This is a genomic window from Delftia deserti (genome assembly GCF_042653485.1).
GTDB lineage: Bacteria > Pseudomonadota > Gammaproteobacteria > Burkholderiales > Burkholderiaceae_C > Comamonas > Comamonas acidovorans.
Genome location: NZ_JBHSIH010000001.1, coordinates 6,246,745 through 6,302,335, shown reverse-complemented (window position 1 = coordinate 6,302,335; position 55,591 = coordinate 6,246,745). Strand labels below are relative to the sequence as shown.

General features: G+C 62.3%; 56 protein-coding genes, 1 tRNA gene and 2 pseudogenes (2 of these 59 running past the window's edge). 26 read left to right on the top strand and 33 right to left on the bottom strand.

Features of this window, described 5'->3' with window-relative positions; all coding sequences use genetic code 11:
• Window positions 1–1,641: the 5' portion of a D-2-hydroxyglutarate dehydrogenase YdiJ gene (gene ydiJ / locus ACFPFG_RS29675; RefSeq protein WP_380109468.1), read on the bottom strand. 1,413 nt of this gene lie to the left of the window's left edge; 1,641 of the gene's 3,054 nt are visible here — the first part of the coding sequence; the start codon lies at window positions 1,639–1,641; its stop codon lies beyond the left edge, outside the window.
• Between the two features lie 152 nt (window positions 1,642–1,793).
• Between ydiJ and ACFPFG_RS29670 the strand changes: the two genes are divergently transcribed.
• Window positions 1,794–2,693 carry a LysR substrate-binding domain-containing protein gene (locus ACFPFG_RS29670; protein ID WP_380109465.1) on the top strand — a complete coding sequence of 300 codons (900 nt, stop codon included), beginning with the start codon at window positions 1,794–1,796 and terminating at the stop codon, window positions 2,691–2,693.
• A gap of 100 nt (window positions 2,694–2,793) precedes the next feature.
• Here ACFPFG_RS29670 and ACFPFG_RS29665 read toward each other — a convergent pair.
• The 10 genes and pseudogenes from ACFPFG_RS29665 to ACFPFG_RS29620 form a co-directional block, all read right to left on the bottom strand.
• A tRNA-Pro gene (locus ACFPFG_RS29665) sits at window positions 2,794–2,870 on the bottom strand.
• Between the two features lie 30 nt (window positions 2,871–2,900).
• Window positions 2,901–3,311: a MerR family transcriptional regulator gene (locus ACFPFG_RS29660; protein WP_183020594.1), complete on the bottom strand. Its 411-nt coding sequence runs from the start codon at window positions 3,309–3,311 to the stop codon at window positions 2,901–2,903.
• A gap of 188 nt (window positions 3,312–3,499) precedes the next feature.
• Window positions 3,500–3,832, bottom strand: a complete 333-nt coding sequence (locus ACFPFG_RS29655) for an integration host factor subunit alpha (RefSeq protein ID WP_012206409.1) — start codon at window positions 3,830–3,832, stop codon at window positions 3,500–3,502.
• 34 nt (window positions 3,833–3,866) lie between these two features.
• Window positions 3,867–6,314, bottom strand: a complete 2,448-nt coding sequence (pheT, locus tag ACFPFG_RS29650) for a phenylalanine--tRNA ligase subunit beta (RefSeq protein WP_380109462.1) — start codon at window positions 6,312–6,314, stop codon at window positions 3,867–3,869.
• Window positions 6,315–6,389: 75 nt separating this feature from the next.
• Entirely contained in the window at window positions 6,390–7,442 is a 1,053-nt protein-coding gene (pheS, locus tag ACFPFG_RS29645; RefSeq protein WP_183020596.1) for a phenylalanine--tRNA ligase subunit alpha, read from the bottom strand.
• A gap of 110 nt (window positions 7,443–7,552) precedes the next feature.
• Complete coding sequence (gene rplT / locus ACFPFG_RS29640; protein ID WP_012206412.1) at window positions 7,553–7,912, bottom strand: 50S ribosomal protein L20; 360 nt, start codon at window positions 7,910–7,912, stop codon at window positions 7,553–7,555.
• Window positions 7,913–7,938: 26 nt separating this feature from the next.
• Complete coding sequence (gene rpmI, locus ACFPFG_RS29635) at window positions 7,939–8,142, bottom strand: 50S ribosomal protein L35 (protein ID WP_046240115.1); 204 nt, start codon at window positions 8,140–8,142, stop codon at window positions 7,939–7,941.
• A 203-nt stretch (window positions 8,143–8,345) separates the two neighbouring features.
• Window positions 8,346–8,963: a translation initiation factor IF-3 gene (gene infC, locus ACFPFG_RS29630; RefSeq protein ID WP_012206414.1), complete on the bottom strand. Its 618-nt coding sequence runs from the start codon at window positions 8,961–8,963 to the stop codon at window positions 8,346–8,348.
• 80 nt (window positions 8,964–9,043) lie between these two features.
• A complete protein-coding gene (thrS, locus tag ACFPFG_RS29625; RefSeq protein ID WP_183020597.1) occupies window positions 9,044–10,975 on the bottom strand; it encodes a threonine--tRNA ligase in 1,932 nt (643 codons plus the stop codon).
• Between the two features lie 308 nt (window positions 10,976–11,283).
• A pseudogene (locus ACFPFG_RS29620) lies at window positions 11,284–11,514 on the bottom strand (isocitrate lyase); the annotation flags it as partial.
• 668 nt (window positions 11,515–12,182) lie between these two features.
• Between ACFPFG_RS29620 and ACFPFG_RS29615 the strand changes: the two are divergent.
• The 3 genes from ACFPFG_RS29615 to ACFPFG_RS29605 are packed head-to-tail and all read left to right on the top strand — an operon-like array spanning window position 12,183 to window position 14,619.
• Window positions 12,183–12,911, top strand: a complete 729-nt coding sequence (locus ACFPFG_RS29615) for a hypothetical protein (protein ID WP_179217854.1) — start codon at window positions 12,183–12,185, stop codon at window positions 12,909–12,911.
• A gap of 38 nt (window positions 12,912–12,949) precedes the next feature.
• Window positions 12,950–13,270, top strand: a complete 321-nt coding sequence (locus tag ACFPFG_RS29610; protein WP_088164237.1) for a hypothetical protein — start codon at window positions 12,950–12,952, stop codon at window positions 13,268–13,270.
• 29 nt (window positions 13,271–13,299) lie between these two features.
• A complete protein-coding gene (locus tag ACFPFG_RS29605) occupies window positions 13,300–14,619 on the top strand; it encodes a hypothetical protein (protein ID WP_061287729.1) in 1,320 nt (439 codons plus the stop codon).
• On the opposite strand, the pseudogene ACFPFG_RS29600 reads toward ACFPFG_RS29605, so the two are convergent.
• The 8 genes and pseudogenes from ACFPFG_RS29600 to ACFPFG_RS29565 all read right to left on the bottom strand — a co-directional run.
• A pseudogene (locus ACFPFG_RS29600) lies at window positions 14,616–14,759 on the bottom strand (DUF3418 domain-containing protein); the annotation flags it as partial. The gene ACFPFG_RS29605 and the pseudogene ACFPFG_RS29600 sit on opposite strands and share 4 nt — an antisense overlap.
• Before the next feature lie 250 nt (window positions 14,760–15,009).
• Complete coding sequence (locus tag ACFPFG_RS29595; RefSeq protein ID WP_061287728.1) at window positions 15,010–16,182, bottom strand: site-specific integrase; 1,173 nt, start codon at window positions 16,180–16,182, stop codon at window positions 15,010–15,012.
• A gap of 285 nt (window positions 16,183–16,467) precedes the next feature.
• Window positions 16,468–17,676: a DUF3631 domain-containing protein gene (locus ACFPFG_RS29590; RefSeq protein ID WP_082774897.1), complete on the bottom strand. Its 1,209-nt coding sequence runs from the start codon at window positions 17,674–17,676 to the stop codon at window positions 16,468–16,470.
• Window positions 17,677–18,711: 1,035 nt separating this feature from the next.
• The gene (locus ACFPFG_RS29585) at window positions 18,712–19,188 is read right to left on the bottom strand and encodes a hypothetical protein (protein ID WP_061287725.1); all 477 of its coding nucleotides are present in this window, start codon (window positions 19,186–19,188) and stop codon (window positions 18,712–18,714) included.
• Window positions 19,189–19,308: 120 nt separating this feature from the next.
• Window positions 19,309–19,677, bottom strand: coding sequence for a hypothetical protein (locus ACFPFG_RS29580; protein ID WP_061287724.1), 369 nt, complete (start codon window positions 19,675–19,677; stop codon window positions 19,309–19,311).
• Between the two features lie 141 nt (window positions 19,678–19,818).
• Entirely contained in the window at window positions 19,819–20,442 is a 624-nt protein-coding gene (locus tag ACFPFG_RS29575) for a hypothetical protein (RefSeq protein WP_061287723.1), read from the bottom strand.
• Window positions 20,439–20,927, bottom strand: a complete 489-nt coding sequence (locus ACFPFG_RS29570) for a hypothetical protein (RefSeq protein ID WP_061287722.1) — start codon at window positions 20,925–20,927, stop codon at window positions 20,439–20,441. Before ACFPFG_RS29570 ends, ACFPFG_RS29575 begins: the two co-directional genes overlap by 4 nt.
• A gap of 1 nt (window position 20,928) precedes the next feature.
• Window positions 20,929–21,372 carry a DUF4177 domain-containing protein gene (locus ACFPFG_RS29565; protein WP_223275331.1) on the bottom strand — a complete coding sequence of 148 codons (444 nt, stop codon included), beginning with the start codon at window positions 21,370–21,372 and terminating at the stop codon, window positions 20,929–20,931.
• Between the two features lie 79 nt (window positions 21,373–21,451).
• Between ACFPFG_RS29565 and ACFPFG_RS29560 the strand changes: the two genes are divergently transcribed.
• Both ACFPFG_RS29560 and ACFPFG_RS29555 read left to right on the top strand, forming a co-directional pair.
• Window positions 21,452–21,784, top strand: a complete 333-nt coding sequence (locus ACFPFG_RS29560) for a helix-turn-helix domain-containing protein (protein ID WP_074931555.1) — start codon at window positions 21,452–21,454, stop codon at window positions 21,782–21,784.
• 938 nt (window positions 21,785–22,722) lie between these two features.
• Complete coding sequence (locus ACFPFG_RS29555; protein WP_088164234.1) at window positions 22,723–24,309, top strand: NYN domain-containing protein; 1,587 nt, start codon at window positions 22,723–22,725, stop codon at window positions 24,307–24,309.
• 221 nt (window positions 24,310–24,530) lie between these two features.
• Here ACFPFG_RS29555 and ACFPFG_RS29550 read toward each other — a convergent pair whose 3' ends face one another.
• Together ACFPFG_RS29550 and ACFPFG_RS29545 are read right to left on the bottom strand one after the other, a co-directional pair.
• A complete protein-coding gene (locus ACFPFG_RS29550) occupies window positions 24,531–26,306 on the bottom strand; it encodes an ATP-binding protein (RefSeq protein ID WP_061287752.1) in 1,776 nt (591 codons plus the stop codon).
• A 6-nt stretch (window positions 26,307–26,312) separates the two neighbouring features.
• Window positions 26,313–27,335: an SIR2 family protein gene (locus ACFPFG_RS29545; protein ID WP_217649254.1), complete on the bottom strand. Its 1,023-nt coding sequence runs from the start codon at window positions 27,333–27,335 to the stop codon at window positions 26,313–26,315.
• 613 nt (window positions 27,336–27,948) lie between these two features.
• Here ACFPFG_RS29545 and ACFPFG_RS29540 point away from each other — a divergent pair.
• A complete protein-coding gene (locus tag ACFPFG_RS29540) occupies window positions 27,949–29,313 on the top strand; it encodes a DUF2130 domain-containing protein (protein WP_218827082.1) in 1,365 nt (454 codons plus the stop codon).
• A 232-nt stretch (window positions 29,314–29,545) separates the two neighbouring features.
• Here ACFPFG_RS29540 and aceA read toward each other — a convergent pair whose 3' ends face one another.
• Window positions 29,546–30,877, bottom strand: a complete 1,332-nt coding sequence (gene aceA / locus ACFPFG_RS29535; protein ID WP_183020598.1) for an isocitrate lyase — start codon at window positions 30,875–30,877, stop codon at window positions 29,546–29,548.
• A gap of 362 nt (window positions 30,878–31,239) precedes the next feature.
• On the opposite strand from aceA, the gene ACFPFG_RS29530 reads away from it, so the two are divergent.
• The 8 genes from ACFPFG_RS29530 to hemP all read left to right on the top strand — a co-directional run bounded on the left by ACFPFG_RS29530 (window position 31,240) and on the right by hemP (window position 36,712).
• A complete protein-coding gene (locus ACFPFG_RS29530) occupies window positions 31,240–32,190 on the top strand; it encodes a DMT family transporter (RefSeq protein WP_312378330.1) in 951 nt (316 codons plus the stop codon).
• Between the two features lie 216 nt (window positions 32,191–32,406).
• On the top strand, window positions 32,407–32,706 hold the full coding sequence (locus ACFPFG_RS29525) for an SWIB/MDM2 domain-containing protein (RefSeq protein WP_012206418.1): 300 nt from the start codon (window positions 32,407–32,409) through the stop codon (window positions 32,704–32,706).
• A gap of 117 nt (window positions 32,707–32,823) precedes the next feature.
• The gene (locus ACFPFG_RS29520) at window positions 32,824–33,951 is read left to right on the top strand and encodes an alpha-hydroxy acid oxidase (RefSeq protein WP_197955838.1); all 1,128 of its coding nucleotides are present in this window, start codon (window positions 32,824–32,826) and stop codon (window positions 33,949–33,951) included.
• Between the two features lie 106 nt (window positions 33,952–34,057).
• A complete protein-coding gene (locus ACFPFG_RS29515) occupies window positions 34,058–34,330 on the top strand; it encodes a (2Fe-2S)-binding protein (RefSeq protein WP_012206420.1) in 273 nt (90 codons plus the stop codon).
• Between the two features lie 101 nt (window positions 34,331–34,431).
• Window positions 34,432–35,133: an energy transducer TonB gene (locus ACFPFG_RS29510; protein WP_197955837.1), complete on the top strand. Its 702-nt coding sequence runs from the start codon at window positions 34,432–34,434 to the stop codon at window positions 35,131–35,133.
• A gap of 15 nt (window positions 35,134–35,148) precedes the next feature.
• Window positions 35,149–35,871: a MotA/TolQ/ExbB proton channel family protein gene (locus ACFPFG_RS29505; RefSeq protein ID WP_207443366.1), complete on the top strand. Its 723-nt coding sequence runs from the start codon at window positions 35,149–35,151 to the stop codon at window positions 35,869–35,871.
• Between the two features lie 3 nt (window positions 35,872–35,874).
• Complete coding sequence (locus ACFPFG_RS29500) at window positions 35,875–36,288, top strand: ExbD/TolR family protein (protein ID WP_013801671.1); 414 nt, start codon at window positions 35,875–35,877, stop codon at window positions 36,286–36,288.
• 202 nt (window positions 36,289–36,490) lie between these two features.
• Window positions 36,491–36,712 carry a hemin uptake protein HemP gene (gene hemP / locus ACFPFG_RS29495; RefSeq protein ID WP_012206424.1) on the top strand — a complete coding sequence of 74 codons (222 nt, stop codon included), beginning with the start codon at window positions 36,491–36,493 and terminating at the stop codon, window positions 36,710–36,712.
• Between the two features lie 274 nt (window positions 36,713–36,986).
• On the opposite strand, the gene ACFPFG_RS29490 is transcribed toward hemP, so the two are convergent.
• Window positions 36,987–37,394 (bottom strand): heme-binding protein, encoded by a 408-nt coding sequence (locus tag ACFPFG_RS29490; protein WP_183019761.1) that lies wholly within the window; start codon window positions 37,392–37,394, stop codon window positions 36,987–36,989.
• Between the two features lie 190 nt (window positions 37,395–37,584).
• Between ACFPFG_RS29490 and ACFPFG_RS29485 the strand changes: the two genes are divergently transcribed.
• The 3 genes from ACFPFG_RS29485 (at window position 37,585) to ACFPFG_RS29475 (ending at window position 40,124) form a co-directional block, all read left to right on the top strand.
• A complete protein-coding gene (locus ACFPFG_RS29485; protein WP_012206426.1) occupies window positions 37,585–38,277 on the top strand; it encodes a Bax inhibitor-1/YccA family protein in 693 nt (230 codons plus the stop codon).
• A 125-nt stretch (window positions 38,278–38,402) separates the two neighbouring features.
• A protein-coding gene (locus tag ACFPFG_RS29480) for an IS3 family transposase (protein ID WP_380106692.1) occupies window positions 38,403–39,673 on the top strand; the annotation gives its coding sequence in 2 pieces (ribosomal slippage) (window positions 38,403–38,762 and window positions 38,765–39,673; 1,269 coding nt in all).
• A gap of 97 nt (window positions 39,674–39,770) precedes the next feature.
• On the top strand, window positions 39,771–40,124 hold the full coding sequence (locus ACFPFG_RS29475) for a hypothetical protein (protein WP_380109445.1): 354 nt from the start codon (window positions 39,771–39,773) through the stop codon (window positions 40,122–40,124).
• 115 nt (window positions 40,125–40,239) lie between these two features.
• Here ACFPFG_RS29475 and rlmD read toward each other — a convergent pair whose 3' ends face one another.
• Together rlmD and ACFPFG_RS29465 are read right to left on the bottom strand one after the other, a co-directional pair.
• The gene (gene rlmD / locus ACFPFG_RS29470; RefSeq protein ID WP_312378351.1) at window positions 40,240–41,712 is read right to left on the bottom strand and encodes a 23S rRNA (uracil(1939)-C(5))-methyltransferase RlmD; all 1,473 of its coding nucleotides are present in this window, start codon (window positions 41,710–41,712) and stop codon (window positions 40,240–40,242) included.
• Window positions 41,713–41,788: 76 nt separating this feature from the next.
• Window positions 41,789–42,106, bottom strand: coding sequence for a hypothetical protein (locus ACFPFG_RS29465; protein WP_197955835.1), 318 nt, complete (start codon window positions 42,104–42,106; stop codon window positions 41,789–41,791).
• Window positions 42,107–42,298: 192 nt separating this feature from the next.
• On the opposite strand from ACFPFG_RS29465, the gene ACFPFG_RS29460 reads away from it, so the two are divergent.
• From ACFPFG_RS29460 to ACFPFG_RS29445, 4 genes are read left to right on the top strand one after another with little or no spacing between them, the layout of a single operon-like run.
• A complete protein-coding gene (locus ACFPFG_RS29460; protein ID WP_380109443.1) occupies window positions 42,299–42,859 on the top strand; it encodes a GbsR/MarR family transcriptional regulator in 561 nt (186 codons plus the stop codon).
• 32 nt (window positions 42,860–42,891) lie between these two features.
• Window positions 42,892–43,761, top strand: coding sequence for an NAD-dependent epimerase/dehydratase family protein (locus tag ACFPFG_RS29455; RefSeq protein ID WP_380109440.1), 870 nt, complete (start codon window positions 42,892–42,894; stop codon window positions 43,759–43,761).
• Window positions 43,754–44,158 carry a DoxX-like family protein gene (locus ACFPFG_RS29450; RefSeq protein WP_380109438.1) on the top strand — a complete coding sequence of 135 codons (405 nt, stop codon included), beginning with the start codon at window positions 43,754–43,756 and terminating at the stop codon, window positions 44,156–44,158. The genes ACFPFG_RS29455 and ACFPFG_RS29450 overlap by 8 nt, the downstream gene beginning before the upstream one ends.
• Window positions 44,155–44,634: a DUF2269 family protein gene (locus ACFPFG_RS29445; RefSeq protein WP_012206433.1), complete on the top strand. Its 480-nt coding sequence runs from the start codon at window positions 44,155–44,157 to the stop codon at window positions 44,632–44,634. The genes ACFPFG_RS29450 and ACFPFG_RS29445 overlap by 4 nt, the downstream gene beginning before the upstream one ends.
• A gap of 41 nt (window positions 44,635–44,675) precedes the next feature.
• On the opposite strand, the gene ACFPFG_RS29440 is transcribed toward ACFPFG_RS29445, so the two are convergent.
• From ACFPFG_RS29440 to ACFPFG_RS29405, 8 genes are all read right to left on the bottom strand, one after another.
• Window positions 44,676–44,891 (bottom strand): TOBE domain-containing protein, encoded by a 216-nt coding sequence (locus ACFPFG_RS29440; protein WP_012206434.1) that lies wholly within the window; start codon window positions 44,889–44,891, stop codon window positions 44,676–44,678.
• 54 nt (window positions 44,892–44,945) lie between these two features.
• Window positions 44,946–45,926, bottom strand: a complete 981-nt coding sequence (locus tag ACFPFG_RS29435) for an ATP-binding cassette domain-containing protein (RefSeq protein ID WP_199138146.1) — start codon at window positions 45,924–45,926, stop codon at window positions 44,946–44,948.
• 15 nt (window positions 45,927–45,941) lie between these two features.
• The gene (gene ssuC / locus ACFPFG_RS29430; RefSeq protein WP_034395338.1) at window positions 45,942–46,793 is read right to left on the bottom strand and encodes an aliphatic sulfonate ABC transporter permease SsuC; all 852 of its coding nucleotides are present in this window, start codon (window positions 46,791–46,793) and stop codon (window positions 45,942–45,944) included.
• 11 nt (window positions 46,794–46,804) lie between these two features.
• Window positions 46,805–47,965, bottom strand: coding sequence for an FMNH2-dependent alkanesulfonate monooxygenase (gene ssuD / locus ACFPFG_RS29425; RefSeq protein ID WP_312378363.1), 1,161 nt, complete (start codon window positions 47,963–47,965; stop codon window positions 46,805–46,807).
• Between the two features lie 38 nt (window positions 47,966–48,003).
• A complete protein-coding gene (locus ACFPFG_RS29420) occupies window positions 48,004–49,059 on the bottom strand; it encodes an aliphatic sulfonate ABC transporter substrate-binding protein (protein WP_016448336.1) in 1,056 nt (351 codons plus the stop codon).
• A gap of 23 nt (window positions 49,060–49,082) precedes the next feature.
• Entirely contained in the window at window positions 49,083–50,084 is a 1,002-nt protein-coding gene (locus ACFPFG_RS29415; protein WP_380109434.1) for a sulfonate ABC transporter substrate-binding protein, read from the bottom strand.
• A 150-nt stretch (window positions 50,085–50,234) separates the two neighbouring features.
• The gene (locus ACFPFG_RS29410; protein WP_380109433.1) at window positions 50,235–50,396 is read right to left on the bottom strand and encodes a hypothetical protein; all 162 of its coding nucleotides are present in this window, start codon (window positions 50,394–50,396) and stop codon (window positions 50,235–50,237) included.
• Between the two features lie 81 nt (window positions 50,397–50,477).
• A complete protein-coding gene (locus ACFPFG_RS29405) occupies window positions 50,478–51,500 on the bottom strand; it encodes a sulfate ABC transporter substrate-binding protein (protein ID WP_012206440.1) in 1,023 nt (340 codons plus the stop codon).
• Window positions 51,501–51,644: 144 nt separating this feature from the next.
• On the opposite strand from ACFPFG_RS29405, the gene ACFPFG_RS29400 reads away from it, so the two are divergent.
• The 4 genes from ACFPFG_RS29400 to ACFPFG_RS29385 all read left to right on the top strand — a co-directional run.
• The gene (locus tag ACFPFG_RS29400; RefSeq protein WP_013801659.1) at window positions 51,645–51,917 is read left to right on the top strand and encodes an oxidative damage protection protein; all 273 of its coding nucleotides are present in this window, start codon (window positions 51,645–51,647) and stop codon (window positions 51,915–51,917) included.
• A 172-nt stretch (window positions 51,918–52,089) separates the two neighbouring features.
• On the top strand, window positions 52,090–52,758 hold the full coding sequence (locus ACFPFG_RS29395) for a trimeric intracellular cation channel family protein (protein WP_012206442.1): 669 nt from the start codon (window positions 52,090–52,092) through the stop codon (window positions 52,756–52,758).
• A gap of 15 nt (window positions 52,759–52,773) precedes the next feature.
• Window positions 52,774–54,705 carry a bifunctional tRNA (5-methylaminomethyl-2-thiouridine)(34)-methyltransferase MnmC2/FAD-dependent 5-carboxymethylaminomethyl-2-thiouridine(34) oxidoreductase MnmC1 gene (gene mnmC / locus ACFPFG_RS29390; RefSeq protein WP_380109430.1) on the top strand — a complete coding sequence of 644 codons (1,932 nt, stop codon included), beginning with the start codon at window positions 52,774–52,776 and terminating at the stop codon, window positions 54,703–54,705.
• A gap of 189 nt (window positions 54,706–54,894) precedes the next feature.
• A protein-coding gene (locus ACFPFG_RS29385; RefSeq protein WP_380109428.1) for a TonB-dependent receptor plug domain-containing protein crosses the window boundary here: on the top strand, window positions 54,895–55,591 show its 5' end (the start). It continues 1,385 nt past the right edge of the window; 697 of the gene's 2,082 nt are visible here — the first part of the coding sequence; the start codon lies at window positions 54,895–54,897; its stop codon lies beyond the right edge, outside the window.

The following is a 55,591-nucleotide window of genomic DNA, read 5'->3' as shown; positions in this document are numbered from 1 at the left end:
GAGCAGCAAGGTCTTGCTGGCCGGCGGCGTGGCGATCTTGCCGGGGTTGAGCTGGTTGTGCGGGTCGAAGGCGGCCTTGAGCTGCTGCAGCGAGGGATACAGCTCGCCGAAGAAGGCCGGCACATATTCGGAGCGCAGGCCCTTGCCGTGCTCGCCCCACAGCAGGCCGCCATGGCGCTGCGTGAGTTCGGCCACCGCGTCGGAGATGGGGCGCACCAGGGCGGCGTCCACGGGGTTCTTCATGTCCAGGATGGGGCGCACATGCAGCACGCCGGCATCGACGTGGCCGAACATGCCGTACTGCAGGCCGTGGCTGTCCAGCAGCGCGCGGAACTCGGCAATGAACTCGGGCAGGTTCTCGGGCGGCACGGCCGTGTCTTCGACAAAGGGCTGGGGCCGCGCCTCGCCCGCCACATTGCCCAGCAGGCCCACGGCGCGCTTGCGCATGGCATAGACGCGGTGCACCGCTGCATTGCCGGCCGCCAGCGTGTGGCCCAGCCGCTCCACCGAGGCGTCGGCGCCCAGGTGCGCGAGGAAGGCCTGCACGCGGCCATCGACCTCCTGCGGATCGTCGCCGCTGAATTCCACCAGGTTGATGCCCAGCGTGGGGCGCTGCCCGTCCTGCGGGAAGTACTCGGCCACGCTGCTCCAGACGAAGTCCTTCATGGCCAGCAGCAGCACCTTGGAGTCCACCGTCTCGATGGACAGCGGCCGGTGCGCCATCAGCGCACGCGCATCGCGCAGCGCATCCATGAAGCCCGCATAGCGCACGTTGACCAGCACCGAATAGCGGGGAATGGGCAGCACGTTGAGCCGCGCCTCCACCACGAAGCCCAGCGAGCCTTCGGCGCCGCACAGCACGCTGTTGAGGTTGAAGCGCCCGTCGCCTTCGCGCAGATGGGCCAGGTCATAGCCGGTGAGGCAGCGGTTGAGCTTGGGGAATCTGGCCTCGATCAACTCCGCCTGGTCATCGCTGATGCGCCGCGCCGTGCGGTGCACCTTGCCGATGCGCCCCGAATCGGCGCACATGCGCTCCAGCGCCTCGGCATCCAGCGGCGCGCTGTGCAGGCGCTCGCCACCGAGCAGCACGAAGTCCAGCGCCAGCACGTGGTCGCGCGTCTTGCCATAGGTGCAGCTGCCCTGCCCGCTGGCATCGGTGTTGATCATGCCGCCGATGGTGGCGCGGTTGGAGGTGGACAGCTCGGGGGCAAAGAACAGCCCGTGCGGCCTGAGCGCGGCGTTGAGCTGGTCCTTGACCACGCCGGCCTGCACGCGCACCCAGCGCCGCTCGGCATTGATTTCCAGGATGCCGTTCATGTGCCGCGACAAGTCCATGGTCACGCCATGCGTGAGCGACTGCCCGTTCGTGCCCGTGCCGCCGCCGCGCGGTGTCAGCACCACATCGCGGAACTCAGGCCGCGCCAGCACCTGCGCCGCCCTGGCCACATCCTCGGCGTGACGCGGGTAGATGGCCGCCTGCGGCATGCGCTGGTAGATGGAGTTGTCCGTGGCCAGCACGGTGCGGCTGGCATGGTCCGTGTCCACGTCGCCCTCGAAGCCGGCGGCCTTCAGCGCTTCAAGAAACTCAAGATATTGGGCAGGCACGGGGGCGCTGGCGTGGGGCAGTGGGGCAATCGACATGGAAGGCAGGGTGGGGAGATTTGTTGCAGGCGATCAGCCCAGGAAATCCATGCATGCAATACACGATTTCAGGCCGACCATGGCCGCAAGTATCTCTACACTCTTCCTCTGGAACAAACGAAAATTGCTGCCGTAAACACTGCATAAAACTCATGAATTACCGACGCCTGACACCCTCCATGTCCCTGCTGCTGGTCTTCGAGGCGGCCGCGCGCCACGAAAGCTATGCGCGCGCGGCCGAGGAGCTGTCGCTCAGTCAGAGCGCCATCAGCCGGCAGGTGCAGACACTGGAGGCGCAGTTGGGCATCCGCCTGTTCCGCCGCGAGGGCCGCACGGTGCGCCTGACCGACGTGGGACGCCGCTACTTCATCGACCTGGGCGCCGCGCTGGGCCGCATACGCAGCGCCACGCTGCAGGCCATGTCACGCCAGTCCGGCGGTGGCACCCTCAATCTGGCCACCCTGCCCACCTTCGGCTCCAAATGGCTGCTGCCGCACCTGCATGGCTTCTACCAGGCCCAGCCCGGGGTGACGATGCACATCCACTCGCGCATCGGCGATATCGATTTCGACAGCGCAGAGATAGACGCCGCCATCACCGTGGGCACGGGGGACTGGCCCGGGCTGACCGCGCACCGCCTGTACCACGAGTTTCTGGTGGCGGTGGCCAGCCCGCAGGCGCTGCAGCAGGCCGGGCAGGCAGCAGCCACGCCGGACTGGGCTGGCCAGCAGGTGCTGCTCACGGTGGCCAGCAACCGGCAGGCCTGGAGCGAGTGGTTCACGCACTATCGGCTCGATCACCGGCAGATGCGGATAGGGCCGAGCTTCGAGCTGACCTCGCACCTGATACAGGCCGTGCTGGCAGGCATGGGCGTGGGCCTGGTGCCCCGGGTACTGGTGGAAGAGGAGATAGCGCGCGGTGAGCTGCACGTGGTGGGAGACGCCATCCCCAGCCAGCGCAGCTACTACCTGGTCTATCCCGAGAGGAACGCGACACTGCCGGCGCTGGCAGCCTTCCGGCAATGGCTGCTTGAGACCTGCGCTCAGGGTTGATTCCTGCGCAACGGCCGCTCCCCTTGAGCGGTTGGTAGCGGTTGGCAATGGCACAAAGAAAAACGGACCACAGCCAGAAGCTGTGGTCCGTATTCATTTATGGTCGGCGTGGCGGGATTCGAACTCGCGACCCCTTGCACCCCATGCAAGTGCGCTACCAGGCTGCGCTACACGCCGAAGAATTCAATTATATACAGCTTTTTGCTCTCAAATAGAAAGCAGCGCACGAATCTGCAAAAGCTCTTCACGCACGGCCTCCGGCTCCAGCGAAACGCTGGCCGCGGCATCGCCGCCGAGCAGCGGCGCGGCAGCCGGCGCCGACACCACGACACCGGCCTGCAGCGCGGGAACCACGGCAGACCCCGAGGCTTCGCGCAGGCGGTTGCGCGCGCCGTTGATGGTGAAGCCCTGCTCGTAGAGCAGCTCACGGATGCGCCGGATCATCAGCACTTCGTGGTGCTGGTAGTAGCGGCGGTTGCCGCGCCGCTTCATGGGACGCAGCTGCGTGAACTCCTGCTCCCAATAGCGCAGCACATGCGGCTTGACGTCGCACAGATCCGCGACCTCACCGATGGTGAAGTAGCGCTTGGCGGGAATCTGGGGCAGAAGTGAAGCCATGGCAAATGTGGATGAGGTCAGGATGTGCAATGCCGCTGGTGCGCGGACGCCGATCCGGGAAGAAGGCCGAGCCTACTGCACAGCTCGCTTGCAGGCCAGCACCCTGTCGTAAAAACAGCCTATCCACCGCGAGGCAGACAGGCTGACGACAGCTGGGCCACGGCAAGCCGGGCCCCGGGGTCGACCCTTCAGGACGCGGAGCCCGTCGTGCCTTCCTGGATCTGCTCCTTGAGCTTGCTGCTCGCATGGAAGGTCACGACGCGGCGTGCCTCGATCGGAATGGCCTCGCCCGTGCGCGGGTTGCGCCCCGGACGCGGCGCCTTGGTGCGGATCTGGAAGTTGCCGAAGCCCGACAGCTTCACATCCTCGCCCGTCACCAGGCTTTGCGAGATCAGCTCGAAGAACGCATCCACCATTTCCTTGGATTCGCGCTTGTTCAGACCGATCTCGTCGAACAGCAGGTCCGCCAGCTGCGCCTTGGTCAGCGCGGGCGAATCAAGACTTTCCACCGTCAGTTCCATCACGGGATCTCCTTTCACGGCATGGGCCCTTCCATCAGGCGCGCAGGCGCGCGCCCAGGCGTTGCTGCAGCTGTTCGAGCACGGCCTGCACGGCCTGTTCGATCTGCACGTCGGTCAGCGAGCTGTCGTCATTGCCCAGCGTCAGGCGCACGGCCAGGCTCTTTTCGTCCTGCGCCAGCGCGCCCGGTGCCGCCGTCTCGCCGGCCTTGAGCGCCTTGGGGCGGAACACATCGAACAGCACGGCGGAGCGTAGCAGGCCGCCGGTCTGGGCAGCTTCCACCGCCTGCATGAGCTGAGCATGGGTGGCCTTTTCGTTCACGACCACGGCAATGTCGCGCTCCACGGCCTGGTGCTTGGCCACGGGCTTGAACACCGGCACTTCGCGCGCCAGCACGGCATCGAGCTCCAGCTCGAACAGCACGGGCGCCTGGGCCAGATCCCATTGCTGGCGCCACTGGGGATGCAGCTCGCCGATGAAGCCGATGGACTGGCCATCGAGCAGCACGCGCGCGCAGCGACCCGGGTGCATGGCCGGATGCTCGGCCGGCTCGAACACGGGCTTGCGCGGCGCCAGCAGCGCCTCGACATCGCCCTTGACGTCGTAGAAGTCCACCCTGGCTTCGGCGCGGCCCCATTGCAGCTGCTCTCCAGCACCCCAGGCCAGGCCCGCCACGCGCATGGGCTGGTAGAAGCCCTTGACCGTGGTGTCGCTGTCAACAACGCTGTCATCCTTGAGGAAGACACGGCCCAGCTCGAACACGCGCACGCGCTCGGCCTTGCGGTCGGCATTGAACTTGAGCACCTGCATGAGCGAGCCGATGAGGCTGGAGCGCATCACGCTGAGCTGGCTTGCGATGGGGTTGAGCAGCTGGATGGGATTGGCGTTGCCGGCCAGATCCTTCTCCCATGCGGCTTCCACAAAGCTGAAGTTGATGGTTTCCTGGTAGCCCAGATCGGCCAGCGCCCGGCGCACGGCGAACTGGCTGCGGCGGTTTTCGGCGCGCAGCTTGGGCGCAATGGGCGCCAGCGGCTTGGTCGTGGGCAGGTTCTCGTAACCCACCATGCGCGCCACTTCCTCGATCAGGTCTTCCTCGATGTTGATGTCGAAGCGGAAGCTGGGCGGCGTGACGGTGAGCACGCCATCGCCCTGCTCCACCGGCAGGCCCAGGCCGGCCAGCGCATCGTGGCACTGCTGCTGCGTGAGCGGCATGCCGATGACCTTGGCCGCACGCGCCACGCGCAGCGTGACGGGCTTGGGCTGGGGCATGTTGGCCTGCTGGTCGTCGATGGGGCCGCAGACGGTCTCGGGCGTGCCGCAGATCTGCAGCACCAGCTCGGTGATGCGCTCGATGTGCTCGACCGTCAGTTCGGGATCGACACCCCGCTCGAAGCGGTGGCCCGCATCGGTGGAGAAGTTGTAGCGGCGCGAACGGCCGGCAATCGACTTGGGCCACCAGAATGCGGCCTCGATGTAGATGTGGCGCGTGTCGTCGGACACGGCCGTGGCGTCGCCGCCCATGATGCCGGCCAGCGACTCGACTTCGCGGTCATCGGCGATCACGCCCACCTGTCCATCCACGGTGACGGTGTTGCCGTTGAGCAGCTTGAGCTGCTCGCCTTCCTTGCCCCAGCGCACCTGCAGGCCGCCGTGGATCTTGTCCAGGTCGAAGATGTGCGAAGGACGGCCCAGCTCGAACATCACATAGTTGGAGATGTCCACCAGCGGCGCCACGCTGCGCTGGCCGCAGCGCGCCAGGCGATCGACCATCCACTGCGGCGTCTTCGCCTGGGTGTTGACATTGCGCACCACGCGGCCCGAGAAGCGGCCGCACAGGTCGGGCGCCTCGATCTTCACGGCCAGCTTGTCCTGCACGCCCACGGCGGCAGGCGTGAACGACTGGGGCTTGAGCGGCGCGCCGGTCAGCGCAGCCACTTCGCGCGCCACGCCGTAGACGCTCAGGCAATGCGCCAGGTTGGGCGTGAGCTTGAGCGTGAGCAGCGTGTCATCCAGGTTCAGGTACTCGCGGATGTTCTGGCCCAGGGGCGCGTCCAGCGGCAGCTCCATCAGGCCGCCATGGTCCTCGGACAGCTTGAGTTCGCGTGCCGAGCACAGCATGCCGAAGCTCTCCACACCGCGCAGCTTGCCGATCTTGATCAGGAAAGGCTTGCCATCTTCACCGGGCGGCAGCTCGGCGCCCACCGTGGCGCAGGGCACGCGGATGCCCACGCGCGCGTTGGGCGCGCCGCAGACGATGGTCAGCAGTTCGGGTCCGCCCACATCGACCTGGCACACGCGCAGGCGATCGGCATTGGGATGCTGCTCGGCAGCCTTGATCTCACCGACGACGATCTTGGTGAACGGCGGCGCCACGGGCTCCAGCTCCTCCACCTCCAGGCCGGCCATGGTCAGGGTATCGGCCAGTTCTTGGGTGGTCAGCGGCGGATTGCAGAACTCGCGCAGCCAGGATTCGGGAAATTGCATATCAGACTCTTTGGCGTTGGTTCGGTCCGCGCGCCGTGGCGCTGGCGGACTCTTTGGCGAAGGCTTGCAGCCGGATCAACGGAATTGCGACAGGAAGCGGATATCGCCGTCAAAAAACAGTCGCAGATCGTTGACGCCATAGCGCAGCATGGTCAGGCGGTCAGGCCCCATGCCAAAGGCAAAGCCGATGTACTTCTCGGGGTCCAGCCCCATGTTGCGCACCACGTTGGGGTGCACCTGGCCGGAGCCGGCCACTTCCAGCCAGCGGCCGGCCAGCGGGCCGCTCTGGAACTGGATGTCGATCTCGGCGCTGGGCTCGGTGAAGGGGAAGAAGCTGGGGCGGAAGCGCAGCACCAGGTCGTCGCTCTCGAAGAAGGTCTTGCAGAAGTCGGTGAAGACCACCTTCAGGTCCTTGAAGCTGACGTTCTCGCCGATCCACAGGCCTTCGCACTGGTGGAACATGGGCGAGTGCGTGGCATCGCTGTCCACGCGGTAGGTGCGGCCCGGCGCGATCACGCGGATCTCGGGCATGCCCTGGCCGGCGTCCAGCCGCCCACGGTATTTCTTGACGTGCTGCACGGCATGGCGCACCTGCATGGGGCTGGTGTGCGTGCGCAGCAGATTGGGGGCCTGTTCCGTGCCGCCTTCCACGTAGAAGGTGTCGTGCATGGAACGGGCGGGATGGTCTTCCGGCGTGTTCAGCGCCGTGAAGTTGAACCAGTCGGACTCGATCTCGGGGCCCTCGGCCACATCGAAACCCATGGAGCCGAAGATGCCCTCGATGCGCTCCAGCGTCAGCGACACGGGGTGCAGACCGCCCTGGCCACGGCGGCGGCCCGGCAAGGTCACATCCAGCACCTCGGCCTTCAGGTGGGCCTGCAGCTCGGCATCGGCCAGGGCCTTGCGGCGTGCGGTCAGCGCGGCCTCGATGCCTTGCTTGGCCACGTTGATGGCGGCTCCGCGCGACTTCTTCTCTTCGACGGAAAGCTGCGCCATGCCCTTCATGAGCTCGGTCACCTTGCCCGACTTGCCCAGAAACTGCGCCTTGGCGTTTTCCAGATCAGCGGGGGTTTGTGCCTGCGCGAACAATTGCTGCGCGCTTTCGACCAGAGAATCCAACTCGTTCATATCGACTCTTTATCGACTGTGAAAAGAAACAAGGGCTAGCAGCCTTTTCAAGCCCTAGCCCTTGCTGTTTGCGCTGCAGACCATCACGAGGATGGTCGCAGACCGTTATCTCAAGCAGCCAGCTTGGCCTTGACTTGATCAACGATGCTGCTGAAAGCAGCCTTGTCGTGCACCGCGATATCGGCCAGCATCTTGCGGTCGATCTCGATGGCTGCCTTCTTCAGGCCGTTGGCGAACTGGCTGTAGGTCAGGCCCAGTTCACGTGCAGCGGCGTTGATACGGGCGATCCACAGACGGCGGAACACGCGCTTCTTGGCACGGCGGTCACGGTAGGCATATTGCCCAGCCTTCATCACCGCCTGCTTGGCGATGCGGAAGACATTGCCGCGGCGGCCGCGGAAACCCTTGGAAAGGGCCAGAACTTTTTTGTGACGGGCGCGGGCCGTTACACCACGTTTGACGCGAGGCATGTGTTTTCTCCTTGTTCGTCAGTGAATTACAGGCCAGCCATCGGCAGCATTTGTGCGATAGAGCCCATGTTGGTCTCATGCACAGCCACTGCACCACGCAGGTGACGCTTGTTCTTGGTGGTCTTCTTGGTCAAGATGTGACGCTTGAAGGCTTGACCGCGCTTGACGGTGCCACCGGGACGAACGCGAAAACGCTTCTTCGCGCTGCTCTTGGTCTTCATTTTGGGCATTTGAATGCTCCTGTTGTTTGTGCTCGTGAGGCGGCTCGCAACACTGCGCGCACTTGCTGGCCCCGAGACACTTCTGTGCCAGCCCGGAGGCCGGCAAGAACAAGGGACATGGAAAACATGTCCCTTGCATCGCATGCCCCGCGCAATCAACTCGCGCACGGCCTGCAAATTCTGTCGCCCCTCAACGAAGGGCGAAACCGCGATTATGCCTTATCAGCCACCGCAGGTGCAGCAGAAACTTCTGCCGGCTTGCCGCCAGCTGTGGGCTTCTTGCGCGCAGGGGCGATCATCATCACCATCTGGCGGCCTTCCAGCTTGGGGAACTGCTCCACCTGGATGGAATCCGCCAGATCGTCACGCAGACGGTTCAGCAGGTCCAGACCAATCTGCTGGTGCGTGATTTCACGGCCGCGGAACCGCAGCGTGATCTTGCACTTGTCACCATCGGCCAGGAAACGGCGGATGTTGCGCAGCTTGATGTTGTAGTCGCCGTCGTCGGTACCAGGGCGGAATTTCACTTCCTTGATTTCGATGACGGTCTGCTTGGCCTTGGCTTCGGCAGCCTTCTTCTGTTCAAGGTACTTGAACTTGCCATAGTCCATCAACCGGCAGACAGGCGGAGTGGCAGTGGCGGCGATTTCCACCAGGTCCACGTCCAGCTCGCCCGCCATGCGCAGCGCTTCCTGCAGAGGCACGATGCCCAGCGGCTCGTTCTCCGGGCCGGACAGACGCACTTCAGGCGCCATGATTTCACGGTTGAGACGATGCTTGCGCTCTTCACGGTGGCGCCGATCACGAAATTCAGTAGCTATGGTTCTCACCCTTGGATTTAAGTTGCTACAACAGCGTAGCCGCTTGTGTGCAGTACACGCAAGCGGCTACCGCCTTTGGAGATGCTCCATCAGGCCTTCGCCGCGATGTCCTTGGCCACGAGTTCAATGAACGCATCGACCGACATCACACCGAGGTCCTTGTTGCCCCGTGCGCGCACTGCCACTGCACCAGCGGCCTTCTCCTTGTCGCCAGCAACAAGGATGTAAGGCAGCTTTTGCAACGAATGCTCCCGTATTTTATACGTAATCTTTTCGTTGCGCAGATCTGTCGCCACCCTAAGGCCTTGATTCGGAAATGCTTTTTGCAGCTTTTGTGCGACTTCCCGCACATAGTCCGCCTGCGCATCGGTGATATTGAGCACGGCGGCCTGCACGGGAGCCAGCCAGGTCGGCATGGCGCCAGCGTGCTGCTCGATGAGAATGCCGATGAAACGCTCCAGGCTGCCGACGATGGCACGGTGCAGCATCACGGGGCGATGGCGGTCGCCATCCTCGCCCACGTACTCCGCATCCAGGCGCTCGGGCATGGAGAAATCCACCTGGATGGTTCCGCACTGCCACTGGCGGCCGATGGCGTCCTTGAGCGTGTACTCGATCTTGGGGCCGTAGAACGCGCCATCGCCGGGCGAGATCACGTACTCGCAGCCCGAAGCCTCCAGGCTGTTGATCAGCGCAGCTTCTGCCTTGTCCCAGCTTTCATCGGAGCCGATGCGCGCCTCGGGGCGCGTGGCGACCTTGTAGATGATGTCGCTGAAGCCGAAGTCCGCGTAGACCTTTTGCAGCAGCGTGGTGAAGGCCAGCACTTCGGGCTGGATCTGGTCTTCCGTGCAAAAGACGTGGCCGTCATCCTGCGTGAAGCCGCGCACGCGCATGATGCCGTGCAGGCCGCCCGTGGGCTCGTTGCGGTGGCACTGGCCGAATTCACCGTAGCGCAGCGGCAGGTCGCGGTAGCTCTTGATGCCCTGCTTGAAGATCAGGATGTGGCCGGGGCAGTTCATCGGCTTGAGCGCGTAGTCGCGCTTTTCCGACTCGGTCGTGAACATGTTCTCGCGGTACTTGTCCCAGTGACCCGTCTTCTCCCACAGGGTCTTGTCCAGGATCTGCGGACCCTTGACTTCCTGGTAACCGTTGTCGCGGTACACGCGGCGCATGTACTGCTCGACCTCTTGCCACAGGGACCAGCCCTTCGGGTGCCAGAACACGGTGCCCGGCGAATGCTCGTCGATGTGGAACAGATCCAGTTCGCGGCCCAGCTTGCGGTGGTCGCGCTTTTCAGCCTCCTCCAGCATGTGCAGGTACTGCTGCAGGTCGTCCTTCGATGCCCAGGCCGTGCCGTACACGCGCTGCAGCATCTCGTTGCGATGGTCGCCACGCCAGTAGGCTCCAGCCACCTTCATCAGCTTGAAGAACTTGAGCTTGCCGGTGCTGGGCACGTGCGGGCCGCGGCACAGATCCTCGAAGCTGCCTTCGCGGTACAGGCTCACATCCTCATTGGAGGGGATGCTGGCGATGATCTCGGCCTTGTAGTTCTCGCCGATGCCCTTGAAGTACGCAACGGCCTCGTCGCGCGGCAGCACGCGGCGCACCACGGGCTCGTCCTTGGCGGCCAGCTCGGCCATGCGCTTTTCGATGGCGACCAGATCCTCGGGCGTGAAGGGGCGCTTGTACGAGAAGTCGTAGTAGAAGCCGTTCTCGATCACGGGACCGATGGTGACCTGGGCCTCCGGGAACAGTTCCTTGACCGCATAGGCCAGCAAGTGGGCCGTCGAATGGCGGATCACGTCCAGGCCATCTGCATCCTTGGCCGTCACGATGGACAAGGGCATGTCCTTGTCGATGACGAAGCTGGTGTCCACCACCTTGGCGTCCTCGCCAGCCCCCACCTTGCCGGCCAGTGCCGCCTTGGCAAGGCCCGTGCCTATGGATGCGGCCACTTCGGCCACGGTGACCGGGCCGGGGTACTCACGTTGCGAACCATCGGGAAGCGTAATGTGGATCATGGGATTCCTAAAATATTTCTCAGGGGGCGCGCATCCCCCAAAAGCAAAAAGCGCGGAGCCAGGTCCGCGCTTTCTTGGGGTCGAGTGAATCTCGTGCAGGCGCGAACCGCCAGCCGCTAGCGGCCGGTGTACATCTCCGATGTAGTTCGCGGTGTCATAACCATGATGCCTTTCTCGCCCTTGTCAGTTGTTGTCAGTTGAAAACTTCCGCCATTTTAACCCCAGCAAAGAAAAAGCGCCCGAAGCACAAGGCTCCGGACGCTTTCTCACCCCTATCTACCTGAAGTTGCACTCACCGAAGCCGCGCTTCAGTGGAATTGCTCCTCTTCCGTGGAGCCGGTCAGTGCCTTGACGCTGGACGAGCCACCCTGGATCACCGTGGTCACGTCGTCGAAGTAGCCTGCACCCACTTCCTGCTGGTGCGACACGAAGGTGTAGCCTTGTTCGCGGGCTGCGAATTCGGGCTCCTGCACCATGTTCACGTAGTGCTTCATGCCTTCGCCGTTGGCGTAGGCGTGGGCAAACTTGAACGTGTTGAACCTTCCAGCAATACTGTAAGTAGCAGATTTTCAACGGGTTTTTCCATTTTTCGTGTCTGCTCTTCACACCCACCCAACAATGCCCCAAGCCGCCAAGGTGGCCCGTTGCCGGTTGAGCGACTGCTGCACCCTTGCCCTGCCGATAGTGGGGCAGCCCAGCTCCCACGCCCCTCCCAACCCCATACGATGGGCAGGTGATCGCGTCCGGGGTGCGCCACTTCTGCCTAAATTTTAGGCAGTTTTTTTAGACACTGGGTCTCCAACTTGTTTCCATCACTTTTGCCGCTGCATCCCATGATGCCCGCAGTCTAGTAACGCACAGGCTGCGCCACAACGCCATCGTGCGGCCTGCATCTGTGCAGGTTCTGCACAGATGCCCCCTCCTTTGAAAAATACCCAATCTCAGTGATAGCACAAACGGCACTGCATCGCTCTAATGGGCCGCGCCGATGCTTCAGGTTTTGAGGGCATCGCACCTCTCTTTGGAGCTGCGCAGGCAGATGCATCAGATGAGACACATGGGGAGCCAGGTGGGACAGACGGATTTCTTCACGCGACTAGGGCCGATGCGGCCGGCGCAGCAGTTGCGGCAGCTGCTGTGCTGCAGCCTGCTGTGTCTTTCACCGCTTGCGCAGGCTGCGCAGCTGCAGGTGGGAGCAGGCTCACGCGTGGACTTCGGAGATGCCACGGTGAGGCTGGGCTGCGCGGACCTGCATGTGAACGGATCGGCCGCAGCATCGGCATCGACATTGAACGGCATCGCCACTCTGAACATTGGAGCTGCAGGCGGGCTGCAGGCCGGAACGGCGCAGGTGGCGCTGTCCGGGGATTTTGTGCGCAGCGGCAGCTTCGATGCCGGGGGTTCCACCGTGTCCATCATGGACAGCTGCGCGCACAGCATATCGCGCGTGAGCGGTGGCACGGTGTTCAACCACCTGTCCGTGACCAGCGGCACGGGCAAGACCCTGGAGCTGGCGGCAGGCCAGAGCACGACGGTGCTGGGCCAGCTCACGCTGCAGGGCGCACAGGGCCGGTTGCTCAGGCTGCGCAGCTCGGCCGCAGGGACGGCGGCACAGCTGTCGGCCACGGCCCAGCAAAGCGTGCAGTTCGTAGATGTGGCCGACAACCGGGCCACGAGCGAGGTATTGGCCTTTGGCAAGCCGGACCAGTTCCAGTCCCAGGCCAGCGGCAATCTGTTCCGCTGGTTCCAGTTCGATGCGCAGGGACAGGACCAGGGCGGCGGCAGCGGCGGCAGCGGCGGCAGCGACATACGGCGCGTTCCTTCCCTTTCCATTGCGTGGACCGCCACGCTGGGAGCGCTGCTGGCACTGGCCGGCATGGCACGCATGGCGGCCCTGCGCCGCAAGCCACAGCGCAGCCCCCTACGCCGGTTCTAGCCCACACAACGGCGCCACAGCGCTGCAGAAAGATTTCCATGCATTGCATGCCATCCCAGGCCATCGCGGCGCTAATCCTGTTCATCGGGGTTTGCGCCAGCCCAGCGGCCTTTGCCCAGCCATCCGGACTGCTTGCCTCCGAGCAGGCACCCGCAGAGCACCCATACACAGCGCAGGCCGCACAACGGGCGGTGAACGAAACATCGCAGGAATCCAGCGTGCTGGCATCGGAGCAAGGCCTGGAGACCCTGGACAGCGAACGCGCCCGTGCTCGGGTCGAGGCCCGGAGCATGCCCCGGCTGATGCAGGCGCCCCAGCCACTGGCCTCAGACAGTCCCGCCGAAGCGACGGGGCAATGAACCCCCTACCCAGAAAAAGGAAGACCAACATGCCCTTGAACACCTCACGCACCACTCCACCGCTGGTGCTGGCCCTGGTTTGCGCAATGGCCTCGGCATTCGCTCCTGCACAGGCGGCCGATGTAGTGGTGCAGCCGTCCGCAGGCAGCTCCCTGATCGTCACCGACAGCGCGGGCGGCGCGCAGCGGCTGCGCGTGCAGGAGGACGGGCGCATCGCCCTGCCCGGCTGGCAGGGTTTGGCCCAGCAGACGGGGCCCATGTGCATCGACGTGACCCTGGGCTTTGTGGGGCCCTGCCCGGCGACCACGGGCTTTTCCCTGCCCTATTCCGCCACGGTCGGTTCGGTGGTGCCGCTGTTCGCCCTGAACCAGTCGGGCAGCGCCGGCGGCATCAGCGTGCAACTGCCAGCAGGCAATTCGGCCGCCGCCATCAGGGTCCAGCACACAGGCAACGGGGCCGGCATCCAGGTCGATACAGGATCAGGATTTTCCGTCCATGGCAGAACCGATGTCCGCACCTCGGCGGCCTTCGTGGGCGACAACTCCTCTGGAGAAGCCATTGTCGGACGGCAAAGCGGCACCGGCTGCAAAGATGTCCTGCCCGATAGGTGCAAGGGCATTGGCGCCGTCGTGGGGCGCCACGATGGCCCGGGCGGCTACGGCGTGCGTGGCTTCGTCACCAGCGCCGACGGAGCCATCGGCGTGCTGGGCCAGGTGGGAATCAATGGGGGCCAGGGGGTTGCAGGCCGCTTCGAGAACCAGAATGCGGCGAACACCTTCAACACCCTGGAGGTCTCGACCACGGGCAGCGGCGCTGCGGTGCATGTGACGGGCGGAGCCAACACGCAGGACCTGGCGGTGCTGACCTCGTCCGGCACCAAAGTGGCGCGCATAGACAAGACCGGCAGGGGCTTTTTCAACAACGGCACCCAGACCGGCGGCGCCGACATTGCCGAGGTGATCGACACCCAAGGCCCGCTGCCCCAGCCCGGCGACGTGGTGGAGATCGACCCCGACCACCCCCTGCACTACCGCCTGTCCAGCGGCGCGCAGAGCCCGCTGGTGGCCGGCGTGGTGACCACGCGGCCCGGCGTGCTGATGAATGCGGATGTGCAGGACGCCACGAACCTGCCCGCGCTGGCGCTGGCAGGCCGCGTGCCGGTGAAGGTGACGCTGGAGGGCGGCCCCATACAGGCCGGCGACCTCCTGGTGTCGGCCAGCATCCCGGGCCATGCGGCCAGGGCGCCGACCCCTCCGGTGCCGGGGACGGTGATCGGCAAGGCCATGCATGGACATGACCAGCCCCAAGGCCAGACCGGCGTGGTCGAGATGCTGGTGATGCTGCGCTAGTTCTGCAGTTGCTGCCAGACTTTGTCCAGCCGCTTGATGCTCACCGGGTACGGCGTGCGCAGCTCCTGGGCGAAGAAGCTCACGCGCAGCTCCTCCAGCATCCAGCTGTGCTCCTGCATGCGCGCATCGATGTGACCTTCACTACTGCCAGAGCGTGCAGGGCGCGCTCAATCTTAATGGACCTGCCCGCGACTGTATTGACCCAGTGAAAACCTGCTCAGGCGTTAACGTCGAGAGGAAGACGCCATGCCCACACAGTGACCTGTTGCCGGTTGATCAACTGTGGCACCGTTGCCCGCAGCCCAGTCGCCACACCTCTCCCAACCCCATGCGATGGGCAGGTGATCGCGTGCGGGGCGTGTCACTTCTGCCTAAATTTTAGGCAGTTTTTTAGACACTGGGTCTCCAACTTGTGTCCACCACTTTTGCAGCTGCATCCACAGCAGACATCAGCGTCTCGTCTGCCAAGTGGCTGTAGCGCGCCGTGGTCTTGATCTGGGAGTGGCCAAGAAGTTTGCTCACCACATAGATGGATTGCCCCGAGTTCACCAGGTTGCTCGCGAACGTGTGGCGCAGGTCATGCATCCGCAGGTCTGCGATCCCCGCCGCCTTGCGGACCTTGTCCCAGAGATAGAACAGGTTGCCAAACGGCCGCTTGGTATCCGGGTTGGGAATCACATAAGGGCATCCGCTCCAACGTGGCAGCCCCCGCAACACCTCCAGAGCCCTGTCAGAGATCGGAATGCATCGGGCTTTCCCGCTCTTGGAAAGAGGAATGCGCCAGTTGCGCCGCTCCAGATCAACGTCTTCCCAACGTGCATCCAGCAGCTCACGCTTGCGGCATCCGAGCAGCAGCAAAAGAGCAACGATGCTCTTCAACTGGGGAGAACCACGCTGGGACAGGGCCTCGTGCAGGCGCTGGGTTTCAGCCGCGCTGAGATACCGCTCCTTCGCGTTGTTCGGGTTGAACAGCACCACACCGTCGGCAGGGTTGGACTCACTTCCCGGGATGCCTTTCTTCCTCGCCAGATTGAACATGATCTTGAACAGGATGGGTATCTTGTTGGCATGAGCCAACGCATAGCCCTTCGTGCGCAGATCCTGGTGAGCCTCGGCCAGCATGTTGGTCGTGATTTCGTCCAGGTGCTTGGCTCCAAAACGCGGCAGGACATGGCACTTGATGAAGCTCAGCGTGGACTGAAAATTCCTCCGGTGCAGGTGGATGTGCGGCACATAGGTATCGCGGATGAACTCGGCCAAGGTCGGCACCGCACGCAAGGCTTGGCGCTCCTCCAGCGGATTGCCGCCCAGCTCCACCTCCGAGCGCAACCGCATGGCCTTCTGCCGGGCCTTGTCGTAGCTGACCGCAGCAGCGTCACCGATCTTGCATTGGCGCAGCTTGCCGTGGCTATCGTGATAGCGCAGGTAAAAGGTTTTGCCACCTGAAGGTCGAGCCTCCAGGATGAACCCTTTGAGTGCGTTGTCGTAATAGTCCACCTTGGATTTTCCGGGCGGGCAAACCGCTTCACGCACGAACTGCGCACTGAGTTTGACAATGGGCATACAGCCTCTCCTTTCATGAAGTTGATTGATAAAGATCCGCGCCCATGGAGATCGGCGCCTAAGCAATAGACGCACGAACGCCTCTCCACATGGGCGTGGCCATTAACAAGACAATGGGTTAATAAAGATGCGGAACAGTCCCGCAGAGACCATCACCGCAGGAATCGACGATGATCAAAATCATCGGCTTAGGAAAACTCACTTGAAAACTCCAGGAAACGGCCACCACTGGTTTCACAAGTGAGCCCACCACCTTTCACTGTGACGGCACCCCCGATCACTATTTCAGAACTCTGGAATCGGCGGCTTTCCTGCACGCAAAGGCTTCTCTTCTTCCGGGGGCAGCTCACTTGGCAACTCTGGCAGATACCGTGCAAAAGCATCAGCAAAATCACGCACCTCATAGCCCTTGGGCGTATAGTCCGCATTCATGCGCACAGTCTTGGTTTTTATTCCATAGGCACTCATGAATTTTGCCAGCTGACGCGCCGAAAGCGGTTTACCGCCATTGTAGGTGCCCCAGTCCATATCATCATCGTCATGGAGCTCTTGCAACAAATATGCCGACGGAATGTACTTTTCCGAATAGTCAGACAAGACCTCGCGAATATCCTCCAGCAATTGATTGGAAGATGCCTTAGGCGGCGCTGTTTCTTCACAGTTTTTCAGGGCTGCCTCACACGCTTTTTGATACCACTCTTCGCCAAGGCACTTTGCAATGGCCAGCAAGGGCTCCCAATTATCTTGCTGGCGATCACTGAGTTCCTGTGGCATCTCATCCCAGCCTTTCGCTAAGGCGTCCTTGTTATCTATAACAAATTTCAGAATACGAGAACGCAGGCCTTTAAAAACCTCTGGATCGGCAGAACGTAAGCGCTGAACATTGTCGCCCTTGGTCTTGCGCCTCATGGGAATCTGAATACCTCGACTCATTGTGGCGCTCGGCAAGTGCCGCTCAAGCATGATTCCGGCCATGACTTTAGGGCCATAAACCACATAGGCACGCTCGACAAGCTCTTTCCCCACGGCCTCTACCCGCAAGACAAATCCTCCTTTTTCGTAGCCCTTGTTCACTACCCCAGCAAATTCTGTTTTTCCCTCCATAAATGTGTCTGCTTCATCGATCAGTAGCGTGGGCATGAAATTAGTGATCAACCTAAAAAGTGCTGCCAAGGTAATATTGGCTGACTCCATTGGTCGAAACACAAATTTCTCCACCACCTTTAGCAGCTGAGTTTTCCCACATTCTTTCTCTGGAGCATTAATCAGCAACAGAGGGCAACGCTGAAAATCCCTATAGCACCATGTATTAATAGACCATAGCCCCACAATCAAGGCATCATGATCCGATATGATCACGTGATTTTTAATGGCACGCATAATTTCAGTCATCAGCATGCCGCAATCGATCGCACCCTCAAACGGCTCGACATTATTCGCGTCCAGGCTCTTTGAAATGATCGACGAAGTTGAACTCACAGGCTTAGTTTTCATGATCCATCCTTTGAAATTTTTCGGTTGCTTTGAAATTACGCGGTTGAGAAGATGGATTGGCCAATCCGTGGTTCGCTGAGTGCAGGCAGCGATCCAGGACTGAATTCTTCATAAAAACCGCATCCTCGCAACCCACGCCACTTAACCCTCCATGGCGCTCCCCTTAAAATTCATGCCAACTCTCGGATCACGGTAATCAAAGCACTAAGGATGGAGGCACAGCAAACAAGGAAATTAAAATATATAAGCCTTAACGTACTTCTGTATGGGATTGAATTTTCTCTAGAAATAGAGCGCCTTCAAGAAGCGAGTCGCAAAAATCTAAGGAATGGAGGCACACCAAACAAGGAAAACAAAATTCCTTGGCTTGGAAGCACTTCTAGCTGGGGATTTTTTTGAGCTTAGGAAAGAAGTACTTCTGCGAAGGAGCAAAGAAGGCAAGAAGCCAACCATCGCACTCCAAATGTACAAAATTTGAAACTCTTGTAACCAATGACAATAATTCTCTTGCTTACAACATCACTGCTTTTCAGGCAACATATTGGGCAGCACCCCCTCTGCCCCGCCCCGATACGCAACATCCGCAACGCCGCAACGTTGTTGCAGGGCATGGCCCGATGGGTGGCGCCGTGGCAGATGTGGCGGAGTCCGGGGAGGGCAGCCCCCGGGGGCCGGGGGGGCCGGGGGGCTGGGCAGCACCGCGTCGCCCCGGCTGGTGCCCAGGTTGCCCCCAGGCGAGCCCGGCAGGGGTCCGGGATCACCCCCCTCATGGAGCGGCCGTCGCGCGCCGCCCTGGCCCAACCCCCGCCCCCCAGGGCGCAGAGGCTGGAGCGGACTTCCTCCGGGAGCTTGGCTCAGGCTATTTCCGAAGGTAGCCCACCCACAGGGCAGCCCCCGCACCAACCAGAATCACGATCAGCAACAGGGGATACATAAAGGTCAGCGCAGCGGCAGCAGCTATGGACATGGGGCGTGTAGCGTTGAACCACATTCCCAGTACCAATACCGTAACCAAGGCGGCCTGTATGCCCGGGGTCAAGCCCCCTCCTTTGCCTTCCGGCGCGACTTCCCTGCCATGCTGGCGGCACTGCCCTCGTCCTTCGCCTTGGGCGGGTTGCGCGTGATCCCCTCCAGCGTGGCTCCGGGCACATGCTCATGGAGCCGCGTGTTCACCTCGCCCGGCCGGATGAGCCCAAGATCCCGTAGCGCAGCCAGCACGAAGCCGCCTGTGTTGATGGACTTGCCTGGATGCAGGCTATGGAAGCTCTTGGCGGTCAGCTCCTGCGCTCCCGAAACGATCGCCTCGATGGCCGAGGCTGGCGCCCAGTCCTTGCACCACACGCCGTTGCCGGTGCTATCGGCGATACGCAGGTACAGCGCGTTGTCGCCCTTGCCCTGGCCCACCGTGTAGGTGAGCGTGCTTCGGCCCGACACTGACAGGCACTTGCCGTTGTAGATGCTGTCGATCGATACGGGTTGCTGCCCGTTTTCTGTCGCTTCGAATTCACTCATAAAGTTCTCCTTAGTAGATCGATGCAATAGGCAGGTGGCCTATCAGATAAGGTGGCAAAACGCCCTCAGACAAAAAAAAGCCGCCTCGATGGGCGGCAGGTGGTGGGCGATGAAGGCAGGTCACTGTGATCTGGCCCTCACTTGGCTGGCGCAATAGGCCGTGAGCAGGGGATCAAGATCCGCATGTTTGGGCACGTAGATCACGACACCGAAGCCGTCATCACTGAGCACCAGGGTCAGTTCGAACCAATCCCGATGGCTTTCGGCGACATCGCAATGGCGGCCAAGAAGTGAAAAACCCAGTTCCGCATCAATAGTAGTCAATGCGTCACTGGGCTCCAGAACCAGGATTTTGATGAGACTGGACAGGTCATCCACCTCATATTCGGCCAACTCTTCAATACGCAGGCTGATCAGTTTATCCAGCTCGATGCACCGGACTTGACCGCAGGCTTCATGAATAGATAGGAAATCCGCATAAACGCGCATAAAACTCCTTTCTGTTAGAAAAATAAAGCCCGCCGAGGATCTCTCCAGGGCGGGCCAACAAGGAAACAACCAAACAGCTACTCTTATTCAGTCAATAAATACCCTTTAAATGGTTAGCACAAGAAACATGGCCATTAAATTTCACTTTGACTTGAGTGCAGAAAAAGTGACACCTCCGATTGACACCAGCAAAGGCACTCCGAGCATTACGGCAAACAAAGGCAGCAAACGTCCCGTTCCTATCAGAGAGACCCCCTCCGATATCAACCCCAGCGTTAACGCGTTGACACCTGTGCTGAACAAGGCGATCAAGTGCCAGGTCGCCATTCCCACCGCCAGCAACAATGTGCCTATCCAGACCCGCTTGAGCACGGTGTAGGTCGCCTGCGGAAGGAACGAGCACCAAGCCATAGCAGCAAGCAGCGCAGCCGCCACGCTCGTCTTGGGCCAGAGATACATGAGCAGCAGCACCCACACGCAAGCAGAGGACAGGATGGCCGTGGCCCAACGGGCGAAGTACTCACTCGCTGGCAACTGGTCAATGGCCTGCAGATAGGGCCCTGACAGCTTCTCCCCGAACAGCTTCAGCAGCAGACCGCCCAGGATCAAGGTCACGCTCAGGATGATGTTGACCAAGCGGTCATGCATCAAGCCGTTGTTTGTGATCCTTCTGCCGCCCATGCCATCAACAGCAACATCGCTGCCCAAGGCGAGGATGAGCATGACGATCCCCACAAGCATGATCGCGGTTGAAACCCTCTTCATTCGTTGCTCCCTTCTTTGGATTGAGCCAACTCGGCCCTGATCTCGGTTTCGTGGCGATTGCTTACCTTGGTGACGTAGTAGCACGTCCAAATCAGCATTCCCAGGCCAAACCACCACGCCATAAAGAAACCAAGGGCGGTGCCCAGCATGAGGAGGCCAAATGCCCAGTTTTCTCCTTTCGTGAATCGTTTTCCGGCAAGTGCGCTGATATGCGCATCTACCTTCTTCTTGGCCTCCTGGCTTACTCGCTCATCCAGCACGGGAGCTGTATCAGTTGATACTTGGTCCTTGGTGCCGTGCAGTTGGGCCTCGATCTCTTGAATCTTCTGCGCCGCCTCCTTCTCGGCAGACTCTTTGATCGCCCTCTCGCGCGCTTGCTCCTGTTGCCTCTTTTCAAGCAACTCCTGCCGCTTGAGCGCGTCCTGCGCCGCCTCTTCCTTCTGCAATTGCGCCCTTCTCTCGGCAATTTTTTGGTTCAGATCCAATTTATTCCTCGCTCAGTAGACTGCTCAAAGCCGCTCCTGCGGCAACCATGCCCGCTGCCCCAACGGCAGCTCCACGCCCCTTGCGCTTGGCTGCGTCTTCAGCACGAATCACTTCGTCAATGCACCTCGCGGCTCTTGCGGCACGCTCGGATTCCGGCACTCTCCTTTCAAAAGTAATCATCAAGGTTTCTCTGTCTGCAACGACGAGATGTCTTTGCATGACCTTTTCCATAAAAACCAGGCGCCATCCTTCCGACGCCATGGCATTTATATAGGCCTCTAGGACTTCAGTTTCTATTCTCCCTTCTCCTAGTAATAGCGAGCTGATCGCCCCATCTGCCACGTCAATGACCTTGTATTCGTAATCCATATAATCCTCCAAGTTGAAATAAATATATACACGGACAAATTTTTTCGCCACCTCAATTAGTTTATTGAAACCCATTAATAATCAATCAACCACCTTTTAATGATGTAACGTTTTTCGTGACGACAGAATATCACAGTGTAACGAAACTCGCTACATGAATTCCGTCTCTCTCGAGCCTTCCAATGTCGTAGGACGCCGTATGCGTGCCCAGCGTGAAGCCCTTCAGTGGTCCCAGGAAAAAGTGGGAGTACTGATCGGCATTGATGAGTCCTCAAGCCGTGCGCGCATCAGTAGGTATGAGCTGGGGACACACGAACCCCCTGTGAAAACCGCTCGACAGATCGCCGAAGTACTAAACGTCCCCTTGGCCTATCTTTATTGCGAGGATGATGAGATCGCCGAACTTCTTTTGGTGCTGTTCAAGCTCAGTTATCCACTTCGCCATCAGATCGTTGCTTCATGGATAAATCAAGCAAATGAAATATAGCGCTGTTGCGTGCGATCTGCATATGCATCAATGGACCGCAATTTATGTCCGATACCATTTTTCAATTTATTCACAATTGGCTAAATAAATTAATCAAGAAAACTCAAAACCCCCTACGTTCAACATAATAATTTTGAAAACTTTAATTCACCAAAACCCCAATTAAATAAGAAAACCAACCGGGTTAACACTCATAAGCAAGAGCGCACTCCGGCGTCACCGCACAGACTGCAAGGAAGTGACTCGGCAAACATCTAACTGGTGGCGAAGCTACCCTGGCCGATTCGTACTCCAGGCCAGCGCACCAGCCCTAGCGCTATCGAAGAGTCCACGCTGATGCTCTTCAGCATCGAATTGCGCCACCGTCGGATGCTGTAGTCGCGGATTGCCAGCTATGGGAGGCCCCCCCCCACTGCCGACAGTATTCTGATTAGTACTGGCTTGTCTCACCCCAGCGACGTACAGCCCACTGAGTCGGTGATTTGCATGAGCATGAGGCACTTGGTGACATACTGCACATTGACACCTAGAAGCTCGGCCGCGTCATCAGACTCATCGAGTAACGGGCAACCCGCGCGACTTGGTCGAGGTATAGTCTGAAGACCTTTTTATGTGACTATCGAAGATGGTATGCGAATCACCTTCACTGCTATGCATCCCGACAAGAAGAGTCATGATTCTTTCGTACTCCCTCAGAACACAGTGGCGTAGGAGATGCCTGTCAAACGAGGGGATCACTTGAGACTCGCTTGCCGATGTATGCTGCATGGCGAATTGCCATCGTACTTGCGAAGTCTTTAAGCCAAATAATGCACAAGACTTCCTAGAACCATATCGCTGAAATAGGAAATAATGGGATAGAAATTCCGGAACTTAGATATTTTTTCTGTTAATTTTCAGCATCGGTCACCGCATCACCAAATCTTGGGAGAGAGACTTTGAAAACAGCTTTGTTTGTTGATTTCGATAATGTATATTCCGGCCTACGGCGTATCAGTACACTGGGGGCGGATCGATTAGCCCGTCAGCCTGCAAAGTGGCTGCAGTGGCTCACTGACAACCTTCCGACGACAGTGTCGGAGTCAGAAGCGATTAGAAATCGTAGAGTACTGGTGCGCCGCTGTTACTTGAACCCGGTTATGTTCAATCAGTTTCGACGTCCTTTTCACGAGGCGGGATTTGAAATCGTCGACTGCCCACCTACAACTGCTTCTGGAAAAACCAGTACAGACATACACTTGGTGCTAGACACTATCGACGCTTTACAGGATGCTACACACTTCGATGAGTTCGTCGTTTTCTCCGCCGACGCCGACTTTTCACCATTATTGCGTCGTTTGCGAAGACATGACCGGCGCACCATCATTTTTGCAGCGGGTGCCATGTCAGAGTCCTACAAAGCTGCTGCAGATGCCGTGATAGATATCTCGACTTTCATTCGGGAAGCCCTTCAGCTAATCGAGGACGAAATAGACATAGAAACCGATCAAGTTGTTGGCAACAGCATGCCATCCTTACGCATGGTTGAACTCCGAAAGAAAGCTGAGGGATCAATACGTCGCCTGGTCCTTGACGCAGCAGATCCGGTCCCGCTACCAAGGCTAGCACAACAGTTACAACGCGAAATTCCTGGACTGAAGGAATCTATGTGGGCAGAAGCCGGCTCTTTTAGCAATTTGATACGTCAGCTGTCTCCCGCAGGCGTCCAATTCGACTTTAAGGATGAAATGGCATTCGATATAGTTAGGAAAGAGCAAGCCAATTTCAGACAACCAAGCTCTGCATTAATAACATCGACCCCTGCAGAAAAAAATAGAGCACCCAACAACTCGCTCTCAGCTGAAATGCAGGAATTATTACCCATATCAAGTGATCAAATCGATGAAGCTGCAGTCCGTATGATCCGTCAATGGATAGGGGCAGCCACGCGTCCCATGCTATTCTCGACTCTTGGAACCGAGCTCAGGAAGGCGCTTCCGCAACTAGCGGATGGATGGAACGGTGCTCCAACGCTGGCTGCATATCTTCAACGGCTTCCCCTAGAGCCACTAATGCGGGGATCGCTGGAAGATGGTTCAACATTCGTTCTCTACGACCCAGAGCAACATCAAGCACCGGCCGGGGTTGTCGGGGACTCAATGGTTTCAGCGATGCTCCGAGCAGCAGAACTGCCAGTTATCCGCGCACAGGACTTCGTACGCATACTGCATCAAGCACGTGTGCATATGGGCCAACAAGAACCTTTTGAGATTGCTGCAGTCAGTCGGAAAGTTTCAGAGTCGCTTGGTGCCGAAAACCGACATATTCCGATCAAACGCATTACAGCCACCCTTCAAGCCTTAATATTTGGAGGCCTTGACACCACTCAGGCATTTTCTTCTCCGCAAGCATTAGTTACTGCAGCAATGGGCGTGATCTTGGCATCTTGGTCGCGTGAAACCCAAGTCCAAACAGACGATGAGGCAAGGAATCGTCTTATTTCATGGCTTACCAGAACCAGCCCTTCTACCGCTAACGAAAAATGAAATAGCACTCCTGATTCACAGCTCTGCCCTGTCGCTTATCTGTGAATCGCTCATCCACAAAGTGAGAAACATACCGCCGGCCACAAAGAAGTTGGCACCTTGGTTGGAGCAACTCAATTCCCTACGATCAGCCAAAACGTGGTTGCCGTGGCGTAGGCGCCCAATATGTTTAGGAAAACCTGAGCTATCACGGCATGATGGCATGGGTGGGGCAGTATATTTTATTCGGTAGGAACTTTAGAAGTATTCATGGTCTGTTTACGCCAACCGTCGACTGCAATCGAGAGGTCAGCAACCGCCTCGCCCGAAGCCCAGCGTTCCCAGAATTCCACAGTGCCACTGTTTGGTCGATGCTCCGGCATTGAAACCCGGATCCGAGTAGGCAGCAGACTAGCATCCCCAACCACCAATGCTTCACCAGTGTCAAGCACCGGTAGGAGGTCGCCGAATCCCGCCAAGCTGTCTGGGAGCAGCCTACGCACCACTGACTGGTCGTCGCCATTAGTGAGACGCATAGCAACCAAGTTGTTGCACTGACTCAGGACGGTACGGTTGACCTCGGAGGGTCGCTGGCTGATTACGACCAATCCGACGCCATACTTGCGGCCTTCCTTAGCAATCCTCTCGAATATCTCAACAGATATCTCTCCAGCTCCACCGGACTGTTGCCGCTCAGGAATATAGAGATGCGCCTCATCGCAGAAGATCGCTATTGGGTGGCGCATACAGGCTTCGGTCCACTGCTGCACAGAAAAGGCGAGCTTCGCAACCAGACTTACCATCAAAGGCAAAACATCTGATGGCACTTCGGAAAAGTCGATGATCTTCACACCACCTCCGCCATCCTTCTGGTTAATCGAACCAGCCAACAGTGCCTTGACCAAACGCTCAAGCCAGTCAAACATGTGCGTTTCAGTAGTGCCTTGGAACAGGAAGCCAAGTCGCCGGTCCGTGCGTTTATTCTCCAACCGCTGAATCATCCGGCTCAGCTTTCCATTGAATTCACCAGCCTTCTCTGAACCGGCGCGTGCGCCCGGTACCATTTCATCGTTGAGCTTGCCCAGTTCGTCTATAACACAATTGAGATCAAATGGAATCGGACTATCAATCGTGAAGTTATCGAGCACGTCTTTGCGGCCGTGCGCCTCAAGATAGGCCTGCTTGGCTGCCAGGATGGCACGGGACATCACCATCGCCTGGTTCGGCGCGTTCTGATCGGTGCGCTCGACAAACATTGATGTCATGGCTTCGTAGCCGAGCAGCCAGTAAGGCAAAAATATTACGCCGTTGTCAAGTGATGCCTTACCGTCCAGATCAGCAGGGCCTGCGACGCGAAAATGCTGGAACCCTTTCGCGTTCAATGGCGCATATTCGCCATGAATATCGAAAACGACCGCATTGGCGTTTGGCAGTGCTGCTACCTGTTCAAGGATCCTGGCTGTAGTCCAGGACTTGCCAGATCCCGTGCTGCCAACGACGACTGCATGGCGTTGAAAGAATTTATTGCCGTTCAAAAATGCATCGGCACTCGCATCAAGAGTGTAGTGCCCGAGCGTGAGTTTCTGCCCATCTCCCGAAATATTGGCGATGACGCGCATGAAAGCTGTCAGCCGCTCACCCTCAAGCGCAAAGCAGTTGGCATCAATCTCCGGAACTGTTTCCAACGTGCGCAGGAAGACGTTGCTGCGATTCCCAACCTTGTCTATCAGCGTGCCGATGAGTGCGATCCGCACAACATTGAGTTCCGCCACTTGGTCGCCATCCGTTGTCTCCTCCGTGTCCACCGAGCTTCCAATGCCGTCGACCGCTGTACGCGTAATCTTCTGAATGATACCGATCAGGTACTGACCAGCACGGCTGCTTTGCAGCACTGCCAAACGGTTTACCTGCAGCTTGCGTAGCCGCTCAACATCATCCACCGCTATCACCACGGTAGCTGTATCCACAGAGCGGACCCGCCCCAAAGATTCGTTGTCTTTATAATCGAGGATACTCATATGCATTTATCCAATAACAAGAGGAAGAAGTCGATCGAGACGCCAGAAGGATTCACCAGCAAGCTCTAGGCCATCCGGCGCTTCGTGGCTGAACATCCGGGTGCCCGCCGGTGACTCCTCGAGTGCAACGTAGCGGCTGCAGCGTCCGCTTTTAAGGAACTTGTGGGCCGTGGGGCTGATTTCCTTAGTGATAAGAACCAACGGAACCTCAGGACGCGTGCAGCGCTCCATCATCAGAGGCTGTAAGTGATCGTCATTGAAACCGTAGCCAATGCATAGAAATGCGCTGGCACGGGCGACTGCATCGTCGGCGCTGTGCATAGCACTACGGAATGGCTCTTCATGGGTTCTGCGGTATTTCTCGGTGCCTGGCGTGACGATGACTGGAGTAAAGTCTCTCGGAACCGTTCCAATGGGGGGTAACGCAACGACCGATCCGTCCATTCCGCTGAACCAGCCCAGCGAGCCATGCACCTTCCAGACATTGACCGTACGCGCTGGTCTACGCGCTGTGTGGATCCGCGGAACATCGACAGCGCGCGAGCCGAACATGCCAAAGGTGAAACCGGTGTAAGCACAGTAGCCGGCGGCCTCCGCAGCATACTCTGCAAGGCGGTCATAGTTGGGGGTCACAACCTGGATTTCCATGGCAGTACTGCGCAAGAGGTGCTGGAACAGTTGGCTAAGCGGCAACAACCGCCGGTTAGCGAGCACCTGCTCGAAAATCTGGAAGTCTGCTGCGTTGAGAAATTTCCAAGTGGTGTGTACTATATGCTTGAGCACCTGAGGTGTCACATTGACATCGGTCAAAGCGGACTCAAGATCCATCTTCTGAACTTTGTCGAGGAATCCGGTCCATCCTATGAGATGCGGGTCAAACTGGCAGTCCGCAGGCAGAATCGAAGCTGCTAGGTGACTGCCTAGGGGGCCCATACCTGGAATGCCATGCGCTGCAGACGCACCGCTACCCAGCACGATGACAGGTAGCTTGCTGATGCAGTCTTGGATATGTGACTGCATCGCATTCATTGCATTCAATGACTCCACTTCCTCACCTCTTTTCTCAACGTATTGATACGATACATGATTTCACTGACTGTGTCATCCTGTCGAAATCAGAATCAACCAGTCTTCGGCCCCACCAGAGCCTCCGCCGGAGGAAGCCCTGTCAGCAACTTCAGGCATAAAACAACCCTGTAGAAAATTCACTGAATGACGGTCGATTAGCACATCTGCACAACAACCACCACCCCCGAATCCCCTAGCTAGACCCTAGGTCGATTACCACGCAATGCTACCCAACGCTCTTTAATTCCAATTGAATCAAGAATTGAAGAGCTTCCAGACAACTCTCAATATTCAAAATTCCATGCACGAAATCATTTGCCCTCACTGTAAAAAAGCATTCAAGATCGATGAAGCTGGTTACGCTGATATTCAGAAGCAGGTTCGCGACAGCGAGTTTGACAAGCAAAGAGAAGAGCTAGAGAAGCAGTTGCATGAGCGCCTACAATTTGCGGAGCAAGAAAAGTGCAACGCCGTCGCACTGGAAAAAGCCAGAATGGAAAGTGAATTGATGAGCAGCGCCGCCAACAAGGATGCCGAAATCCAAGATCTCAAAAGCCAGCTGGATGCCGCGGCTATGGCCAGCCAACTGGCAGTGGCTCAAGCCCAGAGCGGGTTGGAAAAAGAGCGTGATGCACTGATCAACCAATTAGCCCAAGCACAGAGCGAGCAGCAAAGCGCCGAACAACTGGCTGCTACACGGCTGCAGGCCGAGTTGGAGAAGACTGCTGCGGCCAAAGATGCGGAAATCCAAAAACTCAAGTCTCAGTTGGACGGTGAAGCTGTGGCACGCCAGTTGGCAGTGAGCACCGCTGTCAGCGATGCACAGAAACAGCGCGACGAACTGGCGCAGCAACTGCGCCAAACCCTGCTCGAGCAAAAAGCCCAGGCCGAGCTGGCGCAAGCCCGACTGGAAAGCGAGTTGCAAAAAGCCGCTACGAGCAAAGAGCTTGCGTTGCAAACACTTAAATCTCAACTGGATGCGACGTCGGTTAGCCACCAATTGGCGATTACCGAGGCCGTGGGCAAGGTGCAGCAAGAGCGCGACACTTTTAAAAATGATCTAGATCGCGCTGCGCTGGAAAAGGAGCTGGCCGAAAAATCGCTCAAGGACAAGTACGAAACCCAACTCAAGGACCGAGACGAGGCCATTGAGCGCCTGCGCGACATGAAGGCCAGGCTGTCGACCAAGATGGTGGGCGAGACGCTGGAGCAGCACTGCGACATCGAGTTCAACCGAATCCGCGCCAGCGCTTTCCCGCGCGCGTATTTCGAGAAGGACAACGACGCCAGCAGCGGCAGCAAGGGCGACTTCATCTTCCGCGAGAGCGACGATGCCCAGACCGAGATCGTCTCCATCATGTTCGAGATGAAGAACGAGAACGACCAGACGACCACCAAGAAGAGGAACGAAGACTTCTTCAAGGAGCTGGACAAGGACCGCACGGAAAAAGGCTGCGAGTACGCGGTGCTGGTCTCGCTGCTGGAGCCCGAGAACGAGCTCTACAACAGCGGCATCGTCGATGTCTCGCACCGCTATCCCAAGATGTATGTGGTGCGGCCGCAGTTCTTCATCCCCATGATTACGCTACTGCGCAATGCGGCCATGAACTCGCTGCACTACAAGTCTGAGCTGGCCCTGGTGAAAGCGCAGAACCTGGACATCACACGCTTCGAGAGCCAGTTGGACGATTTCAAGACTGCGTTCGGCCGCAACTGGCGCCTGGCCTCCGATGGTTTCGAGGAAGCCGTCAAGCGCATCGACGAAGCCATCAAGGACCTGGAAAAGACCAAGGAGGCGCTCCACAAGTCGGCCAACAACCTGCGCTTGGCCAATGACAAGGCCGAGGACCTCACCGTCAAGAAGCTTACACGCGGCAACCCGACCATGGCAGCCAAGTTTACCGAGCTGAAGAACGAAGGTTCCACCGCGCCAAATTGACGTGGCAGTAAGCCCACCTGCTGCCGTTCATGTGTAAGGCTCTGAATGAATCAAGCAAGCCTGAAGTCGATGGCTGCTGGCGGGGTTGCGGCTGCGTTCGGGCAAGTGCAGTATTCGGGAGCGTTCCCACAGGCTACGGCTTCACCCAGCAAAGAAAAAGCGCCCGAAGCACAAGGCTCCGGACGCTTTCTCACCCCTATCTACCTGAAGTTGCACTCAACGAAGCCGCGCTTCAGTGGAATTGCTCCTCTTCCGTGGAGCCGGTCAGTGCCTTGACGCTGGACGAGCCACCCTGGATCACCGTGGTCACGTCGTCAAAGTAGCCTGCACCCACTTCCTGCTGGTGCGACACGAAGGTGTAGCCTTGTTCGCGGGCTGCGAATTCGGGCTCCTGCACCATGTTCACGTAGTGCTTCATGCCTTCGCCGTTGGCGTAGGCGTGGGCAAACTTGAACGTGTTGAACCAGTTGATGTGAATGCCGGCCAGCGTGATGAACTGGAACTTGTAGCCCAGCGCAGACAGGTCTTCCTGAAAGGAGGCGATCTGGCTGTCGTTGAGGTTCTTCTTCCAGTTGAACGAAGGGGAGCAGTTGTAGCTCAGCAGCTTGCCTGGGCAGGCGGCATGCACGGCCTGGGCGAACTCGCGGGCAAAGCCGATGTCGGGCACGCCGGTTTCGCACCACACCAGGTCGGCATAGGGCGCATAGGCCACGCCGCGGCTGATGGACTGCTCCAGGCCATTGCGGACACGGTAGAAGCCTTCCTGTGTGCGCTCGCCGGTCAGGAACGGCTTGTCGTTGGCGTCATGGTCGGAGGTGATCAGGTTGGCGGCTTCAGCATCGGTGCGGGCCAGCACGATGGTGGGCACGCCCATCACGTCAGCGGCAAAGCGCGCGGAGATCAGCTTTTCGACGGCTTCCTGGGTGGGCACCAGAACCTTGCCGCCCATGTGGCCGCACTTCTTCACGGCAGCCAGTTGGTCCTCGAAGTGCACGCCGGCTGCGCCAGCGGCAATCATGTTCTTCATCAGTTCGAAGGCGTTGAGCACGCCGCCAAAACCGGCTTCCGCATCGGCAACGATGGGCAGGAAGTAGTCGATGAATTCCTGGTCGCCGGGATTGATGCCGCGGCCCCACTGGATTTCGTCGGCACGCTTGAAGGTGTTGTTGATGCGGCGCACCATGGTGGGCACCGAGTCATAGGCGTACAGCGACTGGTCGGGGTACATGGTTTCGCTGGTGTTGCCATCGGCAGCCACCTGCCAGCCCGACAGGTACACCGCTTCCAGGCCGGCCTTGGCCTGTTGCATGGCCTGGCCTGCGGAGATGGCGCCAAAGGCATTCACATAGCCTTTCTTGGCACCGCCGTTGATCCTGTCCCAGAGCAGTTCCGCGCCACGCTGGGCCAGCGTGTACTCGGGCTGCAGGCTGCCGCGCAGACGCACCACGTCGGCTGCGCTGTAGCCGCGCTTGACACCTTTCCAACGGGGGTTCTGCGCCCAGTCTTTCTCAAGGGCGGAAATCTGCTGCTCGCGGCTCAGTTGCTGGGTCAGGGATTGGGGCATGTTGCTCTCCTGGGAGGTGGTTGAAACAAGCGGCTTTCTTGCGTCGGCCTTGGGATCAAATTTAAGTCTTATAGAAGACCTCGACAACATCTTATGTCTTATACAAGACTAATTTTTTTATCATTTAAATCAACGAGTTATTTTAATATTTCTCAATATGAAATCACATTTCTCGTATTGAGAAAAATTGGCGCAATGCAGCATTTCAATATTTCACAATGCGAAACATGAACCCCATGCCATGAAAAGTCACCACAGCATGGCAAGCGTCCGCGACAGGCACATGTCACGCACGCCGGACGCGCTCACAGGTACCATCGCGCGTTCAGGTGGCGCTCCCGCCTCTCAAACCTGCACTTGCCGTGAACACCTCCCATCGCAGATCTGCCTATGCCTGCCTGGCGCTGAGCATGTCCCTGGTCGGCAGCTATGTCGCCCTCTCCAAGCCCCTGGCGGCCATCTTTCCGGTGCTGCTGCTGGCCTGGCTGCGCTTTGGCATCGGGGCCATCGCCATGCTGCGCTGGCTGCGCAAGCCGGCTGACGAGGCACCCCTGTCTCGGCGCACGCAGGGCCTGCTGTTTCTTGAGTCGCTGTTCGGCAACTTTCTCTTCACCATCTGCATGGTGACTGGCGTGAGCCTGACAAGCGCTGTCACGGCCGGCGTGACCATGGCTGCCATCCCTGCTGCCGTGGCCTTGATGAGCTGGCTGTTTCTGCGCGAGCGCGTGGCTGCGCGCACCTGGCTGGCCATTGCGCTGGCCGTGGCGGGCATCGGCCTGTATGCGCTGTCCCGCCCGGACGCTGGCGCCCCCTCGGCATCATCGGTCTCACCGCAGGCGTGGCTGGGGCAGGCGCTGCTGGTCGGCGCCGTGCTTTGCGAGGCGTTCTACGCCGTCATCGGCAAGCGCCTGACCACATCCCTGGGACCCAAGCGCATCACCTCCATCGTCAATCTCTGGGGATTTGCGCTGTCCACGCCCTTCGGGCTGTACCTGGCGTGGCGCTTCGACTTCGGCAGCGTGACATGGAGCACCTGGGGTCTGCTGCTGTTCTACGCCCTTGCCGCCTGCGTGTGGACCGTGTGGTTGTGGATGACAGGCTTGCGCAACGTGCCAGCCTCCCAGGCCGGCACCTTTACGGTACTGCTGCCGATCAGCGCCGCCGTGGTCGGCATGTGCGTGCTGGGCGAACGGGTCACATCCATGCAGGCGCTGGCCTTTGCGATCGCCCTGCTGGGCATTCTCGTGGCCACCTGGCCGGGCAGAAAACGCCTTGCACAACACCCTTCCGCGAGCGGTGCCAGCCCCCTCTGAAAACGCTGGCGCCGACGGCCAACCTGCCAGTGCGGCCCTCGAAAGCGAGCCAGAATGCAAAAACTCCTCAAAAAACAGCGCCACAGCAACAAATCGAGGCAAAAATTTGACGGGTAAGCTTGGAAGAGCGTTTTTTTCCCATTAGCATCAGCCTGCCAGTGGATAGCGACGGTTTTTCGCTGGTAAAGAATCCACTCCATACTAGGAACAAGCAACATGGCAACTGCAAAGAAGGCAACGGCTGCTCCGGCAGCTCCCGCAAAGAAGCGCACTCCCAACGCCGCCTTCATGAAACCCCTCACCCCCAGCCCCGCTCTGGCTGCCGTGGTGGGTTCCACTCCCCTGCCCCGCACCGAGATCATCAGCAAGCTGTGGGTCTACATCAAGGCCAACAAGCTGCAAGACGCTGCCAACAAGCGCATGATCAACGCCGACGCGAAGCTCAAGGAAGTGTTCGGCAAGCCCCAGGTCTCGATGTTCGAGATGGCTGGCCTGATCGGCAAGCACGTCAAGTAATCCTCGGGCCTGTGCCAAGACGGATGAAAGCCGGCCCCTGGGCCGGCTTTTCTTTTTTCCGGGATGCCATCTCCTCCCCTTGCCGGAGATGCTGCACACCGACAACATTCCAATGCCATGAGCCAAGTGCCCGCGCTGCAAGCCGTTCCCGACGGCATCATCAATCTGGCCGACCACGAGGCGCATGCGCGGCAACGGATGGACGACAACGCCTGGGCCTATTTCTCGGGCGGCGCGGCCGATGAGCGCAGTCTTGCGGCCAACCGCAGCGCCTGGGATGCGCTCACGCTATGGCCGCGCGTGCTCCGCCCCCTTGCAGGCGGTCACACCCGGCTGCAGTTGCTGGGCAGGGAGCTGGCCTGCCCGCTGCTGGTGGCCCCCATGGCCTTCCAGCGCATGGCCCATGCGGACGCAGAGCTTGCAACGGCCTATGCCGCAGCGGCGCTGGGCGCAGGCATGGTGCTCAGCACACAGGCCAGCCTGCCGCTGGAGACAGTGGCACAGGCAGCACGGCTCACTCCTGGCCATGGCCCCTTGTGGTTCCAGCTCTATCTGCAGCACGACCGTGGCTTTACCAGGCAATTGATCAAGCGCGCAGAGGCCGCAGGCTACGAAGCTCTGGTGCTGACGGTGGACGCGCCCACCAGCGGTGTGCGTGACCGTGAACGCCGCGCGCGCTTTTGTCTTCCGCCGGGAGTGTCCGCCGTCAATCTGCAGGGAATGGCGCCACTTGAAGCCATGCGACTCGCACCAGGCCAGAGCGCCCTGTTCGATGGCCTGCTGCACCATGCCCCCACCTGGGATGACGTCGCCTGGCTGCAGCAGCAGACACGGCTGCCGCTGCTGCTCAAGGGCGTGCTCCACCCGGCCGATGCGCTGCAGGCCGCGAGATTGGGAGTAGCGGGCATCATCGTCTCCAACCATGGAGGGCGCACGCTGGACACGGCACCGGCAACGGCAACGGCCCTTGCCCGCGTGGCCGGGGCCATGCGCGGCGCGGGCCATGAACTGCCGTTGCTGGCCGACGGGGGCATACGGCGCGGCACAGACGTGCTCAAGGCGGTCGCCCTCGGTGCGACGGCGGTTCTGATAGGCCGCCCCGTACTTTGGGGCCTGGCCAACGCAGGCGCCGCCGGCGTGGCCCATGTTCTGAGGCTGCTGCGCGATGAACTGGAGATCGCCATGGCGCTGACAGGGTGCGCCACCCTTGGCCAGGCCACTGTGGAACTACTGGATACCGAGTAAAGCCGAGCACCATACAGCCCTACAGACAACCAAGAATTGCAAATGCGATGAATTCTCATTTATAATTTTTCATCCTATCAATAGCCAGCCACTACTGCCTGTAGCCATGATCGTCTGTGTATGCCGCCGGGTTTCCGACCGTGAGATCGCACGCCACGCTCATGCGGGCATGAGCTTTGACGAGATCCAATTCGAATTGGGTATCGCCATGCAGTGCGGCCGCTGCGAAAGCTGCGCCCGGGATGTGGTTGCGCAATGCTGCGCCAGCCAGCCCGTGGCGGCCATCCACAACGAGGTCGCGGCCCAGACCGTCCAGCTTGCCAACAACATTCTGGAGAGCAAAGCATGGTCCTCCTCTCAGCACTTGTCGGCAGCCTGATCCTCGTCGTTACATGCACCTGGTGGATTCTGCGCAGCTGATACTCCGTCTTCCGAGCGACAGCACCCGGCTCCCATACGCTGACCGCTCCTTCTGTCTCTATGTCCCAGTCTGATCGTTTTGGCCCCCCCGGGGGCCTTGGCCGTAACGTGGCCATCGCGGGTTCGGTCGTGGTCCTGCATGCAGCAACCCTTTGGGCGATGCAGCATGGCCTGCTCCAGCGCGCACCTGAAGAGGTCATCGTGCCAGCCCAGGTGATTGCGGAATTCATTTCGCCACCCGCGCCCGAGCCCGAGGCGCCCAAGCCCCCTCCTCCGCCACCGCCGCCCAAGCCCCAGCCGGTCGTGAAGAAGGCGCCGCCGCTGCCCAAGGCCATTGCCGACCCCAAGCCCGCACCGGCAGCGCCGCGCGGCACGCTGGAGGACGAGCCCAAGCCCGTGGTGGAAGCACCGCCGGCCCCCCCCGCCCCTCCTGCGCCGCCAGCGCCTCCCGCTCCCCCGGCACCACCGGCTCCGCCCAAGATCGAATTGCCGTCCAACAATGCGGCCTACCTCAACAACCCGGCCCCCAACTACCCCGCCATCAGCAGGCGCATGGGGGAACAGGGAACGGTCACGCTGCGCATCTTCGTGGACGCGCAAGGCCTGCCTCAAAAGATCGAGGTCAGCAAATCCAGCGGCTACGACCGTCTGGACCAGCAGGCCGTGGACGGCGTCAAGAACTGGAAATTCGTCCCCGGCAAGAGCAACGGCACGCCAACCCCCATGTGGGTCACCGTCCCGGTCAAATTCACCCTCAATTGATTCTCAGGAGTATCCATGGATTCCCAATTCGGCATTGCCCACGTCTGGACGCAGGGAGACTTCGTCACCCGTGCCGTCGCCATCATCCTGCTGGCCATGTCGGTGGCCTCTTGGCTCGTGATGATCATCAAGGCCCTGGACATCGTGAAGTTCAAGAAGCTGGCGCGCAACGCCCAGGACTTCTGGCACAGCCCCGACCTGGCCAGCGGCCTGGAAAAGCTGGGCAATGACCGCTCCAACCCCTTCCGCTACCTGGTGCTCGAAGGCCGCGAAGCCACCGCCCACCACCGCAAGACCAGCGCCCACCTGCATGACACGCTGGACATCAGCGACTGGGTGACCCGCTGCATGCGCAACGGCATCAGCGAGTTCACCGCCCGCCTGCAATCGGGCCTGGCCATTCTGGCTTCCGTGGGCTCGACCGCTCCCTTCATCGGCCTGTTCGGCACCGTCTGGGGCATCTACCACGCGCTGGTCGCCATCGGCCTGTCCGGCCAGTCCTCGATCGACAAGGTTGCGGGCCCCATCGGCGAAGCGCTGATCATGACCGCTCTGGGTCTGGCCGTGGCGATTCCGGCCGTGCTCGGCTACAACGCCGTGGTGCGTGGCAACAAGTCCATCCTCAACGCCCTCAACAGCTTTGCCCACGACATGCACGCCTACTTCGTGACCGGCGCCCGCGTGTCCATCGACGGCAAGGAAGCCGGCAATGTGCTGCCGCTGAAGAAAGGCGCGTAAGCCATGGCATTCGGAACAATGGACGATGACGGCGAAGAGGTGATGAACGAGATCAACATGACGCCGCTGGTCGACGTCATGCTGGTGCTCCTGATCATCTTCATCATCACCGTGCCGGTGATGAAGCATTCGGTGAACGTGGACCTGCCCCGCGCCACCAACCAGCCCGAGGACGTCAAGCCCGCCACCGTGCGCCTGGCTGTCTCCGCCGATGGCCAGTACCACTGGAATGGCGTTGCCGTCAGCGATACGCAGTTCGAGGAGAACCTCAAGGCCGAGGCGGCCAAGGAGCCGCAACCTGACCTGCACATTCAGGGTGACAAGGAAGTGCGCTACGAGCGCGTGGCCCAGGCCATGGCCGCCGCACAGCGTGCAGGCGTGCGCAAGATCGGCTTCGTGACGGACCCGGCCAAGTAGGCCGTGGCAGGAGGCCCTCCTTGCCTGGCGATCAACGACAACGGCCCTTCGGGGCCGTTTTCCATTTCCGGGCACAGGCAGTGCGCCAAGTTGCAGGGATAGGACCGGTCCCAGAAACCACAATGCGAGTAAGTCTCACTTGATTTTCAATTGAGAATTGTTATCATTCACAAAACTTTCCAATTTTTGAGGAATTCCCTGCATGTCTGCCACTTCCGCCGCCACCTCGCATCTGTCCGGCAACTCCAACGCCCAGGCCTTTGCAGCGCTGCAGGCCGCAGCATCTGCAGCCCTGACCGGGGCCGCCAGCGGACTCGACAGCACCTTGCTGCTCAATGGACAAAAGGCTGTGACCATCGTGCACAACGGCACCCCCTACCGCCTGCAGGCCACCAAGCTGGGCAAGCTCATCCTGACCAAGTAAGCAAGATTCCGGCCGCCGGTCGGCCAATGCCCGACCGACGGCTTCTTCGTTTCATCGTGGGGCGACCTTGGGACTTCCAGTCTCAGAGGTCGATTAGCCAGCCAACAAAATTTCCGGATTTTGCGTAGCCAAGCTTTTTTTCCTCGCGCTGCAGCGCAGATTGACCAAAGAAAAAGCCCCTGGGCATCGGCACAGGGGCTTTTTCTTGGCTCCATGGATCAGTCCCCAGGGACCGATTCATGCAGCATGGGTGCACCAGGGGCTATCGCAGCTACTACAGGCCCAGAGCAGCAATGCCGGCGCTGGCGACCTGCGCATCCTCGCTGGCCTTGACGCCGCTGACGCCCACGGCGCCCAGGCATTGGCCGTCCTTCATGATGGCCACGCCACCTTCGAGCAGGCCGTCCAGCGTAGGCGCGCTCAGGAAGGCCGTGCGGCCGTTGTTGATCATGTCTTCATAGCCCTTGGTATCGCGGCGGCCCAGGGCCGCCGAGCGGGCCTTGGACGGAGCGATGTGGGCCGACACGGCGGCGGCGCCATCCAGGCGCTGCAGCCACAGCAGGTGGCCGCCGTCATCGACGATGGCAATGGTCACGGCCCAATTGTTCTTCAGCGCCTCGGCTTCTGCGGCGGCGGCAATGGCCTTCACGTCGGCCAGTTCGAGTTCATGCTTGGTCTTCATAAGATTCCAATTATCCATTCCATCACAAATGTCCTATAAGCATAGCAATCATGTGAGGACTGACAATGCATGCGCAGAACAAAACATTCGAAACCAAACCATGGCGGCGGCTCGGGGTATTGCAGGCCGCGCGCAAGGCGCCACCTAGAATGGGCAAGTCGCAACAACACTCCTTAGGAGGACTGGCCACATGAATGATCAAGTCACCACACTGGGCTCTGCGGGCTACGGTGTCTCGCAGCAAGAGCGCAATCGCGTATTGCGCAACACCTACTGGCTGCTGGCCCTGAGTCTTCTCCCCACCGTGCTGGGCGCTTGGCTGGGCGTGGCCACGGGCATCACGCGCTCGCTGAGCGGCGGGTTGGGGCTGATCGTCTTCCTGGGCGGCGCCTTCGGCTTCATGTTCGCCATCGAGAAGACAAAGCACTCGGCAGCCGGCATTCCCGTGCTCCTGGGCTTCACGTTCTTCATGGGCCTGATGCTGTCGCGCATGATCGGCATGATCCTGGGTTTCAAGAACGGCTCCGAGCTGATCATGACCGCCTTTGCAGGCACGGCCGGCGTGTTCCTGGTCATGGCCTCGCTGGCCACGGTGATCAAGCGCGACCTGTCGGGCATGGGCAAGTTCCTGTTCGTCGGCGTGCTGGTGCTGTTCGTGGGCTCCATCATCAACGTCTTCATCGGCTCCACGGCCGGCATGATGGCGATCTCGGTGGCGGCCATCGGCATTTTCAGCGCCTACATGCTCTATGACCTCAAGCAGATCATGGACGGCGGCGAGACCAACTACATCAGCGCCACGCTGGCTCTGTACCTGGACCTGTTCAACGTGTTCCAGAGCCTGCTGGCCCTGCTGGGTATCATGGGCGGCGAACGCGACTGATGCCGCGCGCGGAAGGCTTCACCTTCCCTGCTGCACACCAAAGGCCTCCTTCGGGAGGCCTTTTGCATGTCCGTGACCCGTCCTGACCTGGGTTGACACCTTTTCCTCTCAGAAAAGGCAAATCAATGGAATCAAGGGTCAAACGCACGCAGCGGGACTACACGCTGGCTTTTAAGCTGTCGGTGGTCGATCAGGTGGAAAAAGGCGATCTCACGTACAAACAGGCCCAGGAGCGCTACGGCATCCAGGGCCGTTCGACCGTGTTGGTGTGGCTGCGCAAGCATGGTCGCCAAAACTGGAGTTCGGCATCATCCGGGCTTGCCATGCCAGTACCGATCAAGAAGCCCTCATCTGCACCTGCTGCACCGCTGACTCCCGAGCAGAAGATCAAGGCCCTCGAAGTCCAGCTTCGCGAAGCCAACGAGAAGGCCCAACTGTTCGAGGCGGTGATCGATGTCCTGAAGAAGGACTACGGGGTGCGCATCGTAAAAAAGCCTTTGGGCAAGTCCTCTCGCAAAAGCTCCTCCCGGGGCTGAGCGTGGCGAGGGCTTGCCGCCATTGGGGCGTCAGCCGCCAAGCCTACTACCAGCAGTTGCAGCATCAGCAGCAACGCTGTGCGCGTGCCGACACCGTGATCGAGCTCGTTCGCGACGTGCGCCTGCGTCAGCCCCGGTTGGGCGCGCGCAAGCTGCACCATCTGCTCGCGCAGCCGCTGCAGCACGCCGGCGCGAGCCTGGGGCGCGATGCGTTGCTGGACGTGCTGCGCGAGGCGCGCATGCTGGTGGCGCCGAAGCGGGCGTATCACAAAACCACCGACAGCCATCATCGGTTTCGACGCCATCCCAACTTGCTCAAGGAGGGGCCGCATCAAGTCCGAGCGACTGCCAGCGAGCAGGTGTGGGTGGCCGACATCACGTACTTGCCCACCGACCAGGGGTTCGTCTATCTCAGCCTGGTCACTGATGCGTGGTCGCGCAAGATCGTGGGCCATCATGTGCACGACAGCCTGCACACCGGGCAGGTCAGCCGGGCGCTGAAGGTGGCGCTCAACGGCCGCCAGACGCAGCAAATGCTGGTGCATCACTCGGACAGGGGCATCCAGTACTGCTCGAATGACTATCAGGAGATTCATCGGCGCCACGGCATTGCCTGTTCGATGACTGACGGCTACGACTGCTATCAGAACGCGCTGGCCGAGCGCGTCAACGGGATCTTGAAGATGGAGTTCCTGCTGCATCGGCCTGCCGATCTGGCCCAGGCCAGCCGGATGGTCCAGCAGGCCGTGCAGATCTACAACCAGGAAAGACCGCACCTGTCCCTAAAATTGAAAACGCCCGATGAGGTTCATCGGGCGTCTCTGGCCGGCTGGATTACGCCGGATCGGTGTCCTTCATAGGTGTCAACCTATGGCAGGACGGGTCACCGGGATCATCATTTGTGCAAAGCGGACTCAACTTCTTCCAGCGCCTGCCGATAATCTCGTCAAGATGACCATGCCTAATCTTCCCCGCACCTTCGCCATCCTGCTGCTGCCCACGCTGCTCGCCGGCTGCAAGCTGGATGATATTCCGGGCCTGGGACCGGACCCCCGCACCGTCGCCAAGGAGGCCGAGGCCAAGGCCATCGGCGGGGCGTGCCGCCATGCCCTGCGCGGGCTGGAGGATTGCTACACGCTCAACCCCAAATCGTCCAAGGCCCTGGTGTTTGCAGGCTGGAAGGATATGGACGAGTACATGCGCGCCAACAAGATGGAGGGCACGCCTTCGGTCCTGGGCCAGAGCGACCGCCGCCGCAGCGACAAGGACGAGGCGCCTGCCGAGCCGACCTCAGGCCGCAATCGCAGCTGACCCCTTTTGGGATCCGGATCTGAGATCTGAGATCTGAGATCCGGGTTCGCCCATTAAAAAGCCGTGGCCGCCCGAGGGCTCCACGGCTTTTTTCATGGCACGGGCAGCCAGGTCGTCAGTCTGCGCAGCGCTCGAACACCGCCATGCTCTCCACGTGGGCCGTGTGCGGGAACATATTGACCACGCCCGCCGACACGCAGCGATAGCCGGCCAGATGCACCAGAAGGCCGGCATCGCGCGCCAACGTTGCGGGATTGCAGCTGACATAGACGATGCGCTCTGGAAAGCGCCAGGCCTCATGCCCTGCCGGCAGGGGCTCGGCGCCTTCGGCACCGATGCGCGCCTGGTGGATGTCGGCCAGGGCCTTGGACAGCGCAAACGCGCCTTCGCGCGGCGGATCGACCAGCCACTTGCCGGCCACGCCGTCGGCGAACAGCATCTCGGGCGTCATCTCGAACAGGTTGCGCGCCACAAAGCGCGTGGGCGCGAGCTTGTCTCCCTCTGCGCGCTGTGCGTTGTTGGCCGCGTAGTTTTCATGGGAGCGCTTGACCAGCGTATCGCTGCCCTCGATGCCCAGCACCTCGCGCGCCTGCGTGGCCAGGGGAAGGGTGAAGTTGCCCAGACCGCAGAACCAGTCGATCACGCGCTCATCCTTCTTGACATCCAGCAGGCGCAGCGCGCGCGTGACCAGCACGCGGTTGATGTGCGGATTGACCTGGGTGAAGTCCGTGGGCTTGAACGGCATGGTGATGCCGAAATCAGGCAGGCCATAGTCGAGCTGGGCGCCTCCCTGCTCCATGAGGTGCACGGTGTCCGGGCCCTTGGGCTGCAGCCACCACTGAACGTTGTGCTCGGCTGCGAAAGCGCGGAGCCTGGCCTGGTCGTCCTCGGACAGCGGCTCCAGATGACGCAGCACCAGGGCCGTGACGGAATCGCCGCAGGCGACCTCGATCTGCGGGCAGGTTTCGCGCGCATCCATGGAGGCGATCAGCGCGCGCATGGGCAGCAGCATGGCGTCCACATGGGGCGGCAGGATCTTGCAGGTCTCCATGTCGGCGATGTAGCGGCTCTTGCGCTCGTGAAAGCCCACCAGCACCTTGCCCTTCTTGGCCACATAGCGCACCGACAGGCGCGAGCGGAAGCGGTAGGCCCAGGACGGGCCCTCGATGGGGCGCAGCAGCGTCTCGGGCTTGACCTTGGCCAGATGCCAGAGATTGTCTTCCAGCACGCGCTGCTTGATGGCCACCTGGGCGCCCACGTGCAGATGCTGCATCTTGCAGCCGCCGCAGGCACCGGCGTGCAGGCCGAAATTCGGGCAGCCGGGACGCACGCGCTGGGAGGATTCGCGGTGGATGGCCGTCAGGCTGGCAGCTTCCCAGTTGTTCTTCTTGCGATGGGTGTTGGCGCTGACCAGTTCGGTAGGCAGGGCGCCGTCGATGAATACCACCTTGCCATCGCTCTTGCGGGCCACGCCCTGGGCGTCCATATCCATGGACAGCACCTGCAGCCAGCCTTCAGGCAGTGCAGGGGCGTCGGTGTCGGCTTCGGGCAGGTTGTCGGGGATCTTGTTGTCGCGGGGTTCACTCATGGGGCACGATTGTCTCAGGCTCTCCCCTTGCCCTGTTGGCGGCTCCCCAAAAAAGCCCCCAACTCGCTTTTGCCTCTCAGGATCGCGGAGTGCTGCTGCGGCCCAGGTCCCGCTGCCGCTCCTGACGCGCCCGGGCCAGTTGCTCGCGTTCGGCCAGCAGGTTGATTTCGGTGATGCAGTTGAATTCGTCCAGCGTGAACACCATGGTGGCGCCGCGCTCGATCTTGTCCACGGTCTGGTGCAGCGGCAAGGTCAGGTCCACCGGCGGGCGGTTGGAGCGGTAGATCAGCTCCTGCTCGGGCGTGTAGATGGAATAGCAGGCGGCAGACGCGGCCTGCGCCAGCGCGCAGGCGGCCAGCACGGTGATGGCACGCAGGTTTTGCACAGCAGTCATGGTGTTCCCCTCAAAACGGCGACCCGCCTGCGTATGTACTGGGTGGCAGGCCAGGCTGCCCAGCATTATGGAGCAGCACATGCCCCGCCCCCGCCCCTGCAGCGGCGGCCTCCGCGCCGGGCAGGCTTGGAATCTTCGGTTTTCTGAAATTTCTCTCTTGACAGAAATTTCAGGCCTTCAGACACTGATGCCATGCAACTGAGTCCCATCGCAAACCGTTTCATCCACCACTGGGGCGACATGGGCAGCGCCTGGGGAGTGAACCGCACGGTCGCCCAGATCCACGCCCTGCTGTTCTTCCATGGCCGCCCGCTCAACGCGGAAGAAATTGCCGACACGCTGGGCGCCGCCCGCTCCAACGTGAGCAACAGCCTCAAGGAACTGCAAGGCTGGGAGCTGATCCGCACCAGCCGCAGGCCCGGCGACCGCCGCGACTACTTCGAGACCTCGTCCGATGTCTGGGAGCTGCTGCGCACCATCGTGCGAGAGCGCAAGCAGCGCGAGTTCGACCCGACCTCGGAGATGCTGCGCGAGCTGATTGCCGAGCCTGGCTTCGACGCCGAATCCCCCGACACCCAGGACCGCGTGCACGAGACGCTGCGCCTCATGGAGTCACTGGGCATCTGGACCGATGAAATGCTGCGGCTGTCACCCTCCACGCTGGACAAGCTGCTGCGCCTGGGCGCCAGCGTGCAGCGCTTCGTGCGCTCCGAGGCCGCTGACACCCGCGTCAAGCGCGGACGCCGAGCCTGAAATTTCCGTCACAAGAGAAACTGGAGATCACCATGCGCATCCTGGTCTGCGGCGGCACGGGCTTCATCGGCCGCCATATCGTCAACCTGCTGGCCCTGGCCGGCCATGATCCCGTGGCGCGCAGCCGCCATTCCCTGCCTGCGCTCGACTACGCCAAGGCCACCACGCCCGACGCCTGGCTGCCGCACCTGGCGGGCGTGGACGCCGTGGTCAATGCCGTGGGCGTGCTGCGCGACAGCGCCTCCCGGCCCATCGATGCCATGCACGCCCAGACCCCCATCGCCCTGTTCGATGCCTGCGCGGCGGCCGGCGTGCGGCGCGTGGTGCAGATATCGGCCCTGGGCATAGAGGGCAGTGCCACGCGCTACGCCACCACCAAGCGCACCGCTGACGAGCATCTGCTGGCACTCACGGCGGCGGGCCACCTGCAAGGCTGCGTGGTCCGCCCCAGCGTGGTGTTCGGCGCTGGCGGCGCCAGCAGCGAGATGTTCCTGTCCATGGCGCGCCTGCCGGCGCTGCTGCTGCCGCGCCCCGTGCTGCAGGCCCGCGTGCAGCCGGTGGCCGTGCGCGACCTGGCCGAGGCCGTGGCCGGCCTGGTGACGCGCCCCGAGCCCGTGGGCATGATCGAGATCGGCGGCCCCCTGCCCTTGCCGCTGGCCGCACTGATTGCCAGCCTGCGCGCGCAAATGGGCCGCGCTCCGGCCCGCGTGGGCACGCTGCCCGGCTGGCTCAGCCGCGCCAGCGCACGCGCTGGCGACTGGGTCAGCGCCTCACCCTGGTGCAGCGAGACATTGGCACTGCTGGCCAGCGACAACGTCACCGATCCGGCTGGCCTGCAAGGCCTGCTGGGCCGGCCCGGCATTGCGCCCTCCCAACTGCTGTCCACCTTGCGCCATGGATGAGCGCCGCTCCCGCACCGTTCCAGCGCCGCTGCGCACCATGCACTTGAGCCTGATCGCCGTCTGGCTGGGCACGGCCCTGGTCAGTGCCATCGAGCACCGGGGCCTGAGCGTGCAGGTGCTGGCCAATGCCGGCGTCCACGATGCGCGCTGGCAGACATTCCTGATCTGGAGCGGCCTGCTCGCCGACCTGGCCATGGGCCTGGCGCTGTGGCTGCAGCCCGGCCGCAAGAGCTATCTGGCGGCCCTGCTGCTGATGGCCGCCATGACCGTGCTGGCCACGGCGCTGCAGCCCACGCTGTGGCTGCATCCGCTGGGTCCACTGCTCAAGAACCTGCCGATCGCAGCCATGCTGCTGCACCTGATGTCGGCGCCCGTCACGTCCAAGGAGTCCGCATGAATCTCTACCTGTTGCTCAAGACGCTGCATATCGCGTCCAGCGTGCTGCTGGTCGGCACCGGCCTGGGCTCGGCCTTCTACATGTTCTTCGCCAACCGCAGCGGCAGCGTCGCTGCCCAGGCCGTGGTCAGCCGCCTGGTGGTGCGTGCGGACTGGTGGTTCACCACGCCCTGCGTGGTCATACAGCCTGTGAGCGGCATTGCCCTGGCCCACATGGCGGGCTGGCCGTTGACCACGCCGTGGCTGGCACTGTCGCTGGGCCTGTACCTGCTGGCCGGCGCCTGCTGGCTGCCCGTGGTCTGGCTGCAGGTGCGCATGGCCGCCATGGCGCGCGGCGCGCATGCAGCGCAGGCCGCCCTGCCCGCGCTGTATGCCGTCTACGCCCGGCGCTGGGAGGCGCTGGGCTATCCGGCCTTCATTGCCATGGCCGTGACCTACTACCTCATGGTCAACAAGCCGATGCTCTGGGGCGGTTGAGCATCGGCAGCACCTTCAGTGCCTGGCCTCAGAGCTTGGCCTCAGAGCTTGGCAATGGACACTTCGGTGGACTTGACCAGGGCCACCACATCGGAGCCCACGACCAGGCCCAGCTCGTCCACCGAGCGCGTGGTGATCACCGAGGTGACCACGCCCCAGGGCGTTTGCACATCGACTTCGGAGACAACGTCGCCTCGGATGATTTCGCGCACCTGGCCCTTGAACTGGTTGCGCACGTTGATGGCTTGAATGGACATGTTTTTCTCCTGGGGATCAAAAGGAATCAAAGGAAGGTTGGGGAAAACGAAAAGTCAGACCGCCCAGCGCAGGCCATGGGCCGGTACGCCGGGCCAGGCCGTGGTGTCGGTCAGCGGATTGGATTCGGGCTCGGCGGCGGGCTTTTGCAGCACGCGGTCGAGAATGCGCTGCTCGATGGCCGCCAGCGCCACGCTGCCGTGCACGCGCGGCCGTGGCAGGGCGATGCGTTCGTCCAGCGCAATGCGGCCGTCCTCGATCAGCACCACGCGGTCGGCCAGGGCCACGGCCTCCTGCACATCGTGCGTGACCAGCAGGGCCGTGAAGCCGTGGCGCTGCCACAGGCCTTCGATCAGGCGGTGCATCTCTATGCGGGTGAGCGCATCGAGCGCACCCAGCGGCTCGTCCAGCAGCAGCAATTGCGGGCGGTGCACCAGGGCGCGCGCCAGGGCCACGCGCTGGCGCTGGCCGCCGGACAGGCGCGCCGGCCATTCGCCCTCGCGATCTGCCAGGCCGACCTGGGCCAGCACCTCGCGGCCCCGCTCCTGGGCCGAGGCGGGCAGGCCCAGCGTCACATTGGCCAGCACACGCCGCCAGGGCAGCAGGCGCGCGTCCTGGAACATGATGCGCGTGCCGCCCTGCGCGCCCTGCACGGCGCGGGCGGGCTCGCCGTCCAGCAGCAAGGTGCCGGCCGTGGCCTGCTCCAGCCCCGCCACCAGGCGCAGCAAGGTGCTCTTGCCGCAGCCGCTGCGGCCCACGATGGCGACAAACTCGCCAGGCTCCACCTGCAGCTGCACTTCGTGCAGCACCTCGCGCTGGCCGTAGCGCTTGGTCAGCCCGCCGGCCTGCAGGCGCACGCCACGGCGCGGTGCGGATTGGGGGGATGCGGACTGCGGCGCATCGTCGTTCTGGGCCAGGCGGTCGCTGACGTCCAGGCCATCGGCGTCGAACGAGGCCTCCCAGGCCATCGCCGGCGCGGTGGTGTTCAGCTCCACGGCCTGTGCCAGCGTGGTCTTCATGCGGTTCCATCGGCTCATGTCGTGCTCCTTGTGTCACTTGGGCTGGTAGCCCGGATGCCAGCGCAGCCACCAGTGCTCCAGCGCACGCGCAAACCAGTCGGCCAGCTTGCCCAGCAGGGCGTACAGCAGGATGCCGACCAGCACCACGTCGGTCTGCAGGAACTCGCGGGCATTCATGGTCAGGTAGCCGATGCCCGACTGCGCCGAAATGGTCTCGGCCACGATGAGGATCACCCACATCAGGCCCAGCGAAAAACGCAGGCCGACGAGGATGGAGGACAGCGCGCCCGGCAGGATGACCTCGCGGTACAGCTGCCAGCGCGTGAGGCCGTAGCTGCGCCCCATCTCGATCAGCGCCGGGTCCACGTTGCGAATGCCGTGGAAGGTGTTGAGGTAGATGGGAAAGAACACCGACACGCTGATCAGGAACAGCTTGGCGCTCTCGTCGATGCCGAACCACAGGATGACCAGCGGAATCAGCGCCAGCGCGGGGATGTTGCGCACCATCTGGATGGTGGAGTCCAGCAGCGTCTCCGCCCAGCGCAGCGAGCCCGTGAGCAGGCCCAGTGCCAGCCCCAGCCCGCCGCCGATGGCCAGGCCGCCCAGCGCGCGGCCCGCGCTCACCTGCACATGCTTGAGCAGCTCTCCCGACTCGGCCAGCGCCTGCGCGGCGCGCAGCACATCCAGCGGAGCGGGCAGCACCCGCGTGGACAGCCATCCCCACGCCGAGGCGGCCTGCCAGACGGCGATCAGCGCCAGCGGCACCAGCCAGGGCACCAGGCGGCGGCCCACGCCGGCCGCAAAGCGCAGCAGCGGCGACCAGGAATCGCCGGCCGGGGGGGCCGAAGAGGCCGGCAGCGCAGTAACGGTACGTGCATCGGACATGCGTGACTCCCTCAGCTTTGCGACGCGCGCGGCGAGTACAGGTTGGCAACGGTCTCGCCCAGGGGCCCGCCCACGCCGCCAGCCAGCCTGTCGCGCACGGACAGCGGCAGCAGCGGGAAGACCAGTTCGGCAAAGCGGTAGGCCTCTTCCAGGTGCGGATAGCCGGACAGCACGAAGGTGTCTATGCCCAGGTCCGCGTACTCCTTGATGCGGTCGGCCACGGTCTGCGCATCGCCCACCAGGGCCGTGCCCGCGCCGCCGCGCACCAGGCCCACGCCGGCCCAGAGGTTGGGGCTGATCTCCAGCTCGGCCCGCGTGCGGCGGCTGCCGCCGGCATGCAGGGCGGCCATGCGGCGCTGGCCTTCCGAGTCCATGCGCGCGAAGGCGGCCTGGGCCTGGACCACGGTCTCGTCCTTGAGGCGGCTGATCAGGCGATCGGCATCGGCCCAGGCCTCGTCCTCGGTCTCGCGCACGATGACGTGCAGGCGGATGCCGAACTTCACGCTGCGGCCATGGCGCGCCGCCTTCTCGCGCACATCGGCAATCTTCCTGGCCACCTCGGCCGGGGGCTCGCCCCAGGTCAGGTAGGCATCGACCTGCTCGGCAGCCAGGTCGTGCGCGGCCTCGGATGAACCGCCGAAGTACACGGGCGGATACGGCTTTTGCAGCGGCGGGAACAACAGCTTGGCGCCCTTGACCGAGAGGTGTTCACCTTCGTAGTCGAGCGTGCCGCCCTCATGGCTGCGCTCAAGGATCTCGCGCCAGATGCGGATGAACTCGGCCGATTGCTCATAGCGCTGCGCATGGTCGAGGAAGACGCCGTCGCCCTCCAGCTCGGCGCGGTCGCCGCCCGTGACCAGGTTGATCAGCAGCCGCCCGCCCGACAGGCGGTCGAACGAGGCCGCCATGCGCGCCGCCAGGCTGGGCTGGTGCAGGCCGGGCCGCACGGCGACCAGGAACTTCAGGCGCCTGGTGACCGGAATCAGGCTGGAGGCCACGACCCAGGGGTCCTCGCAGGAGCGGCCCGTGGGAATCAGCACGCCCTCGTAGCCCAGGCTGTCGGCCGCGATGGCGACCTGCTTGACATAGTCGTGGCTGAGCGGGCGGGCGCCCTCGGCCGTGCCGAGGTAGCGGCTGTCGCCGTGGGTGGGAATGAACCAGAAAACCTGCATGCGCTGCTCCAGTCAGGGGACGGAATCGAGGAAGGAAATCAAAGGGCGGAAGAGGGGCGTGCCGCCGCCGGCTCGGCCAGCCGCGCGTACTCGGCCGCCGAGGGCCGCCAGACGATGTCGGCCACCTGTACCTGGCGCGGAATCAGGCCCAGCCGAAAAAACGCATCGGCCACGCGCTGCTGGTCCACCACGGTCTGCGCAGCCAGCAGGCCCACGGGGGAGCTGGGCCGGCGCGCAATGAAGCGGCTGACCACCGCCGCATCCAGGCCGCTGAAGCCGGCCACCAGGGCCACGGCCTCCTGGCGTGCGCTCTGGGCCAGGCGATCGGCGCGCGTGAGCTCGTCGAACAGCGCGCGCAGCACCTGCGGATGGCGTTCCACCAGTCCGCGCGCGGCCAGGTAGAACGAGGCGTTGCCCGACAGGCCTTCGCCATTGGCCAGCACGCGCGGGCGAATCGCCAGCTCGGTGGCCGCGTAGAACGGGTCCCAGATGGCCCAGGCATCCACGCTCTTGCGCTCGAAGGCGGCGCGCGCATCGGCCGGGGCCAGGTACACGGGCTGGATCTCGTTCCAGGCCAGGCCCGCCTTGTCCAGCGCACGCACCAGCAGGTAATGGGCGCTGGAGCCTTTTTGCAGCGCCACGCGCCGGCCCTTGAGGTCGGCCAGGGCGCGCAGCGGCGAGTCCGACGGCACGAGGATGGCCGAGCTTTCGGGCTTGGGCGGCTCGGCGCCCACGTACAGCAGGTCGCGGCCCGCGGCCTGGGCAAAGACCGGGGGTGAATCGCCGGTCAGGCCGAAATCCAGACTGCCTGCGGCCAGGGCCTCCAGCAGTTGGGGGCCGGCCGGAAACTCCAGCCAGCTGACCTTGGTGCCCGCAAAGCGCTTTTCCAGCACGCCCTGCTGCTTGAGGATGACCAGGTTGACGGCCGACTTCTGGTAGCCGATGCGCAACTGCTCGGGCCCGGCCACGGCGGCCGGCGTCTCGGCGCGTGCGTACTGGCCGGCCAGGCTCCAGCTGAAGGCGGTGGTGCCCAGCAGTTGCAGGGCCTGGCGGCGCACGCGGTCCAGGCGGGGCTTCTTGGAATTGGCATTCATGGTGCGGACTCCTTGCAGTGGGCTCAGGGGCGCGACGCGATCAGGTCCACCGGCGCGGCATGCAGCAGGTTGAGCTTGCGGGGGATGAGCTTGAGCTCGAAGAAGGTGTCGGCGATCTGCTGCTGCTCGGCCAGGATCTCGCGCGTCACGGACGAGGTGCCGAAGCGGGCACGGCTCAGGTACAGCTCGGTGATGGACTTGTCCAGGCCCAGGATGCTGGACAGCTCGGCGGCGGCGGCCGTCTGGTTCTTCGAGGCCCAGCGGTCAATCCCATCGACCTCTTCGATGGCAATGCGCAGCACATCGGCATTGCGCGTGGCGAAATCGCGCGAGGTGAAGTAGTAGGCGCGGTTGTTGACCACGCCCGTGGCATCGGCCAGCAGGCGGGCGTCCAGCGTCTTTTGCGCGGCAGCCAGGAAGGGGTCCCAGATCAGCCAGGCATCGACGGAGCCGCGCTCGAAGGCGGCGCGCGCATCGGCCGGCGCCAGGAAGACGGACTGCACATCGCCGTACTTCAAGCCATGCTTTTCCAGCAGCTTGACCAGGAAGTACTGCACGTTCGAGCCCTTGTTGTAGGCCACGCGCTTGCCCTTGAGGTCCTGCACGCTGCGGATGGGCGAGTCCTTGGGCACGATCACCGCCTCCAGCCCGGGGCGCGGCACGGTGGCGCCCGCATAGACCAGGGGTGCGCCTGCGGCCTGCGCAAAGATGGGCGGGGCCTCGCCCACATCGCCGAAGTCGATGGAGCCCACGTTCAGCGCCTCCAGCTGCACGGGGCCGGCGTTGAACTCGATCCAGCGCACCGACACGCCCAGCGGCGCCAGCCGCTTTTCCAGCGTGCCCCGGCTCTTCAGGATGGACAGCCAGCCCTTTTGGTGGCCCACGCGCAGCACGCGGTCACCCGCCTTGTCCTGGGCCAGGGCCGGGCCGCCCACCGTGGCGACTGCTGCGGCAAGGCCCGCGCCCAGCAGTTGGCGTCGGCGCCAGCTGGCTGTGTGTCGGGGGAAAGAATCGAACGAGACCATGACGGACATCCTTGGAAGAGTGGTGCGTGGTGCAGGCAAAGCGCTGCCCATGCATGCGCGCGGCATGCAGCCAGAAAACAAAAAAAGGGAAGGCGGAGCAAGGGGCGGCCGCCTGCAGGACCAGGCCTGCAGACGCGCCGCACGGAGTCGTCAGGTGCTACATCGCCGGCTGGCGAAGGCCATGGTCTCGAAGCGAGGAAAAGAGCTGGATGCCACCACGCCTGCCACCCCTGCCTTGTGCATCCGCACGCCTGCCTGCGCCGTGCGGCGCGCGGCCTGCAAAGAGTGGCGGGAGGTCAGGAAGATGGACATGGCGGATCGTGGTAGTTGGCAGCGGTCTGGGAAAGCGGGTGAATTCAGTGGGTGGGCGCCGGCCGGGCCGGCGCGCCGCACTCACTTCTTGGTGTAGATCTGGTCGAAGCTGCCGCCATCGGCAAAGTGGTCCTTGTCGGCCTTGGCCCAGCCGCCGAAGGCCTGGTCGATGGTGACCAGCTCCAGCTTGGGGAACTTGTCCGCGAACTCGGCCTTGACCTTGGCATCCGTGGGACGGTAGTAGTTGCGGCCGGCGATGCGCTGGCCTTCCTCGGAGTACAGGTACTTCAGGTACTCCTCGGCCACGGCGCGCGTGCCCTTCTTGTCCACGACCTTGTCGACCACGGCCACCGAAGGCTCGGCCAGGATGGACAGCGAAGGCACGACGATCTGGAACTTGTCGGGACCGAACTCCTTGAGTGCCAGGAAGGCCTCGTTCTCCCAGGCCAGCAGCACGTCGCCCACGCCACGCTGCACGAAGGTGATGGTGGCGCCGCGCGCGCCCGTGTCCAGCACGGGCACGTTCTTGAACAGCTTGCCGATGAAGTCCTTGGCCTGTGCGTCGCCGCCGTACTTGCGCTTGGCGAATTCCCAGGCGGCCAGGTAGTTCCAGCGCGCACCGCCGCTGGTCTTGGGGTTGGGCGTGATCACCTGCACGCCGGGCTTGACCAGGTCGTCCCAGTCCTTGAGGTTCTTGGGATTGCCCTTCTTCACCAGGAAGACGATGGTGGAGCTGTAGGGCGCCGAGTTGTGCGGCAGGCGCTTTTGCCAGTCGGCCTTGAGCAGGTTGCCGTTCTTGACCAGGGCGTCGATGTCGCCGGCCAGCGCCAGCGTGGCCACGTCGGCGTCGATGCCGTCGATGATGGAACGCGCCTGCTTGCCCGAGCCGCCGTGCGACTGCTTGACGCTCACGTCCTGGCCGCTCTTGGCCTTCCAGTGCTTGGCGAAGGCCTGGTTGTATTCCACGTACAGCTCGCGCGTCGGATCGTAGGAGACATTGAGCAGTTGCACCGACTGGGCCAACGCCGGCAGAGCCGACAGGGTCAAGCCCGCGATCAGGCCGGCGGCGACAGGAAACTTGATAAAGTGGCGGCGAATTTTCATTGGAGTGTCGGTAGAGAGTGGAGACGACGGTCTGGTGCCGTGGAAAGCATTCTCAAAGCCAACTCTTAAAACTCAAACCAATAAGATTTCAGTTTGTTATTCCCAAAACATCTGAATCTCCACAAGACAAGGACTCAATTCCCCATGGCACGTACCGTTCACTGCATCAAGCTTGGCGTTGACGCTGAAGGCCTGGACTTCCCGCCCTACCCCGGCGAGCTGGGCAAGCGCATTTTTGAAGGCGTGAGCAAGCAGGCCTGGGCCGACTGGCTCAAGCACCAGACGATGCTGGTCAACGAAAACCGCCTGAACCTGGCCGACGCACGCGCCCGCCAGTACCTGGCCCGCCAGATGGAAAACCACTTCTTCGGCGGCGGCGCCGATGCTGCGGCCGGCTACGTGCCTCCTTCGGCCTGAGCCGCTTCGTGCCCTTTCACCGCCCCCGTCGCACCGCGCCGGGGGCGGTTTCATTTGCGGTGCCGCAAACGGCCGCCGCCCAGAGACCGCCTACAATGCCCGCCTTCTTGCGCTGGACGGCGCAGTGGCCGCACACCCTGCGGCGCGGGCCGGTCTTCACCCGAGGTTTTCCGTGCTTCCATCCGTCTCCCTGCTGGAATCGTTCCAGGCATCGCAGTTCACCGTCATGCTGGTGATCTACCTCGTGGCCATCACGGCCGAAGCCATGTCGGGCGCGCTGGCGGCGGGCCGGCGCAACATGGACATCTTCGGCGTGGCCGTGATCGCCTTCGTCACCGCGCTGGGCGGCGGCACCATCCGCGACATGGTGCTGGGCCACTACCCCATCGGCTGGACGCAGCACCCTGAATATGTCTACCTGGTCATCTCGGCCGGGCTGCTGACCATCGTCGTGGCGCGCCACATGCACCATCTCAAGCAGGTCTTTCTGCTGCTGGACGCCATGGGGCTGATCGCCTTCTCGCTGATCGGCTGCAACGTGGCGCTGGAGCTGGGCTACCCGCCCGTGGTGGTGGTGATGTCGGGCATGCTGACCGGCATCAGCGGCGGCATTCTGCGCGACGTGCTGTGCAACCAGGTGCCGGTCGTCTTCCGGCGCGAGCTGTATGCCAGCGTATCGCTGGCCGTGTGCCTGCTCTTCCTGGGCCTGCGCACGCTGGAGGTGGGCTCCAACCTCAGCACCGTCGTCTGCTTTGCCGGCGGCCTCACGCTGCGCCTGGCCGCCATCCGCTTCAAGTGGCGCCTGCCCGTGTTCTCCTACCAGCAGCGCTGGGAGGAGTAGTTCTGCCCCTTGCCCATGTCCGAACCCATTGACTGGCTGCCCGATGGCACGCCCTACAGCCCGCGCTTCGGCGACCGCTACCACAGCGAACTCGGCGGCCTGGACCAGGCCCGCCACGTCTTTCTGGGCGGCTGCGGCCTGCCGGCGGCCTGGGCCGATGCGCCGCAATGGCGCATCCTGGAGACCGGTTTCGGGTTCGGGCTGAATTTCCTCGTGGCCTGGGAAGCCTGGAAAGCCGATCCCCGGCGCCCGAGGCTGCTGCATTTCGTCTCGGCCGAAGCCTTTCCCGTCAGCGCCGACGCCATGCGCCAGGCCATGCCGCGCGAGCCAGGATTGCGCCTGCTGGCCGAAGAGCTGGCCACCCGGTTCCAGGGCCTGCTGCCCGGCGTGCACCGCCTCGCCTTCGAGCAGGGCCGCGTGCTGCTGACGCTGTACATCGGCGATGCCCAGGCCATGCTGCGGCGCCAGCAGATCACGGCCGACAGCATCTACCTGGACGGCTTCACGCCGGAACTCAACCCCGACCTCTGGAGCGCCGACACCCTGCGCGCGCTGGCGCGCCATTGCCGGCGCGGCACGCAGCTGTCCACCTGGTGCGTGGCGCGCACGGTGCGCGATGCCCTGGCCCAGCACGGCTTTCAGGTCCGCAAGGTGGATGGCGTGCGCCCCAAGCGTCACAACCTGCATGCCGTCTACGACCCGGCCTGGCAACCGCGCGGGCCGCGTGCACAGCCGCAGGAAGCCATCACCCCACGGCGCTGCATGGTGCTGGGTGCAGGCATTGCCGGTGCGGCCGCCGCCGCCAGCCTGTCGCGCCGTGGCTGGCAGGTCACCGTGCTGGATGCTGCCGAGGCGCCTGCAGCGGGCGCCTCCGCCCTGCCCGCAGGCCTGTTCTGCCCCCATGTCTCGCCCGATGACAGCCTGCTGTCCCGCCTGAGCCGCGACGGCGCTCGCCTGACCCTGGCGCAGCTGCAAATGCTCTCCGGCCAGGGCCTGCTGCAGCCGGGCACGGACTGGTGCGATACCGGCGTGCTGGAGCACGGCGTGGAAGCCGCCCCGCGGCTGCCGCGCGACTGGAAATCCCCCGGCCCGGGCGACCACTGGAGCAGGCCCGCCAGCGCCGATCAACTCTCGGCGGCCGGCCTGCCCGCCGACGCCCCGGCCTGCTGGCATGTACAGGCCGGCTGGGTACGCCCGGCGCGGCTGGTGCAGGCGCAGCTGGCACTGCCCGGCGTGCGCTGGCAGGGCAGTGCCTGCGTGGCGCGCCTTGCACGCACCGGCACGGGCGATGGCGTACCCACCTGGCAGGCCCTGGATGCACAGGGCGCACTGCTGGCCGAGGCCGAACTGGTCGTGCTTGCACTCGGCCCCGCAACCAATGCGCTGCTGGAGCACAGCCTGGGTGCGCAGGCCGGCTGGCCGCTGCAGCCCATACGCGGCCAGGTCAGCTGGGATGCGCACACCCCGGCCAGCGCGCAGGCCATGCCCCCCTTTCCCGTCAACGGCCATGGCAACCTGGTGCCCGCCATGCCGCTGCCCGGCGATACAGCCGGGCCAGGCTGGGTCATGGGATCGACCTTCGAGCGCGACCAGACCGCGCTGCCGCCCAGCCCCGAAGACCAGGCCGCCGCCCATGCAGCCAATGGCGCCAAACTGGCGCAGCTGCTGCCAGGTGCCTACCAGAGCCTGCAAGGCTTCTTCGACGCGCCACCGCGCGCCACCTGGGGCGCCGTGCGCGTGGCCTCGCCAGACCGGCTGCCCGTGGTCGGACCGGTGTCCGATCAGGCTCCCGGCCTGTGGGCGCTGACGGCCATGGGCTCGCGCGGGCTCACGCTGTCGCTGCTGTGCGGCGAGCTGCTGGCAGCACGCCTGCACGACGAACCGCTGCCCCTGGATGCCAGGCTGGCGGCTGCCCTGGCCAGCGAGCGTCTGGGCCGCAGGCGCTGAACCGTTGAACCGCCCGCCCGCTGAACGGCCGGGCATTCACACAACGGCCTGAAAGAAAACCCGAGTCTTCCCGCAGACGGTTTTTCGTCACTCGTTATGTTTATGAGTACATATCGATAGAATCCGAAACCTGTTTTCAAAAGGAAGCAAATAGCCGCTCCGTGTCCAACCACACAAGAACCTGAAACCGTGACCCTCCAGCCCCGCTCCTGCGCTCCCGCATCCGCACCCGCCCTCTCCTCCCCCGCGTTCCGCCTTCGCTCCGCGCTGACACACGCCCTGCTGCTTGCAGGCCTGGCCGCCAGCACGCAGGCGCAGGCCCAGGTCGAGGTCCAATCGGGCACGCCTGCAGCACAGGCTTCGCAGACCTTCCAGCTGGGCACGGTCGATGTGCGCGATACGCGCGATGAGGCAGAGGCCATATCCGGCGATGAACAGCGACTGGGCGCTGCCGAGATGCGCCAGCGCAATGCCGACACTGTGGCCGACGCCGTGCGCCTGCTGCCGGGCGCCACGCTGTCGCGCAACAATCGCAACGAGGAAATGATTTACCTGCGCGGTTTCGATCCGCGCCAGGTGCCGGTCTTCGTGGACGGCGTGCCGCTGTACGTGCCCTATGACGGCTATGTGGACTTCGGCCGCTTCACCACCTTCGACCTGTCCGAGATCCGCGTGGCCAAGGCCGGCGCATCGCTGATGTATGGCCCCAATACGCTGGGCGGCGCCATCAACCTGGTCACGCGCAAGCCCGTCAAATCCTTCGAGGGCGATGCGCGCGTCGGTGCCGGTGCGGGTGGTGAACGCAAGGCCGCCGTCAATCTGGGCGGCAACCTGGGCACCTGGTACTACCAGCTTGGCGCCTCCTACCTGGACGCGGACAGTTTTC

Coding starts and splice junctions, on each gene's coding strand:
- ACFPFG_RS29670 (WP_380109465.1), top strand. CDS start 1,794: ATGAATTACCGACGCCTGACACCCTCCATGTCCCTGCTGCTGGTCTTC.
- ACFPFG_RS29660 (WP_183020594.1), bottom strand. CDS start 3,311: ATGGCTTCACTTCTGCCCCAGATTCCCGCCAAGCGCTACTTCACCATC.
- ACFPFG_RS29655 (WP_012206409.1), bottom strand. CDS start 3,832: ATGGAACTGACGGTGGAAAGTCTTGATTCGCCCGCGCTGACCAAGGCG.
- pheT (WP_380109462.1), bottom strand. CDS start 6,314: ATGCAATTTCCCGAATCCTGGCTGCGCGAGTTCTGCAATCCGCCGCTG.
- pheS (WP_183020596.1), bottom strand. CDS start 7,442: ATGAACGAGTTGGATTCTCTGGTCGAAAGCGCGCAGCAATTGTTCGCG.
- rplT (WP_012206412.1), bottom strand. CDS start 7,912: ATGCCTCGCGTCAAACGTGGTGTAACGGCCCGCGCCCGTCACAAAAAA.
- rpmI (WP_046240115.1), bottom strand. CDS start 8,142: ATGCCCAAAATGAAGACCAAGAGCAGCGCGAAGAAGCGTTTTCGCGTT.
- thrS (WP_183020597.1), bottom strand. CDS start 10,975: ATGATCCACATTACGCTTCCCGATGGTTCGCAACGTGAGTACCCCGGC.
- ACFPFG_RS29610 (WP_088164237.1), top strand. CDS start 12,950: ATGCATTGCATGCCATCCCAGGCCATCGCGGCGCTAATCCTGTTCATC.
- ACFPFG_RS29605 (WP_061287729.1), top strand. CDS start 13,300: ATGCCCTTGAACACCTCACGCACCACTCCACCGCTGGTGCTGGCCCTG.
- ACFPFG_RS29595 (WP_061287728.1), bottom strand. CDS start 16,182: ATGCCCATTGTCAAACTCAGTGCGCAGTTCGTGCGTGAAGCGGTTTGC.
- ACFPFG_RS29590 (WP_082774897.1), bottom strand. CDS start 17,676: ATGAAAACTAAGCCTGTGAGTTCAACTTCGTCGATCATTTCAAAGAGC.
- ACFPFG_RS29585 (WP_061287725.1), bottom strand. CDS start 19,188: ATGAGTGAATTCGAAGCGACAGAAAACGGGCAGCAACCCGTATCGATC.
- ACFPFG_RS29580 (WP_061287724.1), bottom strand. CDS start 19,677: ATGCGCGTTTATGCGGATTTCCTATCTATTCATGAAGCCTGCGGTCAA.
- ACFPFG_RS29575 (WP_061287723.1), bottom strand. CDS start 20,442: ATGAAGAGGGTTTCAACCGCGATCATGCTTGTGGGGATCGTCATGCTC.
- ACFPFG_RS29565 (WP_223275331.1), bottom strand. CDS start 21,372: ATGGGTTTCAATAAACTAATTGAGGTGGCGAAAAAATTTGTCCGTGTA.
- ACFPFG_RS29560 (WP_074931555.1), top strand. CDS start 21,452: ATGAATTCCGTCTCTCTCGAGCCTTCCAATGTCGTAGGACGCCGTATG.
- ACFPFG_RS29550 (WP_061287752.1), bottom strand. CDS start 26,306: ATGAGTATCCTCGATTATAAAGACAACGAATCTTTGGGGCGGGTCCGC.
- ACFPFG_RS29545 (WP_217649254.1), bottom strand. CDS start 27,335: ATGAATGCGATGCAGTCACATATCCAAGACTGCATCAGCAAGCTACCT.
- ACFPFG_RS29540 (WP_218827082.1), top strand. CDS start 27,949: ATGGCCAGCCAACTGGCAGTGGCTCAAGCCCAGAGCGGGTTGGAAAAA.
- aceA (WP_183020598.1), bottom strand. CDS start 30,877: ATGCCCCAATCCCTGACCCAGCAACTGAGCCGCGAGCAGCAGATTTCC.
- ACFPFG_RS29525 (WP_012206418.1), top strand. CDS start 32,407: ATGGCAACTGCAAAGAAGGCAACGGCTGCTCCGGCAGCTCCCGCAAAG.
- ACFPFG_RS29520 (WP_197955838.1), top strand. CDS start 32,824: ATGAGCCAAGTGCCCGCGCTGCAAGCCGTTCCCGACGGCATCATCAAT.
- ACFPFG_RS29515 (WP_012206420.1), top strand. CDS start 34,058: ATGATCGTCTGTGTATGCCGCCGGGTTTCCGACCGTGAGATCGCACGC.
- ACFPFG_RS29510 (WP_197955837.1), top strand. CDS start 34,432: ATGTCCCAGTCTGATCGTTTTGGCCCCCCCGGGGGCCTTGGCCGTAAC.
- ACFPFG_RS29505 (WP_207443366.1), top strand. CDS start 35,149: ATGGATTCCCAATTCGGCATTGCCCACGTCTGGACGCAGGGAGACTTC.
- ACFPFG_RS29500 (WP_013801671.1), top strand. CDS start 35,875: ATGGCATTCGGAACAATGGACGATGACGGCGAAGAGGTGATGAACGAG.
- hemP (WP_012206424.1), top strand. CDS start 36,491: ATGTCTGCCACTTCCGCCGCCACCTCGCATCTGTCCGGCAACTCCAAC.
- ACFPFG_RS29490 (WP_183019761.1), bottom strand. CDS start 37,394: ATGAAGACCAAGCATGAACTCGAACTGGCCGACGTGAAGGCCATTGCC.
- ACFPFG_RS29485 (WP_012206426.1), top strand. CDS start 37,585: ATGAATGATCAAGTCACCACACTGGGCTCTGCGGGCTACGGTGTCTCG.
- ACFPFG_RS29475 (WP_380109445.1), top strand. CDS start 39,771: ATGCCTAATCTTCCCCGCACCTTCGCCATCCTGCTGCTGCCCACGCTG.
- rlmD (WP_312378351.1), bottom strand. CDS start 41,712: ATGAGTGAACCCCGCGACAACAAGATCCCCGACAACCTGCCCGAAGCC.
- ACFPFG_RS29465 (WP_197955835.1), bottom strand. CDS start 42,106: ATGACTGCTGTGCAAAACCTGCGTGCCATCACCGTGCTGGCCGCCTGC.
- ACFPFG_RS29460 (WP_380109443.1), top strand. CDS start 42,299: ATGCAACTGAGTCCCATCGCAAACCGTTTCATCCACCACTGGGGCGAC.
- ACFPFG_RS29455 (WP_380109440.1), top strand. CDS start 42,892: ATGCGCATCCTGGTCTGCGGCGGCACGGGCTTCATCGGCCGCCATATC.
- ACFPFG_RS29450 (WP_380109438.1), top strand. CDS start 43,754: ATGGATGAGCGCCGCTCCCGCACCGTTCCAGCGCCGCTGCGCACCATG.
- ACFPFG_RS29445 (WP_012206433.1), top strand. CDS start 44,155: ATGAATCTCTACCTGTTGCTCAAGACGCTGCATATCGCGTCCAGCGTG.
- ACFPFG_RS29440 (WP_012206434.1), bottom strand. CDS start 44,891: ATGTCCATTCAAGCCATCAACGTGCGCAACCAGTTCAAGGGCCAGGTG.
- ACFPFG_RS29435 (WP_199138146.1), bottom strand. CDS start 45,926: ATGAGCCGATGGAACCGCATGAAGACCACGCTGGCACAGGCCGTGGAG.
- ssuC (WP_034395338.1), bottom strand. CDS start 46,793: ATGTCCGATGCACGTACCGTTACTGCGCTGCCGGCCTCTTCGGCCCCC.
- ssuD (WP_312378363.1), bottom strand. CDS start 47,965: ATGCAGGTTTTCTGGTTCATTCCCACCCACGGCGACAGCCGCTACCTC.
- ACFPFG_RS29420 (WP_016448336.1), bottom strand. CDS start 49,059: ATGAATGCCAATTCCAAGAAGCCCCGCCTGGACCGCGTGCGCCGCCAG.
- ACFPFG_RS29415 (WP_380109434.1), bottom strand. CDS start 50,084: ATGGTCTCGTTCGATTCTTTCCCCCGACACACAGCCAGCTGGCGCCGA.
- ACFPFG_RS29410 (WP_380109433.1), bottom strand. CDS start 50,396: ATGTCCATCTTCCTGACCTCCCGCCACTCTTTGCAGGCCGCGCGCCGC.
- ACFPFG_RS29405 (WP_012206440.1), bottom strand. CDS start 51,500: ATGAAAATTCGCCGCCACTTTATCAAGTTTCCTGTCGCCGCCGGCCTG.
- ACFPFG_RS29400 (WP_013801659.1), top strand. CDS start 51,645: ATGGCACGTACCGTTCACTGCATCAAGCTTGGCGTTGACGCTGAAGGC.
- mnmC (WP_380109430.1), top strand. CDS start 52,774: ATGTCCGAACCCATTGACTGGCTGCCCGATGGCACGCCCTACAGCCCG.